This window comes from Collinsella aerofaciens, from assembly GCF_040910325.1.
In the GTDB taxonomy this organism is placed as follows: Bacteria; Actinomycetota; Coriobacteriia; order Coriobacteriales; family Coriobacteriaceae; genus Collinsella; species Collinsella aerofaciens_BL.
Genome location: NZ_JBDGAV010000005.1, coordinates 1 through 52,197, shown reverse-complemented (window position 1 = coordinate 52,197; position 52,197 = coordinate 1). Strand labels below are relative to the sequence as shown.

Annotated in this window: 65 protein-coding genes, 1 other RNA gene and 3 pseudogenes (1 of these 69 only partly in view); 11 read left to right on the top strand and 58 right to left on the bottom strand. The window is 65.0% G+C overall.

The window, feature by feature from the left end; genetic code table 11:
• On the bottom strand, positions 1-432 hold the 5' portion of the coding sequence (locus AB5Z25_RS03385) for a hypothetical protein (protein ID WP_368134788.1). The gene continues 3 nt to the left of window position 1, outside the view; the window shows 432 of its 435 coding nt (coding positions 1-432); the start codon lies at positions 430-432; its stop codon lies beyond the left edge, outside the window.
• A gap of 237 nt (positions 433-669) precedes the next feature.
• Between AB5Z25_RS03385 and ssrA the strand changes: the two genes are divergently transcribed.
• Positions 670-1,033, top strand: a transfer-messenger RNA (tmRNA) gene (gene ssrA / locus AB5Z25_RS03380).
• A 105-nt stretch (positions 1,034-1,138) separates the two neighbouring features.
• Here the strand turns inward: ssrA and AB5Z25_RS03375 are convergent.
• The 52 genes and pseudogenes from AB5Z25_RS03375 to AB5Z25_RS03120 all read right to left on the bottom strand — a co-directional run bounded on the left by AB5Z25_RS03375 (position 1,139) and on the right by AB5Z25_RS03120 (position 34,799).
• Positions 1,139-1,450, bottom strand: coding sequence for a hypothetical protein (locus AB5Z25_RS03375; RefSeq protein ID WP_117637894.1), 312 nt, complete (start codon positions 1,448-1,450; stop codon positions 1,139-1,141).
• 3 nt (positions 1,451-1,453) lie between these two features.
• Entirely contained in the window at positions 1,454-2,266 is an 813-nt protein-coding gene (locus tag AB5Z25_RS03370) for an N-acetylmuramoyl-L-alanine amidase (protein WP_117765363.1), read from the bottom strand.
• Between the two features lie 3 nt (positions 2,267-2,269).
• Positions 2,270-2,575, bottom strand: a complete 306-nt coding sequence (locus AB5Z25_RS03365) for a hypothetical protein (protein WP_117637892.1) — start codon at positions 2,573-2,575, stop codon at positions 2,270-2,272.
• A 13-nt stretch (positions 2,576-2,588) separates the two neighbouring features.
• On the bottom strand, positions 2,589-3,002 hold the full coding sequence (locus AB5Z25_RS03360) for a hypothetical protein (RefSeq protein ID WP_117765361.1): 414 nt from the start codon (positions 3,000-3,002) through the stop codon (positions 2,589-2,591).
• Positions 3,003-3,088: 86 nt separating this feature from the next.
• Positions 3,089-3,334 (bottom strand): hypothetical protein, encoded by a 246-nt coding sequence (locus AB5Z25_RS03355; RefSeq protein WP_117637890.1) that lies wholly within the window; start codon positions 3,332-3,334, stop codon positions 3,089-3,091.
• A complete protein-coding gene (locus AB5Z25_RS03350; RefSeq protein ID WP_368134787.1) occupies positions 3,331-4,533 on the bottom strand; it encodes an RNA-directed DNA polymerase in 1,203 nt (400 codons plus the stop codon). Before AB5Z25_RS03350 ends, AB5Z25_RS03355 begins: the two co-directional genes overlap by 4 nt.
• A 192-nt stretch (positions 4,534-4,725) precedes the next feature.
• Positions 4,726-4,866 (bottom strand): annotated as a pseudogene (locus AB5Z25_RS03345) (DUF6273 domain-containing protein); the annotation flags it as partial.
• 31 nt (positions 4,867-4,897) lie between these two features.
• Positions 4,898-5,368 (bottom strand): hypothetical protein, encoded by a 471-nt coding sequence (locus AB5Z25_RS03340; protein ID WP_199669199.1) that lies wholly within the window; start codon positions 5,366-5,368, stop codon positions 4,898-4,900.
• 1,027 nt (positions 5,369-6,395) lie between these two features.
• Entirely contained in the window at positions 6,396-7,298 is a 903-nt protein-coding gene (locus AB5Z25_RS03335) for a BppU family phage baseplate upper protein (protein ID WP_368134786.1), read from the bottom strand.
• Between the two features lie 3 nt (positions 7,299-7,301).
• Positions 7,302-7,622: a hypothetical protein gene (locus AB5Z25_RS03330; RefSeq protein ID WP_368134785.1), complete on the bottom strand. Its 321-nt coding sequence runs from the start codon at positions 7,620-7,622 to the stop codon at positions 7,302-7,304.
• Positions 7,623-7,643: 21 nt separating this feature from the next.
• Positions 7,644-10,196 carry a phage tail spike protein gene (locus tag AB5Z25_RS03325; RefSeq protein ID WP_368134784.1) on the bottom strand — a complete coding sequence of 851 codons (2,553 nt, stop codon included), beginning with the start codon at positions 10,194-10,196 and terminating at the stop codon, positions 7,644-7,646.
• Entirely contained in the window at positions 10,196-10,909 is a 714-nt protein-coding gene (locus tag AB5Z25_RS03320; protein ID WP_117637885.1) for a distal tail protein Dit, read from the bottom strand. The genes AB5Z25_RS03325 and AB5Z25_RS03320 overlap by 1 nt, the downstream gene beginning before the upstream one ends.
• On the bottom strand, positions 10,906-13,596 hold the full coding sequence (locus AB5Z25_RS03315) for a phage tail tape measure protein (RefSeq protein ID WP_368134783.1): 2,691 nt from the start codon (positions 13,594-13,596) through the stop codon (positions 10,906-10,908). The genes AB5Z25_RS03320 and AB5Z25_RS03315 overlap by 4 nt, the downstream gene beginning before the upstream one ends.
• Before the next feature lie 2 nt (positions 13,597-13,598).
• The gene (locus AB5Z25_RS03310) at positions 13,599-14,255 is read right to left on the bottom strand and encodes a Gp15 family bacteriophage protein (RefSeq protein ID WP_161160595.1); all 657 of its coding nucleotides are present in this window, start codon (positions 14,253-14,255) and stop codon (positions 13,599-13,601) included.
• Positions 14,255-14,758, bottom strand: coding sequence for a hypothetical protein (locus AB5Z25_RS03305; RefSeq protein ID WP_368134782.1), 504 nt, complete (start codon positions 14,756-14,758; stop codon positions 14,255-14,257). The genes AB5Z25_RS03310 and AB5Z25_RS03305 overlap by 1 nt, the downstream gene beginning before the upstream one ends.
• 108 nt (positions 14,759-14,866) lie before the next feature.
• Positions 14,867-15,583 carry a phage tail tube protein gene (locus AB5Z25_RS03300; protein ID WP_368134781.1) on the bottom strand — a complete coding sequence of 239 codons (717 nt, stop codon included), beginning with the start codon at positions 15,581-15,583 and terminating at the stop codon, positions 14,867-14,869.
• A gap of 2 nt (positions 15,584-15,585) precedes the next feature.
• Complete coding sequence (locus tag AB5Z25_RS03295; RefSeq protein WP_161160593.1) at positions 15,586-15,984, bottom strand: phage tail terminator protein; 399 nt, start codon at positions 15,982-15,984, stop codon at positions 15,586-15,588.
• A gap of 1 nt (position 15,985) precedes the next feature.
• Positions 15,986-16,336, bottom strand: coding sequence for a minor capsid protein (locus AB5Z25_RS03290; protein ID WP_118349157.1), 351 nt, complete (start codon positions 16,334-16,336; stop codon positions 15,986-15,988).
• 2 nt (positions 16,337-16,338) lie between these two features.
• Positions 16,339-16,632 (bottom strand): putative minor capsid protein, encoded by a 294-nt coding sequence (locus AB5Z25_RS03285; protein WP_368134780.1) that lies wholly within the window; start codon positions 16,630-16,632, stop codon positions 16,339-16,341.
• A 32-nt stretch (positions 16,633-16,664) separates the two neighbouring features.
• Entirely contained in the window at positions 16,665-17,024 is a 360-nt protein-coding gene (locus AB5Z25_RS03280) for a hypothetical protein (protein WP_368134779.1), read from the bottom strand.
• Positions 17,014-17,166 (bottom strand): hypothetical protein, encoded by a 153-nt coding sequence (locus AB5Z25_RS03275; RefSeq protein ID WP_368134778.1) that lies wholly within the window; start codon positions 17,164-17,166, stop codon positions 17,014-17,016. The genes AB5Z25_RS03280 and AB5Z25_RS03275 overlap by 11 nt, the downstream gene beginning before the upstream one ends.
• 14 nt (positions 17,167-17,180) lie before the next feature.
• Positions 17,181-18,065, bottom strand: a complete 885-nt coding sequence (locus AB5Z25_RS03270) for a hypothetical protein (RefSeq protein WP_368134777.1) — start codon at positions 18,063-18,065, stop codon at positions 17,181-17,183.
• 3 nt (positions 18,066-18,068) lie between these two features.
• Positions 18,069-18,626: a phage scaffolding protein gene (locus tag AB5Z25_RS03265; protein WP_368134776.1), complete on the bottom strand. Its 558-nt coding sequence runs from the start codon at positions 18,624-18,626 to the stop codon at positions 18,069-18,071.
• Positions 18,627-18,828: 202 nt separating this feature from the next.
• Positions 18,829-19,029, bottom strand: coding sequence for a hypothetical protein (locus AB5Z25_RS03260; RefSeq protein ID WP_271748655.1), 201 nt, complete (start codon positions 19,027-19,029; stop codon positions 18,829-18,831).
• Positions 19,026-20,651 (bottom strand): phage minor capsid protein, encoded by a 1,626-nt coding sequence (locus tag AB5Z25_RS03255; RefSeq protein ID WP_368134775.1) that lies wholly within the window; start codon positions 20,649-20,651, stop codon positions 19,026-19,028. Before AB5Z25_RS03255 ends, AB5Z25_RS03260 begins: the two co-directional genes overlap by 4 nt.
• Before the next feature lie 50 nt (positions 20,652-20,701).
• Positions 20,702-22,060, bottom strand: coding sequence for a phage portal protein (locus AB5Z25_RS03250; RefSeq protein WP_368134774.1), 1,359 nt, complete (start codon positions 22,058-22,060; stop codon positions 20,702-20,704).
• Between the two features lie 155 nt (positions 22,061-22,215).
• The gene (locus AB5Z25_RS03245) at positions 22,216-23,499 is read right to left on the bottom strand and encodes a PBSX family phage terminase large subunit (RefSeq protein ID WP_117765327.1); all 1,284 of its coding nucleotides are present in this window, start codon (positions 23,497-23,499) and stop codon (positions 22,216-22,218) included.
• Positions 23,483-23,914 carry a hypothetical protein gene (locus AB5Z25_RS03240; RefSeq protein WP_117765325.1) on the bottom strand — a complete coding sequence of 144 codons (432 nt, stop codon included), beginning with the start codon at positions 23,912-23,914 and terminating at the stop codon, positions 23,483-23,485. The genes AB5Z25_RS03245 and AB5Z25_RS03240 overlap by 17 nt, the downstream gene beginning before the upstream one ends.
• Positions 23,915-23,943: 29 nt before the next feature.
• Positions 23,944-24,666, bottom strand: coding sequence for a hypothetical protein (locus AB5Z25_RS03235; protein WP_368134773.1), 723 nt, complete (start codon positions 24,664-24,666; stop codon positions 23,944-23,946).
• Positions 24,667-24,769: 103 nt separating this feature from the next.
• Positions 24,770-24,904, bottom strand: coding sequence for a hypothetical protein (locus AB5Z25_RS03230; protein WP_264297873.1), 135 nt, complete (start codon positions 24,902-24,904; stop codon positions 24,770-24,772).
• Positions 24,901-25,122, bottom strand: a complete 222-nt coding sequence (locus AB5Z25_RS03225) for a hypothetical protein (RefSeq protein ID WP_118349161.1) — start codon at positions 25,120-25,122, stop codon at positions 24,901-24,903. The genes AB5Z25_RS03230 and AB5Z25_RS03225 overlap by 4 nt, the downstream gene beginning before the upstream one ends.
• Positions 25,119-25,304: a hypothetical protein gene (locus AB5Z25_RS03220; protein ID WP_368134772.1), complete on the bottom strand. Its 186-nt coding sequence runs from the start codon at positions 25,302-25,304 to the stop codon at positions 25,119-25,121. Before AB5Z25_RS03220 ends, AB5Z25_RS03225 begins: the two co-directional genes overlap by 4 nt.
• A gap of 2 nt (positions 25,305-25,306) precedes the next feature.
• Entirely contained in the window at positions 25,307-25,813 is a 507-nt protein-coding gene (locus AB5Z25_RS03215) for a hypothetical protein (protein WP_368134771.1), read from the bottom strand.
• 2 nt (positions 25,814-25,815) lie between these two features.
• Entirely contained in the window at positions 25,816-26,007 is a 192-nt protein-coding gene (locus tag AB5Z25_RS03210; RefSeq protein ID WP_368134770.1) for a hypothetical protein, read from the bottom strand.
• A complete protein-coding gene (locus AB5Z25_RS03205; RefSeq protein WP_152067355.1) occupies positions 26,004-26,213 on the bottom strand; it encodes a DUF3110 domain-containing protein in 210 nt (69 codons plus the stop codon). Before AB5Z25_RS03205 ends, AB5Z25_RS03210 begins: the two co-directional genes overlap by 4 nt.
• An 11-nt stretch (positions 26,214-26,224) precedes the next feature.
• Entirely contained in the window at positions 26,225-26,473 is a 249-nt protein-coding gene (locus AB5Z25_RS03200) for a hypothetical protein (protein WP_147336072.1), read from the bottom strand.
• On the bottom strand, positions 26,470-26,856 hold the full coding sequence (locus AB5Z25_RS03195; RefSeq protein ID WP_368134769.1) for a hypothetical protein: 387 nt from the start codon (positions 26,854-26,856) through the stop codon (positions 26,470-26,472). Before AB5Z25_RS03195 ends, AB5Z25_RS03200 begins: the two co-directional genes overlap by 4 nt.
• Entirely contained in the window at positions 26,843-27,571 is a 729-nt protein-coding gene (locus tag AB5Z25_RS03190) for an ATP-binding protein (protein WP_117637863.1), read from the bottom strand. The genes AB5Z25_RS03195 and AB5Z25_RS03190 overlap by 14 nt, the downstream gene beginning before the upstream one ends.
• Positions 27,555-28,256, bottom strand: coding sequence for a conserved phage C-terminal domain-containing protein (locus AB5Z25_RS03185; protein WP_368134768.1), 702 nt, complete (start codon positions 28,254-28,256; stop codon positions 27,555-27,557). The genes AB5Z25_RS03190 and AB5Z25_RS03185 overlap by 17 nt, the downstream gene beginning before the upstream one ends.
• 19 nt (positions 28,257-28,275) lie before the next feature.
• Positions 28,276-28,848, bottom strand: a complete 573-nt coding sequence (locus tag AB5Z25_RS03180; RefSeq protein ID WP_117765311.1) for a single-stranded DNA-binding protein — start codon at positions 28,846-28,848, stop codon at positions 28,276-28,278.
• Complete coding sequence (locus AB5Z25_RS03175; protein WP_117637860.1) at positions 28,845-29,198, bottom strand: hypothetical protein; 354 nt, start codon at positions 29,196-29,198, stop codon at positions 28,845-28,847. Before AB5Z25_RS03175 ends, AB5Z25_RS03180 begins: the two co-directional genes overlap by 4 nt.
• Positions 29,199-29,771, bottom strand: a complete 573-nt coding sequence (locus tag AB5Z25_RS03170) for an ERF family protein (RefSeq protein WP_229071509.1) — start codon at positions 29,769-29,771, stop codon at positions 29,199-29,201. It abuts the gene before it with no gap.
• A 1-nt stretch (position 29,772) separates the two neighbouring features.
• Complete coding sequence (locus AB5Z25_RS03165; protein ID WP_368134767.1) at positions 29,773-30,783, bottom strand: DUF1351 domain-containing protein; 1,011 nt, start codon at positions 30,781-30,783, stop codon at positions 29,773-29,775.
• Positions 30,784-32,067: a ParB N-terminal domain-containing protein gene (locus tag AB5Z25_RS03160; RefSeq protein WP_368134766.1), complete on the bottom strand. Its 1,284-nt coding sequence runs from the start codon at positions 32,065-32,067 to the stop codon at positions 30,784-30,786. It abuts the gene before it with no gap.
• The gene (locus AB5Z25_RS03155; protein WP_117765307.1) at positions 32,055-32,351 is read right to left on the bottom strand and encodes a hypothetical protein; all 297 of its coding nucleotides are present in this window, start codon (positions 32,349-32,351) and stop codon (positions 32,055-32,057) included. Before AB5Z25_RS03155 ends, AB5Z25_RS03160 begins: the two co-directional genes overlap by 13 nt.
• 42 nt (positions 32,352-32,393) lie before the next feature.
• Positions 32,394-32,951, bottom strand: a complete 558-nt coding sequence (locus tag AB5Z25_RS03150; RefSeq protein ID WP_117765305.1) for a hypothetical protein — start codon at positions 32,949-32,951, stop codon at positions 32,394-32,396.
• Complete coding sequence (locus tag AB5Z25_RS03145; RefSeq protein WP_368134765.1) at positions 32,948-33,313, bottom strand: RusA family crossover junction endodeoxyribonuclease; 366 nt, start codon at positions 33,311-33,313, stop codon at positions 32,948-32,950. Before AB5Z25_RS03145 ends, AB5Z25_RS03150 begins: the two co-directional genes overlap by 4 nt.
• Positions 33,310-33,708 carry a hypothetical protein gene (locus tag AB5Z25_RS03140; protein ID WP_158551308.1) on the bottom strand — a complete coding sequence of 133 codons (399 nt, stop codon included), beginning with the start codon at positions 33,706-33,708 and terminating at the stop codon, positions 33,310-33,312. The genes AB5Z25_RS03145 and AB5Z25_RS03140 overlap by 4 nt, the downstream gene beginning before the upstream one ends.
• The gene (locus AB5Z25_RS03135; protein WP_117637854.1) at positions 33,696-33,896 is read right to left on the bottom strand and encodes a hypothetical protein; all 201 of its coding nucleotides are present in this window, start codon (positions 33,894-33,896) and stop codon (positions 33,696-33,698) included. The genes AB5Z25_RS03140 and AB5Z25_RS03135 overlap by 13 nt, the downstream gene beginning before the upstream one ends.
• Before the next feature lie 88 nt (positions 33,897-33,984).
• Positions 33,985-34,185 (bottom strand): hypothetical protein, encoded by a 201-nt coding sequence (locus AB5Z25_RS03130; protein ID WP_117637853.1) that lies wholly within the window; start codon positions 34,183-34,185, stop codon positions 33,985-33,987.
• Positions 34,186-34,234: 49 nt separating this feature from the next.
• Positions 34,235-34,573 carry a hypothetical protein gene (locus tag AB5Z25_RS03125; protein WP_368134764.1) on the bottom strand — a complete coding sequence of 113 codons (339 nt, stop codon included), beginning with the start codon at positions 34,571-34,573 and terminating at the stop codon, positions 34,235-34,237.
• A 28-nt stretch (positions 34,574-34,601) separates the two neighbouring features.
• Positions 34,602-34,799 (bottom strand): helix-turn-helix domain-containing protein, encoded by a 198-nt coding sequence (locus AB5Z25_RS03120; protein WP_117637851.1) that lies wholly within the window; start codon positions 34,797-34,799, stop codon positions 34,602-34,604.
• Positions 34,800-34,900: 101 nt separating this feature from the next.
• Here AB5Z25_RS03120 and AB5Z25_RS03115 point away from each other — a divergent pair.
• The 10 genes and pseudogenes from AB5Z25_RS03115 to AB5Z25_RS03070 all read left to right on the top strand — a co-directional run.
• Positions 34,901-35,062: pseudogene (locus tag AB5Z25_RS03115) on the top strand (helix-turn-helix domain-containing protein); the annotation flags it as partial.
• Positions 35,063-35,098: 36 nt separating this feature from the next.
• Complete coding sequence (locus tag AB5Z25_RS03110) at positions 35,099-35,581, top strand: LexA family protein (RefSeq protein WP_229071520.1); 483 nt, start codon at positions 35,099-35,101, stop codon at positions 35,579-35,581.
• Between the two features lie 2 nt (positions 35,582-35,583).
• The gene (locus AB5Z25_RS03105) at positions 35,584-37,095 is read left to right on the top strand and encodes a recombinase family protein (RefSeq protein ID WP_368134763.1); all 1,512 of its coding nucleotides are present in this window, start codon (positions 35,584-35,586) and stop codon (positions 37,093-37,095) included.
• Between the two features lie 567 nt (positions 37,096-37,662).
• Positions 37,663-38,541 (top strand): patatin-like phospholipase family protein, encoded by an 879-nt coding sequence (locus AB5Z25_RS03100; RefSeq protein ID WP_368130740.1) that lies wholly within the window; start codon positions 37,663-37,665, stop codon positions 38,539-38,541.
• Positions 38,542-38,735: 194 nt separating this feature from the next.
• Complete coding sequence (rplM, locus tag AB5Z25_RS03095; RefSeq protein ID WP_022094635.1) at positions 38,736-39,179, top strand: 50S ribosomal protein L13; 444 nt, start codon at positions 38,736-38,738, stop codon at positions 39,177-39,179.
• A 2-nt stretch (positions 39,180-39,181) separates the two neighbouring features.
• Positions 39,182-39,577 carry a 30S ribosomal protein S9 gene (gene rpsI, locus AB5Z25_RS03090; RefSeq protein WP_022094634.1) on the top strand — a complete coding sequence of 132 codons (396 nt, stop codon included), beginning with the start codon at positions 39,182-39,184 and terminating at the stop codon, positions 39,575-39,577.
• Between the two features lie 123 nt (positions 39,578-39,700).
• Positions 39,701-41,038, top strand: a complete 1,338-nt coding sequence (glmM, locus tag AB5Z25_RS03085; protein ID WP_368134762.1) for a phosphoglucosamine mutase — start codon at positions 39,701-39,703, stop codon at positions 41,036-41,038.
• Positions 41,039-41,109: 71 nt separating this feature from the next.
• Positions 41,110-41,607, top strand: a complete 498-nt coding sequence (locus AB5Z25_RS03080; RefSeq protein ID WP_006234693.1) for a PTS sugar transporter subunit IIA — start codon at positions 41,110-41,112, stop codon at positions 41,605-41,607.
• A 271-nt stretch (positions 41,608-41,878) separates the two neighbouring features.
• Positions 41,879-42,607 (top strand): glucosamine-6-phosphate deaminase, encoded by a 729-nt coding sequence (gene nagB, locus AB5Z25_RS03075; protein ID WP_152067340.1) that lies wholly within the window; start codon positions 41,879-41,881, stop codon positions 42,605-42,607.
• A 448-nt stretch (positions 42,608-43,055) separates the two neighbouring features.
• Positions 43,056-46,055 carry an AfsR/SARP family transcriptional regulator gene (locus tag AB5Z25_RS03070; protein WP_368134761.1) on the top strand — a complete coding sequence of 1,000 codons (3,000 nt, stop codon included), beginning with the start codon at positions 43,056-43,058 and terminating at the stop codon, positions 46,053-46,055.
• A gap of 69 nt (positions 46,056-46,124) precedes the next feature.
• Here AB5Z25_RS03070 and AB5Z25_RS03065 read toward each other — a convergent pair whose 3' ends face one another.
• From AB5Z25_RS03065 to AB5Z25_RS03045, 5 genes and pseudogenes are all read right to left on the bottom strand, one after another.
• Positions 46,125-46,424 carry a YhbY family RNA-binding protein gene (locus tag AB5Z25_RS03065; RefSeq protein ID WP_006234690.1) on the bottom strand — a complete coding sequence of 100 codons (300 nt, stop codon included), beginning with the start codon at positions 46,422-46,424 and terminating at the stop codon, positions 46,125-46,127.
• Between the two features lie 158 nt (positions 46,425-46,582).
• The gene (locus tag AB5Z25_RS03060; protein ID WP_346978481.1) at positions 46,583-47,308 is read right to left on the bottom strand and encodes a methyltransferase domain-containing protein; all 726 of its coding nucleotides are present in this window, start codon (positions 47,306-47,308) and stop codon (positions 46,583-46,585) included.
• A 479-nt stretch (positions 47,309-47,787) separates the two neighbouring features.
• Entirely contained in the window at positions 47,788-49,152 is a 1,365-nt protein-coding gene (locus AB5Z25_RS03055; RefSeq protein ID WP_035136908.1) for a PFL family protein, read from the bottom strand.
• A gap of 108 nt (positions 49,153-49,260) precedes the next feature.
• Positions 49,261-51,819 carry a homocysteine S-methyltransferase family protein gene (locus AB5Z25_RS03050; protein ID WP_368134760.1) on the bottom strand — a complete coding sequence of 853 codons (2,559 nt, stop codon included), beginning with the start codon at positions 51,817-51,819 and terminating at the stop codon, positions 49,261-49,263.
• Positions 51,820-51,828: 9 nt separating this feature from the next.
• Positions 51,829-52,197: pseudogene (locus AB5Z25_RS03045) on the bottom strand (hypothetical protein); the annotation flags it as partial.

Below are 52,197 nucleotides of genomic sequence, written 5' to 3'. Positions count from 1 at the left end.
CAAAAGCGCGGCCTTGATGACGGGAGCTTCGGCGAGCTTTTCGGCAGCCTTTTCGTCGGAATCGTTTAGTGCTGCCAGGCTTCGGTAGACCCACTCGTTGACCTGGGTGTTCTTGACGCCTGCAGTCTGCATAAGGGCGCCTACCTCGCGGATTGCTGCGAGCAGATCGGCTTTGGGACCCGCGAGCTCGACCTTGATGCCGTGGTAGGCGGCCACGCCGCGGTTCTCGCTCACGTGGTCGATAAAGCCCTCGACGGTCTCAAGCTGCTGGGCGAGAGCTGCATCATCGTCAGCGTCCAGCGCAACAAGGGCGTTCGAAACCGTGAGGGCGGGATGTCCGCAGGGGACAAAGCCTTCGATGACATCCATAGCTTCGGTAATGGTTGAACCCAGACCTGCGAGGGCATTGACGAGTTGCTGCTTGGTATCCATAACGGTCCTTTCGACGGGTCAATTATGCTTGGCGAAAATATACGTGACGCGATCGGTAGCAAAAGTGCGAAGTGCGGAGCACATTGGGGTCTTCACAGCTCGTGCATAGAACAGCTGTCTGCCTTTAGAACGTGGTAAGATAGCTATCCACGAGCGGGGTTCACCCCGCGTGTTCCTTGAAAAGTCGACGGGTGTTGGGTACTCGTGCCCAATGCTATCCAGACTTTCCCGACATTCGGGGGCGACTGGTTTCGACACGATAGCTCTGAGAGAGGAAGCAAGCCGAGGTCTCCTCGCCTCGTTAAACAGGGGTACCGTCAAATTGAATTGACAACAACTCTTCTTTTGAGCCTATGGCTCTCGCTGCTTAATTTATAGCGGCGCGTCAACCCGGTGATTTCCCCGACACCGGCGCGACGTCATTTTAGGGGAATGCTCCTGCGCACGTAATCGGTATGGCGCAGGCTAAGACCGAACCGGTTAGGACACCGCGAGCGTGTCGCTGCGCGCAAAGCGTCCGAGACTAAACCAGCGACTGAGCTTGGAGATGCCAATCAGGGGGCTTTCGTGGACCGGAGTTCGATTCTCCGCGCCTCCACCAACTGTTCAGTAGGCGAACACATACGCGTGTTCGTCGTCAGGCGGGCGTTCGTGTTGCTCGTCAGATAGAAAGAAGCCGCTCCATACGGGGCGGCTTCTTTGCGTTCTAGGCCTGCGGCATGATCTCCTGCTCGCCGTCCTCGTCCATGTACGGCATGAGGAACACGCCTCCCTGCTCGGTGGTAAGCAGCAGGTACTCGCGGTTGTGCTCGTCGCACACGATTTCCTGGCCGATGCCCTCGGGCAGGTCGTATATGGGGCCGTCCGTGCGGGCTTGCCTCACGGTCACGTCTTGCGCTCCCATGGCCTGCGACGCGCAGCTGGCGGCGGCCAGGACGATGAACAGCAGGACGACCGCCGCGAGGATGGGGCCGCACCCGCCGTTGCGCTCCTCGTCTGCGGGGCTCGGGTACGGCATGGCCTATCCCACCTTCACCAGATAGTCGTCGGCCTCTGGCTTGCCCGTGGCCTTGCCCACGGCGATGTAGCGCGTTGCGCCGCTGTAGCCCGTGTATCGGCCCCAAACGTAGCCGTCGGCGATCTTGTACCAGTTATCCAGCGTCACGGTCTCGCCGCTGGAATAGTGCGCCACCTCGGTGCCGCCCAGGCCGGGGGCGTCGCGCACGCGCAGGTAGTCCACAGTGCAGCGGTAGGTGCCGCCGAAGTTCTCGGTCGTTTCCTGCTGCGCGGGCTGCGGCTGCGGGACGGCTGCGGGGGCGCTTCCAGCAGTGATGCCGAAGCATTCCAGGTAGATGCGCGCCAGCTCGTCCAGGTTGCCGTTGAACTTCTCGCGGTCGCCGTCGTTGTCGATGAAGCCGTTCTCGCACAGGCGGTAGTTGATGCCGCGCGCGGCGGCTCGGTTCGGGTTCGCGAGGTCGGAACGGCGCACCAGCTTCTCGGAGCGCCCGGGCATGAACGCCGCCAGCTTGTCGGCCAGCGCATTGTCGTACTCGTCAGGCTCAAAGCCCTCCTTGATGATGACGTGCGCGCCGTGGGCCGTGGCGATGCCGCTGGCGTCCATGTGCAGCTCCACCACTGGCGCGTCGGTGCTCAGGCGGTTAAGCCCGCCGTCGGCGTACCAGTTGCGGGACGTATCGCCCAGCTCGACCTCGGAACCGCCCAGTTCCTTGATTCGCTGGCCCAGGGCGCGAACGCGCTCGGCCTCGGTGCAGCCGCCTGCGCAGCAGCCAGGGTCGCCAGCGCCGTGGCCGCAGATGATGAACAGTTTAGCCATTGCCTACTCCTTCCCGCCTACGGTCACGCCCAACAGGGCGTCGAGCCACTTGGATGTGATGCCTACCGACTTGAACAGCGTGTAGGCCGCCTGCACGCCGCCTACCACGGCGAAGGCGCACGTGACCCATGCGCCCGGGTCTGCGGGCACGCCGCCCACGAAGCCGGTCACGACGCCCGCCAGGAGCGAGCAGCCCAGCGCCAGGATGCGCGCGGCCTTGCCGGTCATGGCCTCGGTCTTGATCAGCTGTACCGCGAACGGCACGGCGAAAGACAGCACGATGGCTGCGATTGCTTGCATTTCTGTCATTTCGGATTCCTTTCTATCGAGCCGATTCCTTGTAGAGCAGGTCAACGCGGTCGGCGATGTGGTCGACCTTCGCCGCCATGCCCTGGCTGCGCGCCTGGCTGTTCGCCAGGTCGGCGTGCAGCACCTCGTTGGAGGTCACGACGGACTCCATGAGCGCCTTCATAGCCTCCATCAGCGCGTTGCTGCGCTCCATCTGCGCGGCGATGCGGCCCTCCATCTGGCTGCGCTCGCGGTCGCGCTGCGCCCGCTCGTTCACCTCGTCCTGCTTTCGCTCTTCGCGCTTGAGGTCGATGTTCGCCTTGCGCTCGTTCTGGGCCTTGAACTCTTCGAGGAACTGCTTGCCGAAGTACAGGACCACTAGGACGAGCAGCGCGCCGAAAAGCGACCCGGGGCCGTACGGCGCGAAGATTTCCAGCACGTCGGTCATTCGTTTTCTCACCTCCTCGAATCGCTGCCGCGATTGTCCGCGAGGTGTCGCCGGGCAAAAGAAAAGCGCCCCCGAAGGGGCGCTCGCTACTCCTGCGGCGCTTCCGGCTGGTCGGGCTCCATGGCTTCCAGCTCGTTGATGCGGTCGCGCCACGTCTGGCGCTGCGAGATGATCTCGGCCACCTCCTTGGCAGCTGCGGCGATGGCCGAGAGCAGGTCGGTGATGGACGATGCGGAGAAGATGCGCTCCACCGCCTTCATGACCTTGTAGTCGCTCTGCTCAAGCTGCTGTTTGTAGCCGTTGATCTCCCCGGCGATTTCCTGTTCTGTCATGGGTCGCTCCTTCCGTTGCTAGGGTAGGGGCATGTTCCCATCCGTGTCGCCTCCAGGTTTGGATTGCATTGAGCAACCCCCCCCGCGGGATTTCCGAACAGGCTGCGGTACAGCGCGTCCATGGCCCGCACGCTGCGGTGCGCGTCCAGCCGCTTCATGCCTCCGCGCCAGCTCTGGTAGCTCTGCTCCACCTGCTCGGGGGTCATGATGCCATCGGCGACCATGCGGGCCATCTTCTTGAGCTTGCGGCGCTCCCGCGTTATGGAGTCTCGGCACGGCTTCACGACTATGCGGCCCGTCTCCGTGTAGAAGATGCGCTTCTTCAGCCACGTGAACCCGCGCGTGAGCTTCACCACGCGCGTCTTGCGCGGGTTCAGCTCGATGCCCAGCTCGGCGCATTTGCCCTCTATCAGCAGCAGGCACACCTGCAAGTAGTCCTTGGACTCGTGTATCAGGTAGAAGTCGTCCATGTAGCGCCCGTAAGACTCGGGGCGCAGCATCTCGGTCACATAGTGGTCGATGCGGTTGGGGTGGGCCACGGCGCATATCTGGTTCGGCTCGCTGCCCAGCCCCAGGCCCACATCGCCCTGCGCGTCTATCAGGCGGTGCTCCAAGGCGACCACGCGCGGATCTAGCAGCGCGGAGGCCACCTGGTCTTTGACGGGTTGGTGCGCTATGCGCGCGAAGTAGTCGGAGAAGTCGCCCAGGAGGATGTAGCCATCGCCGCCGTGCTTCCTCCAGTTGTCGGCCAGGTGGCGCTTGAGCAGCCTCAGGGCGTAGTCGGTGCCGCGCCCCTTTATGTTCGCGGAGTTGGCGGCTATGAGAGTGGGGACTATGGCGGGAACGAGCGCGTTTTGTGCCAGGGACTTCTGCACCACGCGCTCGGGGAAGTGTACGGCGCTGATATGGCGCAGCTTGCCGCGCTCCCACAGGTCGAACCGTATGAAGCCCCGGCATATGTCGCGGCCCTCCAAAAGGTCGCGGCGGGACAGGACGGCGTTGCGCAGGTAGCTTTTCATGTATCGCTGCGTGGATGCCTTCCACATCACGCCGCGCGCGGCCTGCTTCGATGCCTTGCACAGGCTGTTGAGGTCGGCCACGGTATCAAGCGTGCACGCCTTGACGCGCTCGGCCTTGGCCTGCGCGCGCTTCTCCTCGCGGCGCTTGCGGCGCGCCGCCCGCCTTTGCTCGGAGTTCACAGGAGGCACCCCGCGCGGCTTGCAATGTGGCTCTGGCAGCCGCTTGAGGTATGGCCATGAAACGCGGCGAAGCCACGGAGCGCCGCGCCATGCAAGCAGCGTCCGGCCACCCTCGCGGGGTGCGTATTTACGGGCGCATGCCCGACGGTCGCGCCTTCCTTCCTCTTCGCGCTCTGCTTTCGGCTCTGGGGCCTACTCGGTCTGGCAATAAGGGAATCCGGGGCGGGGGCGAACCCAGACGTTCGTCGCCGAGTTGTAGTTGGCATTGCCGTTGTTGTTGACATAGCACACGTTGGACGCGGAGCCCGACGCAACGGAACGCAGCCACCAATTGTACCGATAAACAAGGCGCGACCGCCGTCCATTATAGCGAACGCAGGCGCTCTAGCTCGGCCTCGGCCTCGGCTATGCGCTCCTCGGTGGACTTCTTGCCGGTGACGCGCACGTTCTTGCGCGCGCCCTTTAGCAGCTTGATCTCCTCCTCGACCATGGCCGCCAGCTCCTCGAAGCGGTTGGCGTTCACGGGCAGGCCGATATCCATGAGGCACTGCATGTCCAGCATAAGCTGCTCGCAGTCCGCTATGGCCAGCGTCAGGTAGCGTTTCCTCTCCAGCGCGTTGAACGAGCTGTTGGGATAGAAGCAGTCGGCGCGGTTGACGTTGTACACGATGCTGCGCGCCGTCTCCACGGTCGGCACCGCGTTCAGCAGCCTGTAGGCTTTCGGCACGACCGACGAGGAGGCCATGAGCTTGTTGACCTCCACGCGGATGGCGATGGCCTGCGTGAAGAACTTGTACTCGGACACCTCGCGGTTTCGCTGGTATACGCCGCTCATGGCACCTCCCGGAAATAGTGGCGAAAAAAACGGCCCGCTGCGCGGGCAGGGATGCGACCGCGCAAGGCGGTCGCATCGAAAGAGAAGTATAGAGCACTCGGCTGGCTAGCCGACGAGGAAGCCGGGGCGGGGGCGAACCCAGACGTTCGTCGCCGAGGAGTAGCCGGCATAGCCGTGGGCGGCTGACATAGCACACGTGGGACGCGGAGCCCGACGCAACGGAACGCAGCCACCAAGCGTACCGAGTTCCGTTCAAGCGGTGCGCGGTATCGCGGAACAGGTCGAACTGGCAGTCGAAGCCCACGCTGTAGCCCTTGGTGCCCCACACTGGGCAGCCGTACACCTCCATCTCGGAGGGCGACCACACCTTGCCGATGTCCTGCCAGCTCCAGCTGTTGGAGTCGCTGAGCGCGCCGCTCGCGCTGTAACGCTCCTCAAGCAGCACGCGCTGGGTGAGCAGGTACTTGGTCAGCCCCTCGGGCAGGCACGCCTCGAACAGCTTCTCCCACGCCTTGAGGTTGCTGTTCAGGTACGGGTTCTTCACGTCTGCGGTGCCCTGGTTGGTGTTCGCAGTGTTCCACATCAGGTAGCTGTCGTTGGCCACGCCGGTGACGGTCTTGGCCACGGCGACGGGCGCGGACGCGATGAACGCGATGTGGTGGCCCTTGGCGCTGTCGCCGCACTGGTAGTACGGGTCGAAGTGCGCAAGCAGGAAGCGCACGGACTGCTGGGCCGCCACATTTGACGCGCTCACGAGCGGCACGTCGATGTAGTCGCCCACGCGCAGGCCTGCGAAGTTCGCGGCGGCGATGCGCTTATGCAGCGCGTCGTACACGCCGCCGCTACCGATCTCTCCCGCCAGGATGGTGGCGATGTTCTGCCCGCCGTACTTGCCGATTTGGTCCTGGCGGTTGTACTCGGCGTTGTTGAGCGCCGTCTGCGCGTTTCTGCGCGCGGTATCGTCGATGACCTCGTAGCCGATGCCGCCCACCGACAGGGTTTTCGCTTGTGCCATTTCGTTGCCTTTCTACTTGAGGTTGAGGGTTGTGCCGGACGCCGTGCAGGTGCTCCCGAACGTGACGGTGCTGCCCGATGCGCTGGCCTTGGAGGCGGGGCAGTACACGGTGCCGTCGTCGTAGATGAACGCGTCCGTGGCGTCGGCAAGCTTGCCGTACAGGTCGGCTATCTGCTGCTTCTGCTTGGCCATGTCCGAGCTGCCCGCGCTGCCCTGCGCCACGCTGTTGGCTATCTGCAGGGCGGTGTTGGCCGCCGCGTCGGCGTTCGAGGCCGCGCCGTTTGCCGCAGCCGTGGCGGCTTGCGAGGCCGTCTTCAGCTGCGCCGCCTCGGTGACGCGGGCGCTTTCCGCCGCGGCGCGCTTCTTCTCCGCCTCTGCGCGCCCGGTTTCGGCGGTCTGGCGCGCCTTCTCGTTCGTGGCGCGCTGGTTTTCCGCGCTCGCGCGGGAGGCCTCGGCCTTCTGCATCTGCGCGTTCAGCGCGCTCACGTCGGCTAGCTGCCCTTCGAGGTTCGCGATGATCGCCTCCACCGCATCGACGTACGGGCCGGATATCTCGCCCGACGCGCTCGCCGAGGGCAGCACGTTCACCAGGACGTTCTCGGTGGTGGCGTCCAGCCCTGCCGCGTTCCGCACGCGCACGTAGCACACCTTGAGCAGCCCGGCCACGCCGAAGACGGCGGGGTCGACCGTCACGGTGGCCACGTTGTCGCTGATGCCAGTGAACTGCTGCTCCACGTAGGTGTGGTCGGGTTTCGCAGCCATGAGGTGCACCTTGCAGCCCGTCAGGGCCGCCTTCTTGTCGCCGTCGTAGATGGCGGCCTTCAGGACCTCGGCGCTGTCGCCCTGGTGCACGGTGATGACGGGCGGCGCTATGTTGGTCTTCTTGAGGTTGAGCGTAAGCTCGTGCGTTGCCATGCCTCACTCCTTTCCTTCGGCCGCAAGTGTCTGCGATATGTCGCCGGGTTGCGCTCTGTGGACCCCGCATATCTCCTCGTCAGTGAGCGCCGAGAAGTCAACGGCGTTGGCCTCGCCGCCTTCCGCGTCCATGACGGCCACGGGGCTGGACACGAGCGTGAAGCCGCCCTTGCCGTCGAACTCGAATACGTCTTCCGATTCCACGATGGCCCGCGCCGTGGCCGGGTCGCTGATGCACTCGAACACCGGAAGCGCCTCGGGCGGCTTCGGCGCGCCGTCGAGCGCCTGCGGCGCTTCGGGCTGCTGCACAAGGTGGTAGAACATTCCGTTTCCTCTCTCGCTGGTCTAGTTTCCCGTGATGCTGCTCATGCCGGTGATGATTCCGTTCACCACGTTGATGGTGCCCCACGTCCAGTTGTTGCCGTTGTTGGTGATGCACCCGATGAACTGCGTGGAGCCCGTGTACCCGTAGGTGCCGCCGCTGCTCGGACTGGTTCCTATGGCGAACTTCGGGGCGAGTATCCTGGCGGTGTCCGACGACCCAATGTCTGCGCGGCTGCTATCCAGGTACACGTAGTTGTTGGAGTTCTCCTGCAGCTTCACGTACGCCGAGCCGCCCGCGTTGCTGTTGCCGCTCTTCATGTACAGCTGCTCGTCGGGATGGCTCATGTAGCCCGCGTAGTAGGGGGTCGTCAGCCACGTCTGGCGGTAGTAGCGGTTGACTGCCAGGAAGCCGTAGCCGCAGGCGGATATGCCCACGCCGTCGGTCGAGCTCGCCGTGGGGCTGTCCTTCGCGTGGACGGCCTCGATGGTGCAGTACTCGGTCGAGCCGTTCACGAACGACGCTCCCGGGTGGTTGCTCGTCGTCGTGCCGGTGGTGATGTAGTTGGTTGACGACGTGCCGACCATGTTGCAGCGGAACATGGAGGTGCTGCCCACCAGCACGGTGCCCGCGATGATGGAGCCGTTCTTGTCGTATATCTGGAAGCCGTTGGTGGCGTTGATATAGACCCTGTTGCCGTTGCTGTCGGTCATGAAGATGGAGCCGTCGCGCAGGTAGAAGGCCCCGCTGTCGAGGTCCCAGTACGAGTTCCCGCCTTTGATGCGGCCCGTGGTCAGCTCGTCGGCGGTCACGCCGTCGCCGGTTATGGCCGTGCGCCACTTCCACGCGCCGCTGGAGTACTTGGAGTTGGCCACGCCGATGATTCCGCCGCCTATCTTGACGCACTTGGTGGCGCTCTCGGGCTTTTTGTCGTACACCAGGATGCCTTGGCCGGGCTCCTCGTACACCCAGCCACCCGTGGTGTTCACCTCGCTGTTGAGCATGTCAACGATCTTCTTGCGGATATCCGTCGGCAGCTGGTCGAGCTGTTTCTGCAGCCCATCCACCTCGCCCTCGGCGCTCGTCAGCCGTTCGTCCAACTTGCCCGTGACGCCTTCCAGGTACTCCTTGTTGGCCTCGTCTATCTGCTTGAGCACGCTCTCGCTTTGCTCTATCGACGTGTCGGTGTACAGGCGCAGCACCTCGTCCAGGGCCAGGTTGCCGTCGTCGGAGTACTTCTTCAGCGCCTCCTCCAGCGTGGTGTCCCCGTTGTCGGCGTACTCCTTGAGGGCCTTGTCCAGCTCGTCCCTTATCTGGTCGGTGTAGTCCTGGGCGGTGCCGCCGACCTCCTTGGCGTACGCCTTCTGGCGCTCCTCGGCGGCCGCCAGGCTCTCGCCCCATTTGCCGGTCGATGCCTTGTTCGAGGCGTTCACGGCCTCGGTCACGGTCGCCCGGATGGTCGAGGCGGTGGACTTGGCGGCCGACTTCTGCGCGGCCATCAGCTCGGCGACCGTCTGGTAGTTGCCGAACGTGTAGGTGACCTCGCCGGGGCGCAGCTGGTCCTCCACCACCTTGGTGATGCGCGTGCGCACGCGCAGCGGCGGGTCGTACACCTTGTCCACCACGGTCACCAGGTCGCCCTCGTCCGCGCCCTCGAAGCCCTCGCCGGCGCGCGCAAGCGCCACGGCGTCCACAGTGTAGGACACGGTGGGCACGCACGACTTCGCCAGCTGCGCCTCGGTGAGCTTCTTCAGCTCGGCGGCGTCCTCGCAGTCGGAGAACTCCACGTCGCCGAACACGTGCGCCTTGCCGCCTTTGCCGTCGGGCCGTCCCCAGCGCGCCAACGCGTCGGCCGACCCCACCCAGTTCTGCCCGCCGTTCACGCCGCCGAAGGTCAGCTTGCGATCGTAGCCGCCCGTCAGGTTGCCGTCCTCGTCGGCGGTCTGCAGGGACTTGCCGTAGCCGTACAGGGCGGTGCACACGTTGCCCTCGTCCACGCTGCGCTTGACGCTCACGAGGTCCTTGGCGTAGGTGAAACGCTTGCCGTTGTCCTCGCCGACCTGCTTGGCCATGCACACGCGGCGTGCGGTCACCTTGGTGCCGCTCACCTGGATTTCGAACGACAGCTCGCCGCCCCAAGTGTCTGCCACGTCGTGGATGGCCGCCCATGCGTTGGTGTGGTAGAAGTTCGTGCCGGCCTGCCCGAGGTCGGCCACGGTTCCGACCTGCCAGCGCGAGGAGGACAGCGCCGAGGCCAGCGCGGCGTAGGCGCTCACGTCGTAGGGGCGCTTGTCCTCCAGGTAGTCGCCCAGGAGCTCGATTTGCGCCGAGGTCGGGCAGTAGTACGTGTAGAGGATGCCCGCGCTTGCGCGCTCCTCCTCCACGCCGTCCACGATGTTCTCGTGCCAGCGGCCCTTGAGGTCGCGCCACACCAGGCGGTCGCCCTTGTCGAGGCGCGCCAGCGTTGTGATGCTCAGGGCGTTCTCGCCGTTGACCTCGCGCGTGTCCTCGCACTCGAACAGCGTCTTGATGGGTCCCTTGTACGCCTCCCAGCGGTCGCATGCCCACAGAATCATCAGCCCACGTACCTTTCCGTCCACTGTACCGTCGCGGTGCCGCTGGACAGCTTGAGGCTGTTGGCCCCCGGCTCCAGCGGGAAGAAGTCACTCTCGAAGGTCACGGGCGCTGGGCTGCCGTCCACCGTGGCCTGCGGGGCGGCCATGTCGATGACCACCGCGCTCGATGCCGTCACCGCCTTGTCGATCTGCACGAATTCGCCCGTGCCCATGTTCGTCAGCCGCAGCGCCGACGTGCTGCCGCCGGGCCTGACGGTCACGGTGGGGTAGGTGCGGAACGTCCCGCCCACCTGCACGCCCGAGGTGCCCGACACGGTTGCGCGCCCCTCGGCCCCGTAGGCCACGGGGTCGTATGCCGTGAACGTCAGCGTGGCCTCGCCGGTGTGCCACAACGTGTCGAGCGCGCCCGGCGAGGTCAGCACGGCCATGTAGCGCAGGCCCAGGTGCCTCTCGTCGTCCAGCCACAGCTCGGCCTCCTTGAGACACAGCAGGCGCGAGGCCATGAGGCGGCGAAGGGCCGCCATGTCGTCGGCGGGGCGCGCCCTCCAGGCCGCCGCCACGTCTATCGTCAGGGGTTTCAGCTCTGCGCGCATGAAGCGCGAGCCGGGCTGCCCGGGCACGTCGCGCGTGGCGATTTCGTACTCGGGCAGCAGCGAGCGGGTCACGAGCCGGGTGTCGAACCACGGCGCGAAGTCGAAGCCGTTGTATATCATGCGAAGCACTCCTGCCGTTTGATTTCCTTGGCTATCTGGCGGGAGATTTTCTCGATGTCGGCCTCCTCCCGCACGGTCGCGTACAGGTTGATTGTCACGTTCGTGTCGCCATGGGCCGCGCCGCCCTTGCCGTCGAGCAGCTTGGCGATGCCCTCGGCCAGCGGGCGCGCGCCGCGCTCGTTGAACGGCACCACGCCCTCGGGGCCCGCCTCGCCGACGCCGATGACGCTGGGGCCGTTGAACACGCCGCCCTTGGCGTACCAGTCGATGCCGAAGTGCGGCACGCTCGGCGGGGCGATGCTGAAGCTGCCGGAGATGGACAGGTGCGGCAGCTTCAAGTGGGGCAGCGACCACGAGAAGTTGAAGAACCCCTTGATGGAGTCGATGACGTTGCGCACGGTGTCGCGGGCGTTCTGTATCGGCGTCTCGATGGCGCTCTTGATGGAGTTCCACACGCTGCTCACGGTGTCCTTGGCGGCGTTGAACACGCTGGAGATCGTGTCGCGGATGCCGTTCACGATGCTGGATATGGTGGAGCTGATGCCGCCCCACACGCTCGACGCCGTGCTGCTCACGGCCCCCCATATGGAGTTCCACACCGCCTGAATTGCCGACAGCACCGCCGATATGGTGGAGCTGATGGCATTGATGGCCGCGCCTATCGCCGAGCTGATGGCGTCCCATATGCTGGAGGCGGTGAAGCTCACCGCGCCCCACACCGTGTCCCACACGCCCTGGATGACCAAAAGGGCCGCGCCTATCACGTCGCTAACGTACTGGATGTATGCGCTCACCGCGCCGTAGATGGCCTCCCATATGGCGCTGGCGGTGCCGCTGATGCCTTCCCACGTCGCGCCCCACCATTCGGAGAGCGCCGTCACCACGTCGGTGATGACCTGGCTCACCGCGTCGATGTAGCTTCCCACCGCGCTGCAGATTGCGTCCCATGCCGCCGTCAGCTGCTCGCCGAAGTTCTCCCAGATGAAGTTCCAGGGTATGAGCAGCGTCTCGATGGCCAGGTTCAGAATCTCGCCCAGCAGCATCACGGCGACCTGCACCACGTTGCAGATGCCGTCCCAGATGGACGAGGCGGTGCCGGCCAGGCCTTGGAAGAACCCGGATATGGCGTCGATGGCCCCCTGCACCGTGGAGCAGATGCCGTCCCACACGCCGCCCAGCTTCTCGCCGAGCTGCGAGAAGAACTCGCCGACGCTTTGGGCCACGTCGCCCGCCACCTGGATGGCCACCTCGAACGCGGCGCACACGGCATCCCACACGGCGGTCACCGCGTCGCGGAACTCCTCGCAGTTGTTCCACAGCAGCACCACGGCGGCGATGATGGCCGCTATGGCCGCTACCACGGGGTGCGCGGCTATGAGCCCCAGCGCGCCGGTGCCCAGCTTGCCGACCACCTGGAAGGCCGCTCCGATTTTCGGCACGGTGTCCACGACGGTGCCGACCGTCGACAGCACGGGGCCTATGGCGGCCGCTATCGTGGCGATCGCCAGCACGGCGGTCTGGCCGCCCTCGCCGATGCCGGCGAACCACTCGGAGAACGACTTGACGACACCCGCCACGTTGGTGGCGATGTTGAGCAGCGGCTCGCCAAGCGGCTCGATGGAGCCTTGCAGCTCGCGCATGGCCTCCTGCGATTTCACGGCGAAGCTGTCGGAGGCGGCCTCCTGGGCCTGCTGCGCAGCGCCCGCCACGTCGCCGAAGCTGTCCTGCACGCCAGCCAGGGACTCGATCATGCCCATGGCATTGTCCTCGCCCAGCGAGGACCACAGGGTGGAGGCCAGCGCGGCCTTGTCGTACTCGTTTGGCATCTGCGTGAGGTCGCCCAGCACCGCCTGCAGCATGTCCTCGGCGGTGGCGCTGCCGTTCTTGAAGTTCTCGAAGACCTCCTGCGTGCCCTCGCTGAACGAGCCGATGGATTCCTCCATGCGGCCGTCGGACAGCGCCGTCAGGAACTCGTTGAGGTAGTCGCCCACCTTGTCCAGGTTGTACGCGCCGTTGGACGTGCCCGCTTCGAGCAGCGAGAAGTACTCGCTGGCGCTCATTCCCGCCTCGCCCCATCGCACGGAGTATTCGCTCAGGTTGTCGCCCAGCTCGTCTGTGTAGTTCAGGCCGCGCTGCATGCCCGCCGTCAGCAGGTCGCTGGCCTCGGTGGCGGACAGCCCGAAGCCCTCCATGAGGGCGTTGGTGCCGCGTATGGACTCGTTCACGTCTGCGCCGAAGGTGTCCGACAGCATGAGTGCGTTGGTGGTGACGGTCTGCAGGTCCTCGTCGGACACGTCGCGAAGGGTGGACTTGCACTGGATCAGCGCATCGTTGACCTCGTCCAGGGACTGGCCCCAGCCACCCTCGTATATGCGCTTGCCTATGCCGCTGAAACGCTCGGCCTCCTCGCCGGACACGCCGAACGCGGCGGCTATGCGGGCGTTGGCCTGCTCGTAGTCGCTGGCCACGCCGAACACGGCCTTGCCGGCGGCCACCACGGGCGCGGTCAGCGTCACCGTGGCGGCCGTGCCGGCCTTCTTGAACGAGGACGACAGCTTCGCGGCCTTCTCGTCGCCCTCGGTTATGTTCTTCCAGGAGATGCCCTGGAGGTCGCGCTCCAGGGCCTTGATGTTTTTGGATACGTCAACGGTGTCGAGCACCGCTTTGATGATGACGTTGCCGTCCATGCTCACCTCGTCGCTCTCTTGAGCGCGGCGAACACATCGCGCATCGCCGCGTCGCTTCCTTCCTCAGAGCCGTGTGAGCTGCGGCCTTTGCCGAGTTCGAACGCCTTGTGGGCGGCGTTCCAGGCCTCGACCTCCTGCCTGTTGTATTTGGTTGGCTTCGGCTTGGTCGCCGGGTTGCGGTAGTGGATGGCCGCGCCGAGCGGCGTGTCCTGCGGGCAGCCGCCCACGAGTGCCACGAACTCGGCAAAGCTGATGCGACCGCGCACCTCGTCCCACTCGATGCCGTAGGCCTGGCGGAAGCTGGTGCGTATGCGCGCCGCGTCCTCCTCCAAGTCCCACAGCGGGGTCTCGTGCGGGCGGTCGCCGGTCAGGTCGAGTCCGCACATGTCCCATACCGCCGCGTCGCGCATCCGCACGAACTCGGCGGCGTCGTAGTCGCATGCGCACCACGCGTCCGCCCAGTCCACGAAGAACAGCGCCAGGAACTCGTCCCGGCGCTGGTCGTCGGACTTGCCCTCGTCGGTCAGCACCTCGATGACGCGGATGATCGTGAGCGCGTCATCGCGCACCAGCACCTCCTCGCCGTTCCACGGGTAGCGCGTGGCGCTCGTGCCGTCGGGCAGCCGCACCCGCTCGGCCGTGAGCGCGGCTGGCAGCATTACTTGCCGCCCTTCTTCTTGCGCTTGGCCTTGGCGCGGCGCTGGGCGCGGTTGAGCGCCTGGACCTGATCGGCGCGCTCGCTGTATGCAAGGCCGCACGCCATCAGCTGCTCGCTGGTCGCGTGGCGCGCCAACATGTTGAGGAACGTGGCGAAGACCTCGCCCAGGATGCGGATGTTCTCCTCGGGCGCGATGGGGCCCTCGTCGCCGCCCATCCACGCGAGCAGCTGCTCCCAGCCCTCGGTGCCGATGAACGCCGAGATGGTGCGCTTCATGAGGCGGGCCTGCGCGGCGTTGGCCTCGGCCGCCTTCTCGGGGGTGTCGGCCTCGCGGGCCATCTGCTCGTTGGCCTGCGCGCGGTCGATGGCGTTGCCGACCTTGGCCAGGTACTCCTCGATGTGCTTGTCGTCGAACCACACGCGGAAGCGCGGCGTGTCGGGGTTCTCCTCGGGGCCCTCGAAGAACACGTCCTCGTACGCGCGGATGTTTTTCAGAAGTTCCATTTGTTGCCCCTTTCGTGAGCGGTGAGCGTCGGGCATAGAAAAGGGGCGCGGGCCGCTCACTAGCCCGCGCCCCCATGTCCAGGAGGTTATGTCTGGTGTCGCCTGCGGCTACTTCGCCGCCACGGTGACCTTCACCTGCGTGCAGATGCTCGGCTTGGACGCGCAGCGCACGGTGATGACCGCCTCGCCTGCGGCCACGCCCGTCACGTTGCCGTCGCTGTCGACGGTGGCCACGTCGGTGTTGCCCGATGCGAAGAAGCACTTGGCGTTCGCCTCGGCGGGCGTGACGGTCGGCGCGAGCTTCATGGACTTGCCCACGGACGGGCCGGTCGGCGCGGTGCAGGTGACGCCCGTGGGCTGCTTGAGCTTGTTGGCGGGGATGTAGCGCATAGCGCCAGCGCCCGAGATTGTGCAGGAGAACGCGCCGGGGTCGGACGCCGCGCCCTGCTGCGAGCCGACGGTCAGGCCCAGGTAGGTGCAGTCGCCCTCCACCACGTCGCCGTTGGGGTCGGTGTGGCGGAAGTGGCCCGTGCGGCCCTCGCCGGTCTCAAGCGCCAGGCTGGCAACGAAGTCCTGCGCGGGGTCGCCGTAGCAGCGGTCGCCTGTGACCTCGTACTGCGGCTGCACGCTCTTCACCTTGTCGGTGGGAGTGCCGTAGCCGTCGTAGTAGTCCTTGGTCTCGGTGGTCTCGTTGGTGGTCGGCTTCACCTCGGTGATGCCGCGCGAGAAGATGGCCCACGTGGGGCTGGCCGCGTCTGGCGTGGTGTCGATCTCCAGCGCGCTCATGTAGTTGGGCGCGAAGCCCAGGTCTTGTTTCTTTGCCATCGTTATCCCTTCTCTATGGTTATGGTCGCTTTGATTCGGAACTCCCACAGGTACGGCCCGCCCTCCGGCGGCGTTATCTCCTGCGGCTCTGTGTACAGCGCCGCGCTGGTGAAGCCGTAGGAGCCGGTGGGCGAGGACAGGTCGGCCCCGTCCAGCGCGTCGGCCAGGTCGTAGGCGTCGCCCATGGCCTTGGCCTCGGAGGTGTCCTTCACGATGACCTGCAGCACGTATCCGACACGGCGGGTGCCGTCCATGTGGCGCACCGCGTCGGCCGTGGGCATGGGCCTCAGCACCACCGCGTCGTCGTGGCCGCGCGATGCTGCCAGGCGGGTGAGGAGCACCGGGCCGTAGCCCAGGGCCTCTATGGCGGCCTTCGCCGCCTCCATCACGTCCGGGGCCATGTCACGCCCCCTCGGTCAGGAGGTCGACGGCCAGGCGCTCCCAGTCCTCGCCGTGCGCTTCCTTCGCGGCCTTCGGCCAGTCGGCCTTGGCCCTCGGGTTCTTGCCGTGCTTGATGGAGCTGTCGGGCAGGTCGCGCACGTAGGCGGCGTAGTCGGCGTCCCATATGACGAGGCCCTGCCTGAAGTCGGAGGCGGCCTGCATGGAGTTGTGCATGCGCTTGGTGTCCTCTGGCGTGAACGCGTTCATGTCCTCGGCCACGCTCATGGCGAACTTCACCTGCTTGGCCTCCAGCTCCTTCGCGCTGAAACGCTTCATGAGCTTGGTCAGGTCGACCGTAACTGCTGCGGGCATGGCTACCTCACCTCCAGTTCCCAGTGGTGGGGACGGGTGCCGAACGCGCGGCGGGGCGTGCACCTCGCCACGTTCATCCACTCGCCCCCGTCGATGCTCACGCGGCTGCCCACTGGCACGTCGAACATGCCGGGGCTGTCCGCGCCGTCCGCTATCACGAGGCCCTGCGCGCCGTCGCCCAGGGCGTACTCGCGCACGAGCCACGCCGAGACGGGCTCGAAGCGCACGCGGCGCACCTCGACGGGCTGCTCGAACTCGCCGCCGTAGCCGCCATCCCTGGGCACCTTGACGGACATGGTGGAGGGCCGCGCCGAGCGCGGCACCCGCATCATCTCGCGCCCCCGATGCCCGTATAGAGCAGCGGCGTGCCCAGCAGCTCGCGGCGGACGGCGGCCTCCATGTCGCTGCGGTAGGTGCTGGCCTGCTCGGTGCCGGGCGACCACGTGAATGAGCCGACGGTGAACCCGCCGCCCTCCATGGCCCCGCCCGAGCATCCGTACGCGGCGTCGACCTCGCAGGCCGCCATGACCGCCTGCGCCCACTCCTTTGAGCCGTCCGGCTCGTTGGGGAAGATCAGGTCGCGCACCCAGGCCAGCGCGTGGGGGAGCGCCGCCTCGAACTCCTCGGCGGACAGCTCCCCGCGCCCGGCTGCCAGGTAGTCCTCGTGGGTCGGGGCTCTAGTTTCCATCGTCCTCGGCCGCCTCGGGCTTTTCTGCCTTCTCGGCGGGCTGCCCGTCTGCGGCCTTCGCCTCGGGCTTTTCCGCCTTGCCCTTGGCGGGCCTGGCTTTCTTCGGGGCCTCCTTCTCGAAGGCCAGTCCAACTGTGCGCATGTCGCGCCTCCTTCCTAGGCCGCCGCCTTCATGCCTGCGGTGATGTAGTGCGCCAGGTTCTCGCGGACGCCGCACACGCCGTACTTGCGGTACTTGAACAGGTGGCCGAAGCCCTGCTGGTTGTCCTCTGCGTCGATGACCTTGCCGTGCGCGAAGTTCCAGCGCAGCACCACGGCGTCCTTGTGGACAATGAGGAAGTTCATGTCCACCGCGCCGGTGCCCTTCTTGTAGTGGCCGATCTCCTCGTCCTTGGTGGTGCCGTCCAAAAGGTCGATGGCGCTGTAGAAGCGGGACTGCGGCACCTTCACGATGGAGGAGAAGCCGTCCAGCGCCTCGCGGGACTTGGTGGTGTCCAGGTCCTTCACCATACCCAGCAGGGTGGGGGTGATGAACAGCACGCGGCCCTCTTCCGGCACCTCTTTCTCGTCCATGTCGCACATGGCGGCGTTCAGGCCCTTGAGCATGTCCGCGCCGTCGGCGTAGGTCTTCTGCTCCTTGGTGATGCCGGTGCCCGCGCACAGCGTGGAGAACACGAACGCGTCTCCCTCGGGCACCACCTTGGTGCGGTTGAAGTGCGCGGCGGCGTTGCCGAACGCCAGGTTGAAGGACTGGGCGTCCACTTTCTGGTCGATTTCCAGGATGGTGCCGCGGTCGTAGTTGGCGCTGATGGGCTTCCAAGTCAGGGACGCGCCGCTGTTCTGCGGCAGTCGCCCGTTGGCCTGCACGTCGCCCAGGCCGCCCATGGAGTAGACGGGGTAGTAGAACTCGCCCAGCTGCTCCATCTGCGCGATGTTGCCCTGCGGCGCGGCGCTCTCCAGCACGGCGGTCAGGGATTCCTTGCGGTACGCCTCCATGAGTACGTTCTCGTAGCCTTTGGGCAGTTCGATGCTGTTTGGCATGATTTACTCCTTCGTAGATTCGTCGGTGAGTCCGAAAGCTGCGCGGAAGTCGGCCAGGCCGTCGGAGCCTGCGCCGCCCTTGGGGTCGCCGCCCGCGCTCTCGCGGGGCTGGTCGGTGAACATGTAGGCGTTGTCCTTCTTCAGGGCCTCGAAGTCGATGCCCGTGAGGTTGCCCTGCTCGTCCAGCTTCGCGTCGGCGATGTTCGGGATGATCGCGCGCGCCGCCTTGGCGTTGCGCACCCCCATCTGCGTCAGCTTGGTGTCGATGGCGAAGTCGCGGCGCATGTCGGCCTCGCGCTTCTCGGCGTCGGCCTTGTACGCCTCGTTGTCGGCCTTGGCCTTGTCGAGCGCGGCCTGCAGCTCCTCGGCGTTGCCCGCCTTGGAGGTGAACTCCTCGATCTGCTTGTCGCGCTGCTCCAGCTCGGCCTTGAGGGCCTTCACCTGCTCCTGGTACTCGTCGGTCTCGCGCTTGTACTTCGCGTAGGACACGACCTCCTTCTGGGGCTCGGTCTGCTGGCCTTCGCCGCCCTCGTTTCCCTGGGGCTTGTTGTCTTCAGCCATCGCTTGCTCCTTCCGTGTTTGGTTGTCGCGCTTCCCTGCGCGCTTGGATGGCCCACCGTTGTCGCCGTGGTCGCGTGCGGGGCATGTTGTCGCCGCCCCATCGCGTGCCTGCATCTTCCCCGAGGTGTCGCCAGGCAAAAGAAAAGGCCGCCCGTGGTGGGCGGCCTTGATGCCGTGTCGCTGTTCGGTTGCCGTTGCTTCGCTACAGGGCGGCGATGCTCGCCACCTCGTCGATGGGTATCTCGGTGATGATGCCCGCGCCCTCTATGCCGATGGCATTGGGCTCGTCTAGCGATTCGGCGTCGCTTTGGTACCAGTCGTACCTGCCCCGGTACTCCTCGCCGTCGGTGCACGTCACCCGCACCTGCTTGCCGTAGTATTTCAGCGTTTCGTTCAGGTTCATTGCTGTGCCTCCTCTGGTTTGGTCGGGACTATGTGCACGTCGCCGTCGGCGTAGTGGATGGTGAAGCGCGTCGTCGGTATGTGCTCCCCATTATCGCCTATCACGTAGCCGATCACACGCCCGGCGTCGCATGTTTCGCGCCCGCTCCATTTGCCGCTTCTGGTGGTCTGCGCCGTGCCCGTGCCCGCATGCTTCGCTATGAGGTCGCGCACCTCCTCAAGCGTCACCGTGATGCCGCTCGGCTCCTTGTACGCGCCGCCCTTGCGCTTCAGGTTCGCAACGTACTGCTCGTGCTGGCGGCTGCCCGCGATGTGCTTGGCCTGCTTGTCTACGTGCACCTCCATGGCTGCGGCGTTCGCCACGCGCCGGTCGCGTTCCTTCTCGGCCTTGGCGCGCTTGATGGCGTTGTCCAGCGCCGCGCGGCGCTCTGCTGCGGTTTTCAGCTCGAAGCCATCGCCGCTGGCCTTGACCAGTTCGCCTACGCGCTTCTGGCTCACGCCTGCCTCGGCTATGAGCGCCTTGGTGTTCGGGTGCGCCATGTAGGCCGTGCGGCTCACCTTCTGGCGGGTGAGGGCGTACACCTTGCTGCCCGTCTCGTAGGGGTTCTCGCGCCCGTGCTCTGCGTTCAGGTGCGGGTACTTCGTCACGAGGTCGCGGCGCTTCTGCTGGAGTCTGCTCAGCTTCATGCGCTCCTTGGTGTTGTCGATGCCAGCCGCTTCGAGCGCGGCGGCCTCGCGCCTCGTGGTGCGCACCTCGCGCTCGATGGCGCGCTGCTGTTGGCTGGCCTGGTATCGCTTCTCGCGCTTCTCGTCGCCTCCGTCGGGGTCGCGCTCGTAGCGCAGCGGCTGGCCCTCCACGTAGATGCCGAAGTCATGCTTACAGTTCGCGCCGCACAGGCCATCGACAGAGCCGTAGCCCGTCTCGCGGTAGAACGGCGGGTACTTCTTGGACTTGCCCGACAGGCTGAACACGCGGCCCTGCCACTTGGCGTGGCTCTCGCGCGCCCCGCCGTGCGAGGAGGTCTGCACGAGGTCGTGCCCGGTCTCCTCAAGCAGCTCCAGCGTGTTGCGGCTGCCCGCCTGCACCGCTTGGGTGCGGATGTGGCGGCGCATGGCCACGTCGGCCTGCGCCCACGCCCCGCTCTTGTAGTCCACGACGGACACGCCGCGCCGCGCCAGCTTCAGCACGGCCTCGCGGGTGGCCTGCTCGTAGCCCGCCATGCCCGAGTTCACCCGAGCCACGGCCTGCGCCACGACTTCGAGGTAGGCGCGCTGCACGTTGGCGGGCATCTTCAGGTTGTCGCGGCTCACGACGTCCTGCACTCCCGCCGCCGTGGTCCGCGCTGAGTTGTGCAGCCTCCACTGCATCGTCTTGGACAGCGCGCCCATGGCCGTGCCCAGCGTGGCCAGGTCGGCCTCGGCGCTCTTGGCCACGGCCTCGGCCGCAGCCTTGGCAGCCTCGCGCGCGGCTCTGCGGCCCTCCTCGTTCATGGCCTTCTGCACGTCCTTGGCGGCAAGCGCCGCCCTGCGGGCGGCCTGCGAGTAGGCGCTGTCGCCCTCGAAGTCGATGGAGCCTATGAGCGCGGCGTAGATGCACACCAGGCGCAGGGCGTATTCGTCCATGGCCCCCTGCGCTGCGTCGGTGAAGTGCTCTATGTAGTCCGGCCCCAGCATCAGGCGAGCCCGTCGCCCAGCATGTCGAACGCGCCGCCCTGCTGCTCGGGCACGTTGGCCTTGGCCTCGTTGCTGGTCTCGCCGTAGAAGCGGCGGCGGTACTCCCACGGGGCCATGATGCCCGCGCCGACCTCGCTCATGGCCATCTCGCGCGCGCTCTGCGTGTCGCTGATGATGGAGTCGTCGAAGTCCACGGTGACGTCGCCGTAGGGCACGGCCTCGCCCTTGATGCTGCGGCACGCGTCGGCCATGCCGTTCACGAGGCGCACGATGGACTTGCGCAGGGCGTTCTCGTGCCGGTGGATGGATCGCATCAGCTGCGAGTTGTCGGCCGCCACCTCCTTGGCGGTCTTCAGGCCCGTGTGCGACTCCCAGGAGAAGTAGCCGTTGCCGAAGCCGCACGCCACCGACAGCAGGCGCAGGCCCGTGTTGATGGCGCTGGCGTTCTCGTCGGCCTTGAGGTCGCTCTGAACGGTCTGAATCTTGGCCGACCCCTCGTCGCCGGGGTTCATGCTGAAGATGGTGTCGTCGGCCTCGCCGAAGGCGTAGTAGGTCTTCGTGAGGCTGCCGTCCGGCCCCTTGTCGGTCTTGGACTCTATGAGGGTCTTGTCCACGAACGTGCGCGGGCGGCCCACGCGAATGTGGTCGAGCAGGGAGGTGGCGGCCTCGTCGACCACCTTCATGGCCCCCACGGCGTTGCAGTACACGCTCGCGCCCATCGCGCAGTAGTCGTAGAAGCGGTTCGACACGGCGGGGCGCACCAGCGCGAAAAGCGGGCGGGTGCAGCGCGTGTCCATGTCGGCGCTGATGCCCTCGACCGCCACCTGCTTGTGCGTCTTGGTGTCGAACAGCTGCGTGAGGATGTGGTAGGTGCCGCCCTTGAGCACGTGGGCCTGGCACTGGTCGTAGTCGCGCCCGGCGACCTCCACGCGGCCCACGAACGCGCACTGCGTGCAGTCGTCGGCGCTCCACGTGAGCGGGACTATCTGCGTGGCGTCGTAGCGCACGATGCGCAGCTCGGCGTCGGGCGTGTAGGCGCTGTCGGTCACGCCTCGCGGCTCGATGACCCACGCGCCCGTGCCCATGGCGAACGCGCGGGCTATGAAGTCGGCGTTGTCCATGGCGAACGATGTGGGCGCGTCGCCGTCCTCTGTCGGCTGCGGCGCGGCCTGGCCGTCCTCGTGCCCCTCGTCGCCGACGCCGCCCGTCGCCTTGGGGTTGGCGAAGTAGCGCGCCATCCAGGCGCGGCGCTCGTCGCTCGTGCTGGAGATGATCGTGCTCTCGTTCATGAGCAGACTGGCCCACTCGTCGGCCACGAGCGCCGCCGGATGCAGGCTGGCGCGCTCGCGCTTGTACACGCGGAAGCCGCGCCGCTCGCTGTAGTGGTACCAGCCGTTGTTCGCCGCGAACCAGCCGAACCAGACGCCCACCATGCCCTGCATGCGGGTGTCCGGCTGGTATCCCATGCGGCGCAGCCACGCCTCGGCGTAGCCCGTGTTGCCTCGCTTCTCCATCAGAGGTTGCTCCTTATCCACAGTCCTGCGGCGTAGCCCGCCGCGTCTATCGCGTCGTCGTTCACCTTCGGCAGTGTCTCGGTTATGTCGCCCTGCCCGTTCGACACGTACTCGAACTCGGGGAACTCCTTGGCGGCGAGCGGGCAGCGGTCGGGGTCGATGACTATGCGCGTAAGGTTCTGCATCCACCTGATGCGGCTCTTGGGCGCGTTCAGGCCCTGCTTGAGCGACTTCTGCGCGCCGATGCCCTGCTCCTGGTAGTAGAGGATCATGCCGCGCGCCGCGCTGTCGCACCACACGTCGGCGGCGGGGTCCTCGGCCGCCTGCAGCTTGGCCGCCACCAGCTCGGCGGTCTTGACGTCGATGGCCTCGGTTCCCTGGCGGCTCTCCTCGTCCAGCAGGTACAGCACGCGCTCGTTCTCGTCGTAGCCCGCCTCCATGAACACCCAGGGGTGCACGCTGCCCGCGTCCACGCCGAACGAGCGCAGGGCGATGGACGCGCGCTCCTCCGCGGTGATGGGGCGTATGTCCAGCAGCTCGTCGGGGAACACCTCGGAGCCCGTGCCGATGACCTCGCCGAGCCATTGCCAGCGGTAGGAGTCGGGCGTCTTGCGGCGGCTGCGCTCGGCCTCCGCCAGCGCCGCGGCGCTTATCCACTCGGGGTGCTCGTCTATGACGTCCAGGTACGTGGTGTGGCATATGAAGCGCCCGTCCTCGCCCGGGTGGGCCTCCAGGTCGCGCGCCTCCTTGTTCACCCAGTTGCGAGCCGAGCGGGGAGGGTTGTAGCTGTAGAACACCCAGAACATGTCGCCGCCGCGCAGGAACGTGGCCAGCACGCTGCGCACCTCGTCCATGCCGTCGAACTCGTCTACCTCCTCGAACCACACCACGGCGCAGTAGCCGGTGCGGAACTTCGCGGACTTCAGCTTCTTCGGCTTGTCGCATCCCACAAAGCGTATGACCTGCCCGGTGGGGCGGTACGTCACCTCCATGGGGGACAGGCCGAAGTCGAACAGGTGCGCCACGCCCAGCACGTCGCACGCCCAGCCTATCTGCTCGTACACGGACGTGCGCAGCGTGTTGCCGACCTTGCGCAGCACGACGGCGTTGGCCTCCGGGTTGAGCATGATCAGCAGCACGATGGCGATGGATATGAACGACGACTTGGTGGAGTTGCGCCCGCCCTTGAACCAGTAGTGCGTGAACTCGTGCGCCTTGATGGAGCGCCACACGCCGGCGAACACGGAGGCCACGACGTCCGAGAGCCTAACCGAGGTCGTCAACGATGGTCACCCCCGCCTCCGCCATGGCGGCCTTCGCGCCGTCCACGCCGAACATGTCGTTGAGCAGCTTCACGCTCTCGGTTATGGCCAGGCGCGCGTCGCCGTTGATGCTGCCCTCGGCCGCCTGGCGGCGGAAGATGGGCAGCGCGCCGTCCAGCACCTCGAACAGCGGGGCGGCCGCGTCCTGCAGCTCCCAGCGGCAGTCCTTGGCGGCCGCGTCGCGGATTTCCTGGATTCTGTGCGCGATTCGTGGGTCGCGCATCAGCTTGGAGGCGGCGCAGCTTATCGAGTTGTAGTTCATGCGCTTGCAGTCGTAGGCCGCGCGGTACGCGTCCTGCTGCTTGGCGCGGGGCTTGGCCATCTCGCGGGCGAACGCCTCCTGCTTCGCCGTGAGCGGCTTGTCCTTCTTGGGCACCTGCGGCCTCCTTCCTGATTAGTTTCGCGCTAGCCAAGCGACGCGATCACATCGCGCTCGCGCGGCGAAAGCGCGAAACGCTCTGCGGCTGCACACTCTGATATGAGGTAGCCGCTGCCGTATATCGCCTTGTTCTGCACGCGCTGCGCGTCGAGCGCCCTCGTGAAGCTGCACTCCTGCGGCCCCACGCGGAAGTCGATGCCGTACTTGGAGTAGCGCGCCAGCATGGGCGCGGTCAGCACCTCGTCCGGGTACTCGTACTTCGGCAGCGCCTTGGCCTTCTCGCGGCGCAGGCGCTCTATCGCGGCATTCAGCTCGGAGCGCAGGTCGGGCGCGCTGCGAGCCTGGGCGGGGTCGAGGTTCGTCACGAACGACGTGTTGACGCTTGCGCCGTTGGCGTACGTCACGCCGACGCCCGTCACGACCTTGCAGCAGTTGCGGATGCTCATGCACGTCAGGGTGGGGGCGAACAGGAAGAAGCCCACGCCGCGCTCCTGGTAGTGCTTGACGATCTTGCTCAGGATGGAGAACGGCGGGTTGTCCACCACCGTGCAGCCCTGCGGGTACTCCTCGCGCTCGTAGTCGCCGCCCGGATAGAACGGGCGCGCCACCTTCGCCAGGTCGAACCCGTACTCCCGGTGCGCCCACCGCAGCACGCAGTCGTACACCTCGGGCGGGGTGTAGCAGTCGTCCGTCGTCCTCTTCGGCTCGAACTTTGCCGTGAACTCCTCGTATGTCTCGCCTCTCGCCATGCGTCTCCTATCTCTCGGCCCATATGGTCGCAAGCGTGTCGCCGGGCACGGAAAAGGCCGCCCCGAAGGACGGCCCTCTGCCTGTTTCCGTATTCGGTTGCCCCTATCCGCACGCCGCCACGGCCATGGCCATGAGCCCGAGCGCCAGCGCCCTTATGGCGTAGATGGCCGCCGCGTCTATGGCGATCGCCGCCGCTATGAACAGCAGGCACCCCCAGTTGCATCCCGGGCGGTTCATCGCTCCTCCCACTCGACGGTGCCGTCGTCGTACTCGGCCTTGAGCCATTCCAGGTAGTCGGCCTCCTCGCAGAAGCTGGCCAGCAGCCGCTTGCTGGTAGTGCAGCTGCTCATGCGGCTCGTCTCATACACGGCGATGAAGAAGGGCCACGAGTGGAACTCCGTCTCCGTGTGGATGGCCCGCTCGGGCGTGCCGAAAAGGTGCTCCCAGTTCGTCATCGCGCCCCCTCCTTCGCGCTCGGCCCGACCTTGCGGTAGGTGAAGTCCTCGAACAGGTGGCCGCACCAGCGGCAGCGGTCGCCGCCCCTGGGCAGGTGGTGCCAGATCTCGCGCATGCCGCACTTCGGGCAGCGCACCTCGATGCTGGGTCGGCGCTTCGGCTTCTCGGTCTGCTGCTCCATGGCTACTCCACCGCCATCCGCATGGCCGGCTGCATGACCTCGCGCAGGCTCTTGGCCAACTCCTCGGCCGTTACCTCGGCCTTCACCTCCACGTTCACGTCGGGCATCGCGAAACCGCGCGCCTCTTCGGCCTTGAGGCAAGGCATGGCGGCGTCCTGGGCCGCGCCCTTGAGCGTCGGTGACGCTGTCTCCCTCAGCTCGCAGCGCCCCAGCCACAACTCGCACTCGTCCAGCTTCGTGAGCGCCAGGGCGCGCTCGCGGTTCGGCTCGTAGGCCGTCTCGATGCCCTGGCGCAGGTTCCGCACGGCCGTCTCTTCGGTCGCGGCGTCCAGCTCCTCACGCAGCCGGGCGTTCTTGAATCTCAGGTTGCGAACCTCGCGCCTCAGCGTGGCCACCGCGTGGCCCTGCTGCTCGTTCCAGCAGTCCTCGCACAGCGGCGCGTCCACGCCCATGTTGTCCTGCCCAAGGGCGTCGATATCGCGCCCGCAGGTCTCGCAGATGATTCCCATGGCTACTCCCTTCCTTCCGGCTTCGCCGCGCCTGCGAGGAACCACGCCCGCAGGCTCTCGGCGCACTCCGGGCACAAGGCCCTTGCCTTGCCGTCGATTCGCGCGCTGTTCCCCAGCACCATCTTGGCGTAACCCGCCGGGGTCGCCGGCACCTCCTTGCCGCAGCGTTCGCATGCGCACATGTACAGCCTCATGCCTGCTCGCCTCCCTTCGGCAGAGCGTCGGCGATTCGGTCCCAGTCGGTGGCCGGCTTCTCGCTGGGGTACTCGTAGGCCCCCACGCACGGCACCGGCAGCACCGCCATGCCGTCGTGCTCGCCTGCGTACTCGTCTGCGTCCGATCTGCTCTCGAACGCCAGCACCACGTCGCTCTCCGTGGCCACCGCGTAGATCTTCTTCATCGTTTCGTCTCCTATTCGAACTCGAAGCACTCGCATGCCTCGCTTGTCTCGTCTACCGCCTCCACGTCGGGGCCGCCGCCAGTCATGGCGTCGCAGGCGCACACGGCCTCGCCGCCAGCGCCCTGCACGCGGCCGCAGAAGCGGCACTCCCGGCACGTGCGGCCCTCCCACGGGTCGGGCCGGTTCCACGGTGCCCTGGGGTCGGACTCGAAGCAACCGGGCGGGAGGTTCCACCCGCTTGAAGGCTCGTACCCGCTCACATGCACCGCCTGTCCCTCGGCAGCCGACCCCAGCCGTCCATGGCCAGGGCATCCGCGTACTTGGTCGGTTCCGGCAGCAGCAGGTACTCCCAGTGCCCCGAGCCCGGCGGGGCGGGGCGGTTGAACCTCTGCTCGGCCCTGACCCAGCGGAAGTGCAGCCGGTTGGCGTGCGCCAGCCCGTGGCAGCCGCTGCCGTTGCCGCTGCCGCACAGCATCACCGTGGGCTTGGGAACCTCGCGCCCGTCGCGGAACAGCTTGCCCGCCCCGCGCCTCACGATGTGGTGGCGGTTGAGCGGCCACGGCGCGCCACACCTGGGCGTCTCGATGCTCGGCCCCTCCATGAGGGGGCGCAGGATCTCGGGCAGCGTGTCAACGTTTGCCATTCGATAGCCTCCTGTCCTTGCCTTGCAGCTCGTACTTGTCGCACATCTCCGACAGGCGGCTCACGATGGCCACCGCCGTCTCCTCGTCGCCGTTCTTGGCCAGGCGGCGTATGAGGTCGCCCTTGCCGTACTGCGTGGTCACGACCACGGGCCTCATGTTCTCGTACCTGTCGTTCACGACGCGGAACACCTGCCCCAGCGTCCAGTCGGTGGGGGACTCCTTGCCCAGGTCGTCCAGCACAAGGCACCCCACGCGGGAGAGCCTGGACAGCACGCCGTCCTCGGTGCCGTCGCCGCCGTAGGTGCCCTTGATGGCGGCCAGCACGCCCAGCATGTCGGTCACCCTCACGCTGGTGCCGCCGTCCACCAGGAGCCGCGCCACGGCGCTCGCCAGGTGGGTCTTGCCGGTTCCCACGGGGCCGCAGATGTACGCCCCGCGCCCTTGCTCAACCTTCGCGGCAATGCCCTCGGCCATGGGGGAGGCGGCTGTCATGAAGCGGGGCTTGATTCCGGCCCGCTCGTAGGCCCGGCGGCGTTTGGCTGCGGCCTCCTCGGCCTTGGCCCTGGCCTCAAGGCGCGAACGCTCGTCGCGCTCCGCCACGGCACCCGGGCAGCCGCACGGCTTCCAGCCGCAGAAGGTGCGGCGGCCAGCCAGCACCACGTAGCGGACCTCCAGCTGCGCCCCGCAGTGGGGGCACTCAGTCGTACTCGGCATAGCCGTCGACCTCCTTCCGGGTCCTCGGGCCGCGGTTCACGTAGTCCTCGAACTTCGGCGAGAACAGCGTGGAGGGCCGCAGGTACTTGGCCATCTTCGGGTCGCCCGCCCACTCGGCCGCCATCGTGTCGATGACGGCCAGGAAGTCGGGGAGGCGGTAGCCCTCGGCCCAGCGGGCGTGTATCAGCCTGCGGGTCTTGGCGCTGCTTGAGCGGTAGCGGGTGCCGGCTGCCTCGTTGAGCGCATGCACGATTTCGTCAAAGGGGATTAAGGGGTTATCTATATACTCAACCTCAACCTCAACCTCTGCATTGCCGCAACTCGATGCGCCTGCATGTGCATCCGCATCTGCTTGCGCATGTGCGGCTGCATCTGTATCAGCATATGCTCCCGCATGTGCTTGCGCATCGGCTTGCGCCCGTGCCGCCGCATCGTCCACCGCGTCTTCCTTCCCCGGCCTGTTGCCCCAGCGGGCGTTGGCCGCCTTCCTTGCGCGCTCGCTCTTCTCGTCGCCCATGTCGAGCCTGCCCTTGAGCACCAGGAAGGTAGGCAGCCACGCGGGGCTGCCCTGCGGCTCCTTGCCCGTAAACCGGTACTCGACGATGGCGTAGATGAACGGCGCGCGCTGCTTCTCGGGCATGGCCTGCGCGGCCGCCCAGAAGTCGTCGTGTATAACCATGCCCATAGTGTCGCCGTCGCCTTCCCTAAAACGGGATATCCTCGTCGTACAGATCGGGCATGGCCTGCTGCTGCGGCATGGCCTGCTGCTGCGGCGCGGGCTGCTGCGGCGCGTACGCCTGCTGAGTGGCCGGCTGCGGCGCGTAGGCGGGCTGCTGCGGCGCAGGTGCCGGGGCGGGGCGTCCCTGGCCGTACGTGCGGGCCTGCGGCGCTTGCGGGGCCGCCTGGGGCGCGTACTGCTGCGGCGCGTAGCCCTGCTGCTGTTGCTGGCCGCTCATGAACTCCAGCTCGTCCACCACGACCTCCAGCGCGCTGCGCTTCTGACCGGTCTGCTGGTCGTTCCAGCTGCGGTAGCGCAGCTTGCCCTCGATGGCCACCTTGCTGCCTTTGGCGAGGTACTGCGCCAGCTTCTCGCCGCGGGTGCCGAACAGCGTGCAGTCCACGAAGTTCGGGTAGTCCTCCCACTGCCCGGTCTGCTGATTCTTGCGGCGGTCGTTGACGGCCACGCCCATGGACAGCACGGACATGCCGCCAGACGTGGAGCGCAGCACGGGGTCGCGGGTCAGGTTGCCGGATATGCACACGCGGTTGATGCTCATAGATACCCTCCTTGGGTTACGTCCCCGCTGTTCCAGATGCGGGTGATCTGCGCGTCTACCATGCGGATACGCAGCTTGATTACGTTGATGGCCTCCTGCGAGGCCTTGTAGATGGCCTCGGAGCAGTCGCGGCGGCGCTTGGCCTCCGCTATCTGCTCCTGGCCCCGGCACACGTCGCCGATGATGGTGACGGGCGTGCCCTTCTGGCGCTCGTTCAGGATGGCGATGCGCAGGGCCTTGCGGTACTCGGCCTCGTTCTCGGCGTACTGGCAGCCCGACTCCTTGCAGGTCTTCAGCTCGGCCTCCAGCCTGTCGGTCAGCTCGTCCAGCTCCTCGGTGAGCGCCTGCATCTACTCCACCTGCCAGTCGGGGCGCGGGCAGCACGGGCTGTTGGCCACGAACTCCATGTACTGCGGCATGCTGGCGAACTGGTAGCGCGCCCCGCAGCTGCGGCAGTGGGCCGTGAAGGGGCCGTCTGCGGGCGGCTGCTTCTCCTCGGGCGCGGGCTGCTCCTCCATGGCGTCGGGATCGCTCTGCCCGTCGATGGCGAATGCGCCGCACAGCGCGTACTTGCGGGCGTAGCTCGACGCCATGCCGGTCACCTGGGCGTCGTCCGAGCCCTTCTTGTGCTCGTCCTCGCGGGCGTAGGCGCTCACCTGCAGCAGGCCCTCGCCGCCCTCGGCGGGGAACACGCACGCCGTGGACTTCACGTAGTAGCGGTCGCCTATCTGCACCAGCTCGTCGGTCATGAAGAACGCCAGGCCCTCCTTGGCGCACGGCTCCTTCAGCGCGGCCACTATGTCCTCGTAGCTGCGGTAGCTGAACTTGCCGAAAGCGTTGTACTTGGCCTTGGGCACCACCACGGCGCGCTGCACGCGGGCAACGGCCGCCATGAGGTCGATGGGCTGCTGTTCCTGGGTCATGCTAGTAGCCTCCGTTCATTCGCTCGTAAACCTGGCCCACCGTGCCGTGCATGATGGTGCCCACGACGCCCTGCGCTTTGAGGGCCGCCGCGACGCCCTGCATCTGCTCGCGCGTGGCGCACGGCACCACGACCGTCCACGGGTCGCCCGCCATGGCCACGGGTGCCGGTGCGGGCGGCGCTGGCGGCACCGGGGCGGGCATGGGCGCGGGCTGCGGCTCGGGCATCTGCTCAAGCGGCTGCGGGAACTCTGCGGGCTGGCATTCCGCAGGCTCGGGCATCGCTTCGGGTTCGGGTTCGGGCTCTTCCACGGGTTCCGGCTCCATGGCCGCCTTCAGCTCGGCGATGCGCCGGCGCTCCTCCTCGGCCTTGTGCGCCGCCGTTATGGCCGCGCCCAGGTCCAGGGTGGCGAACAGCTCGCGCTCGGCCTCGTCGTAGAACGGCTCGCCCTGGAACTGCGCCTTGAGGGTTTCCCAGTCCTGGGCCAGGCGCTCTACCTTGGCCTCCAGGGCCTTGAATGCCTTCACCTCGCCGAAGGTCTTGTTGGTCCACTGCTTCTCGTGGAAACGCTCATAGGGCACGACGGGGGCCAGCAGCCCGGCGAACTCCTCGTAGTGCTCCCGCAGCTTGGCGTACGCGCGCAGCTGGCGCTCCTCCTCGGCCTCGTCCAGCTGCGCCTTGATGCCGTCGGCTGCCTGCTTCGCGATGCCCGCCACGGCCTTGCACCTGTCCTCGAACGCGGCCAGGGGCTTCGTGTACTCGCGGCTCACGGCCTTGCGGCGCTCGTCTATCTCCTTGGCGATGCCGTTGAGGTAGGCGCGGTCGCGCTTGGCGGCCTTCACGTTCTCGTCCTTGCCCATGTCGTAGGTCGCGCCCTCGTAGTCGGCCACCAGCCTGCGCACGTGCGCCTCCAGGGCGTCGAAGTTGGCCTCGATCACGGCGGGGGAGTACGCCACGGTCAGCTCTGACGCCTCCTCGGGCTCGATGATCTCGGCCTCAACTGCTTCGCTCATTTACTCCTCGCTTCCCAGGCGCGCCATGCACGCCTCGTAGGTTTCCGTCTCGGCCGCGTTCGGCTCGTAGCCGTCGGCCTTCATGGCCTCGTAGATGATGGTCACGTTCTCGACCGTCGCTCGGTTGAAGTACACGGAGCTGCCGCCTTCCATGAGGCTCCAGGCCGTCCAGCCGCTCATGCTCCACGCTGCCCGCCAGCCCATGGCCACGGCCAGTTCGGTGGGCGTGCGGTCGATGGGTCGGCCCAGCAACTCCTCGAACGATTCCACGGCCTCGGCCTCCATGGCGAACGCGGTCAGCGCCAGAGCCGTGCGGCGCATCGACTTGAGGTCGCCCGCGTGGGCGGCAAGCCACTCGCGGCGGGCCTTCGCGCCGTCCTCGTAGGCGGCTTGGAAGTCGGCCTTGCGCTGGGCTGCGGCCTGTGCGGCCTCGTCGGCCCCCTCGGCCACCGGCGCCAGCAGGGTCACGCCGAACGGCGTCTCCTCGGCCAGAAGCCCCGCGCCCGCGTTGTCGGCCACGTAGGCGTCCAGCGCCGCCAGGTCGGGGCGGTAGTCGGAAAACGTGCGGCATGCGGCGAAGCCCTCGGGGCATTCGTCGACGAACTCGACGCCCGCGTCGGCAAGCACCGCCACCACCTCGGCGCGGTTGCGCCTCTGCTCGGCCTCGGCCTTCAGGCCGGCGTACACGCGCTGCCATTCGGACTGCTTGCAGTCGCGCAGCTCGGCCACGGCCTCGTCGTCGCCCTCGAACTCGGCGATGGCCGCCAGGCGGTCGAGCGTCATGTCGTAGGCGGCGTCCTGCACCCTGCGGGCGGCGCGGCGCGCCTTGGCCACGGTGCCCGCATCGGTGCGGGCGGCCACGGCCACCTCCTCGTCGGGAATGTCGAGCGCCAGCATGGTCTGCACGCCGCGCGACTTCTCCTCGGCGGTCAGCCCCAGCTTGGCGTCGGTCTCCACCATGGCCTTGGCGGCCTCCACGCGCGCCAGCTCGGCGTCGTCCAGGTCGTCGTAGACCTCGGCCAGGAACCGCTCGGTGCCGATGGAGCGCATGGCGCGCACGCGGCACTCGCCGTCGATGATCCAGTAGATGCCGCCCTCCTTGTACAGGATGGGCTTCATGACGGGCTGGCCGGGGTTGAGGCGGTTGGCCTTGAACTGCGCGGCCAGGCCCGCGATGTGCTCGGCGCTCTCCCTGGTGGTGAAGTCGCGCGGGTTCATCGGCTCGCCGTCGGCGCGCTCGTAGGGGTACACGTCGCAGATCGCGACCTCCTCTAGCGATTGCATGCGCGGGCCTCCTCGTCTACGACCACGCGGCACTCCATGCCCACCAGGCGGGCGCGGCACGCCACGCGGGCAACCTCGCCCATGAGCGCGATGCGCTTGGTGGGCACGGGGCCGTTCTTGATTTGCGCGGCCATGCAGGCGGCCCCCATGTTGAACGCCTGGCGCATGGCGGCGTCGAAGCCGCCGTCGCCCGGCTCGGGCACGGGGACGGCGCGCTCGATGCGCTTCAGGATGCTGTCCACCGTCTTGTCCGCGACGGTCTTGCTGATGATTTCCGTGAGCATTTGGGTCTCCTAACTGGGAAAACTAAAAGTGATAAAAACTTTTCAGGATTTCGGAACTTTTTTCTCTATGCGCTCCTTGCGCTTCTGCGCCGCCTTGACCCTGCGGTACAGGTAACGGCACAGCCACCGCTCCATGGCCTCGTCGTGCGCCTCTGCTGCCTTGTCGGCGGCGTAGCGGCTCATGCCCGAGGTGTCCGGGGCCTGCGGCATGGGGTCGGCGCGGCTCTCTCGGCCGCACTCGGTGCGCTCGTAGGTGCGGCGCTCCTCTGCGGTCAGCCTCGGCAGCAGCTCGGCTATGCGGGCCTCTATGGCCTCAAGCTGCTGCTGGCGTCTGCACGGTTCGCAGATGCCGTCCTTGCCGAGGGTCGCCCTGCGGCACCCGCACGACGGGCACAGCTCCAGGCGGTGGCGGTAGCAGCGCAGGGACACGTGGCCGCCGCTGGCGTTGATCACGCGCCGCGCGTTATCCAACTGGTTCTTGGACAGCCGCAGCTCGCGGCGAATCTCGCGGGCGGGCACCTTTCCCGCCAGCTCGGCTATGCGGTCGAGGTCGGCCTTGCGCCACGCCCTGTGCGGCCTGCCCTTGTCTCGGCGGGTCACTCGTCGCTCACCTCCACGACCACGCGGGGGCGCGCCCTGTCGGTGAGCACCCTGTCGGGGCACTGCTCCACGTACTTGCGGGAGTCGTCCTTGATTACGCCCGCCGCCACCAGGCCGTCGAGCACGAACTTGCGCGCGAAGCCCACGTTGTCGGCGTCGCGGCGCATGTCGGGCTCGTAGAACGTGGTGCGCACGGTCACCCGGCGCTCGAAGCGCGGCGCTCGCTGCTGCATGACCGCCGCCCTCACGCGCGCCGTCTCGCGCTTCTTCATGGCCGCCGCCTTGTAGCGGTTGGCGCGCTCGGCGCTGATGTAGTCGTTCAGGCTCGGCATTCGGCCCTCGACCGTGACGGTGCACCTCATTGCGCGCCCCTGTCGTAGATGCCCTGCGCCTCGGTTAGCGTGGAGGCGGCGAAAACGGCTGGGCCCACGATGGCCTCCCACGTGCCCACCAGGTCCACGGAGTCCACCGGCGTGCGGCGGAAGCTCACGGCGGCCAGCATGGAGGGGCGCTGCAGCACCATGTAGCGGGACAGCACGCTCCACAGGTTGTGGTCGCGCTTGAACTCGCTGGCCTCGCTCACGGTCATGCCGTTCTGGCACGCCAGGGTGTACACGTTGTCGCGCTGGATGACGTGGCCCTCCAGCATCAGGCGGTAGCAGATGCGGCGCAGCTTCGCCCATGTATCGGGGTTCGAGGCAACCCAGCCGCACGCCTTGGCCACGAGGGCCTGGGCCTTGGCGTCTACCTCGGCCATACTGTTGCCTCCAGCGCCCATGTGGCGGCGATGCACGCGCAGACGAACAGGGCGGCGAAAACGGCCTGCAGCCTCTCGCGGCGCTGCTCGGGTGTTACACTGGTCTCGGTTCGGAAGTGAACCGTTGCGGTGCGCGTCTTTCGCTTGCCGGCTGCGACGCGCACCCTCTTTCCCTTGATCTTTTCCATTCCTGGAACTTCCTCTCGTTCTCTGGGTCCTTGTAGAACTCGCGCATCATGGCGGCGCACTCGTCGCACATGGCGCGCTGTATCGGGGTCATTCGCCCGCGACGCCCGGCAGAAGCAGCGGGGCGTCCTCGTAGGCGACCTCACCGGTGTCCCTATCCACGAACATCACCTCCTGGTCGTCGTACACGTGGATGTTGAGCATCTGCCCCGTGAACTCCACCAGCTTGGGGATGAAGTCACGGAACTTCGGGTCCAGCTCAAACTGCAGCACGCACTTGCCGCTCTTCACGTTGAGGGCGGTGAACCCCCCCCCGTACGGTCACCTCGTTCAGCATGGCCTACTCCTTCTCGTCGTACGCGGTGTCGCGCGCGATGGTCTTGAAGTCGGTGCTCCAGCCCTTGCCGTTCACGCTGAACTGCACGGAGTTGTAGACGTTGAACTGCATGCCGCCGAGCTCGAACCAGGTCGTGCTCGCCTCCAGAAGCTCGATGCCGCTCGTCTGGAAGCCCCACATGGCCGCGATGCGGCGCTTGAGGCTGACGTGCGTCTCCTCCATGCAGCCGTTCTCGGCCAGCTCGAAGTTGACGGCCACGCGCTTGCGGTCGTCGGTGAGGTAGTCGAGCGTTTTGCCGATGATCTCGGCGGCGAACTCGGGCTGGTGGCTCTTGGTGGTCATGGTGTGTCTCCTTTTCTGATAGGTAAATCTAATTACAGTTTGAAGCGAAAAAAATTTCTTCGGGTTTGTAGCCCAAGAAGTCGGCGGCCTTTTTAGCCGTCTCGATGCGCATACGGTCGGGGTGGTCTTCATAAACATCGTATGTAGGTCCTGAAATGCCCAGATGTTCAGCCATTGCCTTCTTGGTTACGCCCTTGCTCATGCGCGCCTGCTTGAGTGACTTCATACTCCCTCCTTTCTGTCCATAACTGTAATTAATCTTCAGAACACGGTCAAGATTAATTTTGGTAAAATTGAAAATAAATTTAAGTCCTGGAAGGAGTTAAGATGCCGATATCCGACAACATAAAGAAGTTACGGCAGATTTTCGACGTTACCCAGGATGAACTGGGTGAGATTGCAGGTGTAACAGGTAACGCCGTTTCGCAGTGGGAAAATGGCCGCTCCGAACCCCGTATGGGAGCTATTGAGCGCATGGCGGCCTGCTATCAGATTAGTAAGTCACACCTTATAGAAGACGGCGGAATGGATCAGATTGACCCCGTGACCAAAAAGCCCAAGGGCAGCTCCTATATGCCCGCCGGTGCCATGCCCGTGGTGGCCAGCAGCGCCACCGTGCCGCTGCTCACGCTCGGGCGCGTGCACGCCGGCGCGCTCGCCGACGAGGAGGAGATAGCGCACCGCGTTGAGGTGCCCGCCTCGGTGTGCGCCGGGCATCCGCGCGCGTTCGCCCTGGAGGTCGAGGGCGACTGCATGAACCGCGTCATACCCGAGGGCAGCCACGTGCTGGTCGACCCCGACCGCCAGCCCGCCAACGGGTCCATCGCCGTGGTGGAGACCGAGGACTACCGCGCGGTCATGCGCCGCTGGTACAAGGGCAGCACCAAGCTGATGCTGTCGGCGGATAGCTTCGAGGACTACGAGGACATGATTTTCGGCATGGACGACGGACCCGTGCGCGTGATCGGCACGGTGGTGTGGTTCCAGGCCGCCGACGAGATGGAGTAGCCGTGGGCGGGCGCGCGGCGATATACGCCCGCTTCTCGAGCCACAACCAGCGCGGCGAGTCCATAGAGATACAGGTGGAGAAGTCCCGCGCCTACTGCGCCGAGAACGACCTGCGCGTGGTGGCCACGTACTGCGACTTCGCGCAGACGGGCACCAACACCGACCGCGCCGAGTTCCAGCGCATGATGGCCGACGCCAAGCGAGGGCTGTTCGATTTCGTGGTCATATATAAAGTTACCCGAATCATGCGCAACCGCGACGAGATGGCCATGGCGCGCATCATGCTGCGCCGCTGCCGCGTCGAGATACTGTACGCGGGCGAGGACATTTCGGACGGCTCGGCGGGCGTGCTGCAGCTGGGCATGCTGGAGGTGCTGGCGGAGTACGAGAGCGCGCTCGACGGCGAGCGCATACGCGACGGCATACAGAAGAACGCCGAGCGGTGCATGGCCAACGGCTGCGTGCGCTACGGCTGGGACATAGTGGACGGGCGCTACGTGGTCAACGAGGAGGAGGCCGCCGCCATCCGCCTGGGCGTGCGCATGGTCTTGTCGGGCAAGTCGGTGGCCGACGTGGTGCGCGCCTGGGAGCCGTACCGCACCAAGCGCGGCGGCAAGTGGCGCTTCCAGACGGTGCGCCGCATACTGATGCGGCGGGAGAACGGCGGGGAGTACCGCTACGCGGGCGTGGTCGTGCCCGGCGGCATGCCCGCCATCGTTCCCATGGATGACGAGGAGAGGGTGATACGGATGCTTGAGGACTCGCACAGGCCCCGCGCCAAGACCGAAGCGTGGGACTTCCCGCTCACTGGCAAGCTCTACGACGGGCGCGACGGCGGGCTGATGACCGGCACCAGCGGCACGGGCAAGTCGGGCAGGCCCTATCACTACTACCGCTGCCGCAGCTGCGGGCGCACCGTGCGCCGCGATGTCGTGGAGAAGCGCGTGGCCGACGCCGTGCGCGAGGCCCTGGGCAGCGCCGACAGCCGCGAGCGCATCGCTCGCATGCTGGCCGACGCCGAGGAGGAGCGCGCCGACGAGAAGCCCTTGAGCGAGACCATAAAGGGCGAGCTGGCCAAGATCGAGACGGCGTTCTCCAACATATGGGCGGCCATCGAGTCGGGCATCGCGCCGCCGGGCGGCAAGGAGCGCATAGACGCGCTGAAGCAGCGGCAGGCGCTCCTCAAGGACGAGCTGCGCACGGCCGAGGCCCTTGAGGCCGCCCGCCTTGACTACGACCGCGCGCTGTTCTGGCTTGAGGGCATGGCCGCCGCCGAGGTGGACGACGCGCAGCTTCTGCGCACGTTCGTGGCGCGCGTGGTGCTGGGCGGCCCCGACGATGACGACGGCCTGCGCGTGGCGTTCACGTTTGACGATTCTGCCGGCTTGGGCGATAATCCGTCGCTGCCTGGCGCTATAGGTCCAGGTGGCGAGGTGTTCGACCGAATGAACGCCAGCTCCACCATATGTAACAGGCAGGTAGATATGTATATCTACCTGCCTTTTTATTTCTAGTCCGTACCGCGGAGAATCGAACTCTATGCAGGGCGCGAGCGTTAAGCAAACGCGAAGCGTTTGTAGCGAGCGGACGAGGACGCCGGCAGGCGGCCGAAGCCGGTGCGGATTTGCGAAGCAAATACGCGGATTCTCCGCGCAAAGCCTCGACTGGATATAGATTCGATGCCGACCGGATGACAGCCTGCCGTGTCCCGCGCGGACGGATCCCCTCCACCCGCGGAGAATCGAACTCTATGCAGGGCGCGGGCGTAAAGAAAACGCCTCAGTGACTCAGACCGGGACACGCTTTCCCAATGGCAGCTCAAGCGGAAAGCGCATCCCGGAATCTAAGCTCGGAATGGGATTCATTTTCCGGATGTCGCCTCAAGCGGAAACTGCAACCCGGAATCGAGCCGTAGAGCGGGACGCGCTTTCCCAACGGCAGCCCAGGCGGAAAGTTCATCCCGGAATCCGCGCTCAGACCGGGATACACTTTCCGCTTCACCTGCCGCCTCGAAAAACCTGCGCGCCCTCCATCCCAAAACTGGGTAGAAGAAGGCCAAAACGCAATCGCAGGAGGTCAATATGACTGCAGAAGATAAGGCAAAGAACGCCGGCAAGGTCGCGCTCGTCTTGGAGGGTGGCAGTTTTCGTGGGCAGTTTACCGCCGGCGTGCTCGACGTTCTCATGGAGGCCGGTGTCGAAATTCCGGCGGTGTACGGCGTTTCGGCCGGTGCGCTCAACGGCGTCAACTACAAGTCGCACCAGATCGGTCGCACCAACCGTGTCAATTTGACCTTCTGCAACGACAGCCGCTACATGGGCGCCGCGTCGTTTGCGTCCACGGGTTCCATCGTGGGTTACGACTTTATCTTCAACGACGTCCAGGACCGCCTGGATCCTTTTGATAACGAGACGTTCGACGCCAGCCCTATCGAGATGTACGCCGTCGCGACGGACATGCTCTTTGGAACCGCTGCCTACCTGCCGGTCAAAAGCGCCGTGCTCGACCTCGATGCTGTGCGCGCCTCTACCTCGCTGCCGCTGGTGACGCCGCCGGTCGAGATCGACGGGCACAAATACGTCGACGGCGGTGTAGCCGATTCGGTCCCTATCGAGCATGTGCTGGAGGAGGCCGGTTTCGAGCGCGCGGTTGTCATTGTCACGCAGGACCGCTCGTACGAGAAAAAGCCCTACGAGTTTATGCCTGCCGCGCGCGCCCGCTATGCCGACTACCCCTACCTGCTCGAGGCTATCGAGACGCGCCACGACCGCTATAACCTCCAGCGCATGCACCTGTGGAAGTATGAGCGCGAGGGCCGTGCGTTGGTCGTCGCTCCGCAAAAGCCGGTCGAGGTCGGCCATGTCGAGCACGATCCGGCAAAGCTTTTGGACCTGTATATCCAGGGCCGTCAGGAGGCAAAGCGCCTGCTCGCGGAAATCCAAGAGTTCGTTGAGCGCTAGCGATAGCGAACCCTCAAAAAATGACAACAGCTAAAGAGCTGGAAAAATTATGGCTCGTGGATGACATGTGCAGAAACTCTGGTCGGAGCCAAAATACCTGTTGACTCGTACGGCGAGCGGGGTAATATGGACGGGTTACTTGCAGAGCCCCGTGAATCTCTGTAACAACACGTACTGTACATGGAGGAGTCTAAGTGATTTCGAAATCGACTCACTACGCCAAGCAGGGCGAGGTCCAGCGCAACTGGGTTCTCGTCGACGCCGATGGTGCTGTCCTGGGCCGTCTTGCCACCCAGATCGCAATGATCCTGCGCGGTAAGAACAAGCCCCAGTTCACGCCCAACAGCGACTGCGGCGACTTCGTTGTCGTCATCAACGCCGATAAGGTCCAGCTTACCGGTAACAAGGCCGACACGAAGACCTATTATCGCCACAGCGGCTACAACGGCGGCCTCAAGGCTGAGAGCTTCCGCCAGGCTATGGAGAAGCACCCGGAGAAGGTCATCGAGCGCGCCGTTCGCGGTATGCTGCCCAAGACCACCCTCGGCCGTGCCCAGATGACCAAGCTTAAGGTCTACGCTGGTGCCGAGCATCCGCATGCTGCCCAGAACCCCACGAAGATTGAGCTGGAGGCTTAAAGATGGCTGAGAACACCGTTGTCTACCAGGGTACCGGCCGTCGTAAGAACGCCGTCGCCCGCGTCCGTCTCGTCCCCGGCACCGGCAAGGTGACCATCAACAAGCGTGACGCCGAGCAGTATTTCGGCCGTCATCAGCTCGTTGAGAACGCCCTTGCTCCCTTCAAGGTGACCGACACCGCCGGTCAGTTCGACGTTATCGCTCTGTGCGATGGCGGCGGCATTTCCGGTCAGTCCGGCGCTCTGCGCCTGGGCATCGCCCGCGCTCTTCTGAACGCTGGCGACTACCGTGCTGACCTCAAGAAGGCCGGTTTCCTTACGCGCGATGCTCGCGTGGTCGAGCGCAAGAAGTACGGCCTCAAGAAGGCCCGCCGCGCTCCCCAGTTCTCCAAGCGCTAAGGTTTTATCTCCTTTCGAGATACAATGTACAAGCGGGGCCTGCCGATTCCTCGGCGGGTCCCGCTTTTCTTTTTCGACTAGGGTGGGCGGTTGTATATCGCCTGCTAGGGAAGGAGCAATCCTATGCCCCAGAACATCTTCGGTACCGACGGCGTCCGTGGCGTCGCCAATGCCGACCTCTCGTGCGACCTCGCGTTTCGCCTGGGCCGCGCGGCGACCAAGTTCCTTGGTCCGGATATTTGCATCGGCCGCGACACGCGCCTTTCGGGCACCATGCTCGAGAGCGCTCTGACCGCCGGCATTATGGCCGAGGGCGGCCGTCCGCATTGCTGCGGCGTCATTCCCACGCCCGCCGTGGCGCTGCTCACTGTTCAAAACGAGCTCGACGGCGGCATTGTCATCTCCGCTTCGCACAATCCGCCGGAGTTCAACGGCATCAAGTTCTTTAGCCGCAAGGGCATGAAGCTTCCCGATGCTGTCGAGGAAGAGATCAGCGCCTGGGTCATGTCCGAGGAAGCCATGGCTGCCGACACGCTGCCGACCGGTGCCGGCGTGGGCCACATCATCAAGATGAAGGACGCTCGCAAGGCATACGTCGACCACGCCATCGATACGCTTGATGGCCTGAGGCTCGACGGCCTAGTCGTTGCCGTCGACTGCGGCCACGGTGCTTCTTGCCAGACCACGCCCGCCGCGCTGCAGCGCCTGGGCGCCACGGTCCATGCCATCAACACCGATTACTGCGGCACTGACATTAACGTTGAGTGCGGCTCTACGCACCTCGAGCCCCTGCGCGAGCTCGTGCTGCGCACCCATGTTGATATCGGTCTGGCCCACGACGGCGACGCCGACCGCGTACTGTTCGTGGACAGCGAGGGCAATGAGATCGACGGTGACTACATCCTGGCTATCTGCGGTTCTGACCTCGCCGCTCGCGGCAAGCTCGCCAACTCCGAGATCGTCTCGACCGTCATGTGCAACCTTGGCTTCTCCATCGCTATGAAGGAGCAGGGCTTCGAGATGGTCCAGACCGCCGTGGGCGACCGCTACGTTCTGGAGCGCATGCTCGCGGACGGCGCCGTCATCGGCGGCGAACAGTCCGGCCACATCATCTTCCTGGAGCACAACACCACCGGTGATGGCCTGGTGACGGCTCTGCAGCTGCTGGCCGTGCTCAAGCGCACCGGTCGTACCCTCACCGACCTTGCCGGCATTATGAAGAAGTACCCGCAGGTACTCGTCAACGTGCATTCCGACAACAAGGCCGGTCTGGACGATTGCCAGCCCATCTGGGATGCCGTCGCTGCTGCCGAGAAGGAGCTTGACGGCCGCGGCCGCATTCTGGTGCGCCCGAGCGGTACCGAGCCGCTGGTCCGCGTGATGGCCGAGGCCGAGACGCACGAGCTGACCCAGCGCGTTGTCGACGACATCGTCGAGGTTGTCAAGCGCGAACTTCCCTAATGGTCAAAAACCGTTGCCAAGTGGTAAACTGTTAAGGTTATTTTGATTGATTGGTATGTCCGAGGGGGAGCATGTTCACTAAAGTCCTAAGGTCTTTTGGTATGCGTGGTCGAGTCCTTACGCTGGATGCTCCCATCTCGGGCGACGTCATTCCGCTTTCCGAGGTAAACGACCAGACGTTTGCCACCGGCCTTTTGGGCCAGGGCGTGGCGATTCGGCCCACCGGAACGCGTGTGATTGCACCGGCTGATGCCAAGGTCGAGGCTATTTTTCCCACGGGACACGCCGTTGCGCTTAACACGGTCGATGGTCTGGACGTGCTTATCCACGTTGGTTTGGACACTGTTCAGCTCGAGGGCAAGCACTTTACCGTACATGCGCAAGTGGGTGACATCGTCCATAAGGGTGATGTGCTCATTGAGTTCGATCGCGAGGCAATTGCTGCCGAGGGCTACGATGTGACGGTTCCCATCTTGGTGTGCAACTCCGTTGAGTTCTCGAGCATCAAGGGCTCCGTTGGCGTGCATGTCGAAGAGATGGACCAGCTCATCGTTGCTCGCGAGCGCTAGCAAGTGCGCGTGGCCATTAGCCTACAATTCAAACACGTTTACGGAGGGCGCCCTTGAAAGAGGACGCCCTCAGTGGCAAGATGGGATTTGTCCGAAGCTAAAAGGCTTTGGGTCACCGTGGACGGGCAGGGGCCTCGACGCGGCTAGACACGAGACACATACATTACGCGACCTCGCCCTGGTGGCCGCACACGTTGGTTGCGGCCGACGCGGGCCGCGGGCAAGTGCTTGTAAGGGAGCCTTGCCTCTCTTGTACGAGAAAGGACGCGTAATGAAGATCATTAAAGCTAAAGACTACGAGGATATGAGCCGCAAGGCCGCTAATATCATCTCGGCCCAGGTTATCCTCAAGCCCGACTGTGTGCTGGGTCTTGCCACCGGCTCCACCCCGATCGGTGCCTACAAGCAGCTCGCTGCTTGGTACAAGAAGGGCGACGTCGACTTTGCCGAGGTCAGCACCTACAACCTGGACGAGTATCGCGGCCTTTCGCACGACGATCCCCAGAGCTATCACTACTTCATGCGTGAGAACTTCTTCGATCACATCAACATCGACCTGAACAACACGCATGTGCCCGACGGTTCCAACCCCGACGCCGCCGCTGCCTGCTCTGAGTACGACAAGATCGTCGCCGAGGCCGGTTACCCGGATCTGCAGCTGCTCGGCATTGGCAACAACGGCCACATTGGCTTCAACGAGCCCGATGACCACTTCTCCAAGGGCACGCACTGCGTCGACCTCACCGAGAGCACCATTCAGGCCAACAGCCGCCTGTTCGACAGCATCGACGATGTTCCCCGTCAGGCCTACACCATGGGTACCCAGACCATCATGTATGCCCGCATGATCCTGGTCGTCGCCAACGGCGAGGCCAAGGCTCAGGCCGTGCATGACATGTGCTATGGTCCGGTTACGCCCGAGTGCCCGGCTTCGATCCTGCAGCTGCACACCAACTGCGTTGTCGTTGCCGACGAGGCCGCCCTTTCGCTCTGCGAGTAGCGCGAATCCTGCAGCTCGACATAGCCTTGCCTAAGGCCTCCGCTTTGCGGGGGCCTTTTTGCTATCCCATTTCGCCCACTTGACCAAAATCTTGCCGCAAGCTTGACGAATGCCGGATGCCCAACAGCTTGATTCATTCTATATCAGATTCTATGCAAAAATGCCACTAGAAGGTCGTAGACGGTAGCGGGTGCTAGGCGAGTTGAATGACATGGCTGAACCTTGTTCATCTGCGTTACACTGCCGCTTAGATGGGACAAGCTGACAAGCTCATTTACCTGCTTAAAGACCGATTAGTCGGGGGATTAATAACAATCGGCCCTTGCTGTACAAAAACTTGCCGCTTGCGTACCAAAAGACAACCTAAAACACAAGGTCGCTCTATTCATAGCGCGGCTTGTATGGTCTTGCGGCTACAGTGTCCATACGGTCGAGTTGAGGAGCGGGCATGGTAAACGATTTGAGCGGTATAGACGACCTCGAGCTGATGCCGCTGGGCGGAGGCTATATGGTGCGACGCGAACGCTTGATGAATGAGCTTATCGCCAAGGGCCGAAAGGCCGGCATCGTGGTTCTTTATGCGCCCGACGGGTTTGGGAAGACCTCGGTGCTGCTGCAGTACACCCATGAGGTTAAATGCGATCCGACGCGAGGCCCCGTGCGGATTATCGAGGCCGATCGCGCCACTGGGCGCGAGGTGTTTATGCAGCTCGAGGTGGTTACCGAAGAACTCAAAGACAAACCGCATTCCCTTATCGCGATTGATAATGTGCCAAACCTCGATCAGCACGATACCGAGGACCTCATCGACAGGATTCGCGGCCTGCGCGCTATGGGGGTAGGGGTCTTTATCTCCTGCCGTCCTTCAAATCGTCAGTTGATTCATGGGCTGGGCGATTCGGTTAAGATCAATGCGCAGATGCTCAAGGTGCATGCCTATGAGTATTCGGCGTGGGCATCGGCGTTTTCGATCAGCACATCGCTCGACTTTTATCAGCTCACGCAGGGCGTGCCCGAGCTCGTTTCGGCATTGCAGACAGGTCTGTATGGCCAAGGCGACGTAGCCGGCCTGCTCGAAAACGAGATTGTCAACGTGTATGGCGCGGCACTTGCCGATCTGGCTTCACTCGACAATAATGCGCTGTTTTGCGTGGCATGTCTCATGGTTTTGATGGGCGAGGGCAATATCGCAGAACTCGAGGCCTGTGGGGTGAGGCTGTCGATGGTCGACCAGTCCTACTTTGTACGCGACTACCCGATCTTTGGCTTGGACCCCGCCGAGCGGAGTTTTACATGTCTGGGCACGGAGGATAACGGACGCTTGCGTTTGCGTAAGTTGGTGGCCGAGGTTCGCCCCGAACTTGTTCCGAGGGCGGCCCGGATTTTGCTTAAGGCGGGCCGATGCGATGCGGCGATGGGCCTGGCGGACGCCTTTCTGGACCGTGAAGCGGTCCTTGAACTTGCTGGGCAGTATGGGGTCGATCTGGCTCTGACGGGGCACGGGGCCGATATCTGCCGAGCGGCGCTGGGCACGATCGATGCCGACGATCCGGCTCCAGAGCCAACGCCTGCCGAAGCGCTTGGCGTATATCTGGCAGCGGTCAGCGTGTCCAATACAAAGCTCGCTCGCTATATGGCATCGGTCATCGAACGCGGGGGCGAACGGGCGGCCTGCGAAATAGACCCTGTTTCATGGAGGGTGGCCCAGACACTGACGGCTGTTTGCTATGGGGACAACGGGCTTGGGCTTCCTACGAACCTGGCCGTGCCAGAAATCGAGACATCCCATACCGCACTCGATATGTTGTCTGCGCATATCGAGGTCAAGCGCTGCCTGACCGAGCGGGGAAATGACGGCGGCGTTCTACAACAGCTCAAAACGAGCAAGGCCTACGACTGCGAGCTCGACATCGCGGGGATTGTTATACGGGCCGATAGCATGCTGGTGGAGCTCTTTGACGGGTCGTTTGCGGGAACCGACGAGCGCGACGACGAGATGACGGTGGCGCGGGAGGCGCTCGACGTACGTGGGCTTAAGGCGATGGCTATCTGGGTGCGCATGGTGTTGGCGGCACGGCGGCTCCTTTCCGGCTTGCCGGTAACCGACGACGCGGCGTTCAACGAGCTCGATCGTTTTGCCGTGCGCATGCGCGACAACCAGATTCAGCTGTTTGGGCTGTTGCTAGAAGGCTGGCAGTCGCTGGCAGAGGGACGGCCGGTTAATGCAAAGTTCCGTGCGGTCCAAGTGCTCAAACTTGCCGAGGAGTCGATTGCGTACATGCGCGATAACGCATTGCTGCTGGAGCGCGCGGCATATCTGCGTAACACCTCGATGGTTTCGGTGCGCGAGGAAGCGGAGTTGCTCGATATAAGCCAGACGCAGGTTGGTGGAGCGGAGGCCTGGATGGTGGCGCTGCATTTGGCCTGTGCGGGCCGAGACAGCGATCTTGCGGCCTGGATGTCCATGAATCGTGCGGGGATTCTAGAGCCATCGTATCGGCTCTTTGCGCGCCTTGCCATGCATTGTCTGGGCGAGCCGGCGGGCAGGATACGCAAGAAGCTTCCCGTGCGCGAGCTGTCGCGGTACTCGCTGCGCGACGATTTGGAAGGAGAGGGCGAGCGCCTGTTCCAGGCCGGCGAGGTTGAAGCCGTTGATACCATCGACCATATCGAGATTCGCATGTTTGGTGCGTTTCGCGCCGAGCGCGATGGGTTTCCCATCACGGACAAAATGTGGCGTCGCAAGAAGGCGGCGACGCTTGCCGAGCGGCTTGCGCTGGGCATGGATGCGCTCGTCGATCGTGAGACGCTGGCCATGGAGCTGTGGCCCCATGCCGAGTTTAATAGCGCCCGCAACAACCTGTACTCGACGATATCGCGCTTGCGGTCGGCTTTGGGACCGACGCCGGATGGCAAGTCGTGCGTGCTCATCCAAAATGAATGCATTGGGCTCAACGGCGACTACGTCAAGACCGATGTACGGCTGTTTGACCAGATAAGCCGCGAGGTTTTGGGAAATCGCACGGGTGCGCGCGGGCCCCATTTAGTTGAGCTGTGCCTTAAGATTGAGCAGCTTTATGCCGGACCGCTGTATGTTCCCAATGGCTGTAATCCCACCTACTTTTTGCGCATGCGGCGCATTATGCAGTCAAAGTACATCGATTGCATGATTAAGGGAGCAAATGCCGCTCTAGAAGAAAACGATCTGCAGTCGGCGATTTGGCTGGCGGAGTCGGGGCTTCGACAGGAAACGGCGCGTGAGGATATGGTGCGCTGCGCCATGCGCGTCTACAGTGCGGCGGGGCGGCGGCGCGATATCGTCGAGCTGTACAGCGGGCATATGCACCACCTGAGGGAGCAGGTCAATGGCGTGCCCGAGCCCGAGACGCGGCGTCTATACGAGCGCTTGGTGGAGGGGCGGCTCAATCGCGTGCTGGTCGAGCGATAAAAAACGGGCGCCCGAAGTACTTGGGCACCCGTAAGCTTGCTATGTGTTGGATCGCCGGATCATTGGCTCTTAGACGAGCTTGATCTTCTCGATGTCCTTGCGCGAGGACTCGCGATACAGTGAGAACTTGCGGCCGATGACCTGGACGACCTCGGCGTGGCAACGCTCGGCGAGCTCCTCGGCGGCCTCGCGGGCGGAAAGGCTGGAGCCATCGAGCACGGAGCACTTAACGAGCTCGTGCTTCTCCAGGTAGGCGACCGTCTGCTCGACGGTGCCCTCGTTGACATCGGACTTACCGATGATGATGGCGGGGTTGAGGTGATGGGCCATGCTGCGAAGCTGCTTGACCTGTGCTCCTGTCAGTGCCATGGGTTCTCGCTTTCTATGTATGGGGCGCCCCGCGACGGGGCCTTAATTTACGTGAGCTGTCCCACGATAGCGCAGGAACGGTGCGGTGTGGAGCGCGTTTGCCCAGTTCAAAAAGAATGCGGATGCCGAGTGAGTGGGCAGTGCGGGCTGCGAACAGGCTATGAGCTGGGCGCAGAGACCGGCTCCCATGCAATAAACGCCCAACGAACCTTGCGGACATGATCGAGCATATAGCGCCCCTGCGGCACGCCCTTGGAGCCCGGCTCACCGGCATGGGGGTTCTCAATCATGTGTTGAGCGATATAGTCGCGCAGGCGGTCAACCTTATCTTCGTTACCGTGCTCGAGCATGCGGGAGAAGTCTGCCACGCCCGCCTCAAGGCTATCGAAAGTATCGCGACGAGGCGATTCAAAGTATGTAACCTGCGGCAACGCACCCATCTGAATGAGGATATTAAAAGCATACACAAAGCCATTACTGCAGGTAACCGAGGCACCGATGGCGTTCATCAAGTGCAGATCATAGCGCGGGCTGGAGTTGGCGACCATCGTGACAGCGCAACGCCGACGAGCCGTACGGTCAAGCTTGACAAGTGCGCCTTTTAGGTTGGTCGTGGTGACAGAGCGACTGGCAAAGGCAACATCCACCGCTTTCGCGACCGGTCCAACCAAATCCCAATCATCATCCCAAGCAAGCTCAAGCGGTGTAATGCGATCATCGAGCCCATAGTACTCAATGCCGGCATCAAGCGTGCCCAACATGGCAGGGGAGAAATCAGCCGCAATCACAGGATGCCCAGCCTGAGCAAGCGGAATAGCAATCGACCCAGCTCCGCACCCCATATCGAGCACCGACTCGTCGGGCTCAAGGGCCAGCAATTTCATAAAATCCCGGGTATACGGAGCAGTCTCCAGTGGACGAAAATGCCGAGCCCGCTTATCCCATTCAAAAGAATCATCAGCCCGATGCCGAGCGGCCTGCAGACGCATCCATTCGCCATTCCAATCCGCAGAAAGCAGCTCAGAACGAGTATCCCCATCAACCACGGGCCAACCTCCTAGCAACAAAAAAGCGACTCCCCCCAAAAGAAGAGCCGCAACCAGCATATACCAGAAAAGAACCGTTCCAATGCCAAACCGCCGCACCAGCCAAGTGGTGCAGGAGCGAAGCAACTGCAACCGGGATAGACCCCAACTGAGGTCCCGTTGTGCGGGAGCCCCGGGGAGGGCAAATATATAAGGTCGATCGCGAGTTCCGCACGAGCCGGAGAGCACTTAATGTGCTCTCCGTGCGAGTCAGGACTGTCCGAGCAGGCGACCTTATATATTTGCCCTCCCCGGGGCTCCTCGCCAGTCCCCCTCAGCTAGTTCTTGAGCGAGTTCAGCGGAGCCGGGAAGCGTCCACCGCGGTGGGCAAGCACGGTGCCGGCGTTGGGGTTTACCGGCATGATGGGCGCACGGCCGAACAAGCCACCGTACTCGACGCAGTCGCCCACGCCCTTGCCGATGGCGGGAATCACGCGGACGGCCGTGGTCTTGTTGTTGATGACGCCGATGGCCATCTCGTCGGCGATGATGCCGGCGATGGTCTCGACCGGAGTGTCGCCAGGGATGGCAATCATGTCCAGGCCAACGGAGCACACGCAGGTCATGGCCTCGAGCTTCTCGAGCGAAAGCGCACCGGCCTCGACGGCGGCGATCATGCCGGCATCCTCGGACACGGGAATGAAAGCGCCCGAGAGACCGCCCACGCTGGAACTGGCCATGACGCCGCCCTTCTTGACGGCATCGTTGAGCATGGCGAGCGCGCAGGTCGTGCCGGGGCCACCGCAGGTGCCCACGCCGATGATCTCGAGGATGCGCGCGACGGAGTCGCCGATGGCAGGCGTGGGAGCCAGCGACAGGTCGACAATGCCCTTCTCGACACCCAGGCGATGGGCGGCCTCGCGGCTCATGAGCTCGCCGGCGCGGGTGATCTTAAAGGCGGTCTGCTTAATCTTTTCGGCGACTTCCATCATCGATGCGGAATCGGGCAGCGTCTCCAGGGCTGCGGCCATAACGCCGGGGCCTGAGACGCCTACGTTGATGACGGCGTCGGCCTCGCCACCGCCGTGGACGGCGCCCGCCATAAACGGGGAGTCCTCGACCATGTTGGCAAAGCAGACAAATTTGGAAGCGCCGACGGAATCCTGGTCGGCCGTGAGCTTGGCGGCATCGATGATGGTCTGGGCGGCCATGAGCACAGCGTCCATGTTGATGCCGGCACGCAGGCTGGCGACGTTGACGCTGGAGCAGACGCGGCTGGTGGTGGCGAGCGCCTGCGGGATGGACTGGATGACGCGGCGGTCGGCGTCGCCGATGCCCTTCTGGACGAGTGCGGAGAAGCCACCCAGGTAGTCGATGCCGAGGGTCTCGGCCGCGCGGTCGAGGGCATGCGCGATGGGGGTGAGGTCCTCATCCTTGCAGCACGCGGCGATCTGCGCCACCGGGGTGACGGAGACGCGCTTGTTGACGATAGGGATGCCGTACTCGCGCTCGAGGTTCTCGGCGGTCTCGACCAGATGCTCAGCCGTGTGCGTCACGTGGTCGTAGATCTTCGTGCACATGCGGTCGAGGTTCTCGTCGCCGCAACCCATGAGCGAAACACCCATGGTGATGGTCCTGATGTCGAGGTTCTGCTCCTCAACCATGCCGCGGGTTTCCGCGATTTCTGCGGGCGTGATCGCCATTCTTGCGCTCCTATCTGCCAAAACGAGCATAGTCTTATCTATTCTAACGTGCCGCACGCGCCAAGTGGCGCATGCGGCACGTTTTGGTGCTCGGTTGTTTCCGTTGTGTTACTTCCCAAAGACCTCTTCGGCGATGCGCGCGCTCTCGGCGGCGTCCTTGGCGTAGTAGTCCGCGCCGATCTGTTTGGCGTATTCGGGGGTGAGCACGGCGCCGCCCACGATAATCTTGACGCCCGGCACCTCGGCATGAAGCAGTTTGATGGTCTCCTCCATGGCGACGACCGTGGTGGTCATAAGCGCCGAAAGGCCGACGAGCTTAATGTCGCGCTCCTGCACGGTCTTGAGCACCTCCTGCGGATCGACATCGCGACCCAGATCAAAGACGGTGTAGCCGTAGTTGTCGAGCAGCATCTTGACGATATTCTTACCGATGTCGTGGATGTCGCCCTTGACGGTGGCCACGCAGATCTTGCCCTTGTCGGCAATCTCACCGGCGGGCATCAGGCGCTTGATGGTGTCGAAGCCCACACGCGCGGCCTCGGCCGAGGCCATAAGCTGCGGCAAGAAGAACTTGCCCTGGTCAAAGAGGACGCCAACCTCATCGAGGGCGGGGATAAAGTGGTTGTTGATGAGGTCCATGGCGTCGTGGTCGGCCAGCAGGCGTTCGGTCTCGGCCGCGATCTCGCCCTTGCGGCCCGAGACGACCATGCGACGAATTGGGTCGTCGTTGCCGTCGGTGCCGGCGGTGCCAGCAGCGGACACGGTGTCGGTCGATGCGGCCTGAGCTGCTGCCGGGTTTGCGGCGATCTTGTACGGATCGGTCCAGCCGGCGTAGCGCTCGATGTATCCGGTCGAGCCCTCGTCCTCAACGCTCAGGACGCGATAGCTGTAGACGGTATCCATAAAGCGCTTGGAGCCCGGGTTCATGATGGGGGCGTCCAGGCCCGCGCCGAAGGCGGCGGCCAAAAAGACCGAACCCAGCAGCGGGCGGGCAGGCAGGCCAAAGCTGATGTTCGACACGCCGAGCGCGCATTTGACGCCCAGACGCTCCTTGCACAGGGACATGGCGCGTAGGATCTGCTCAGCCTGGCGTTGATTAGTCGAGGCGGTCATGACCAGACAGTCGATGAGGATGCGGTCCGGGCCGATGCCGTAGCGGGCGGCCTCGGCCACGATGCGCTCGGCGATGGCGAAGCGGGCCTCGGCGGTATCGGGGATGCCGCCTTCGTCGAGCGTAAGGCCGACAACGTTGGTGCCGTAGTGGGCGACCAGCGGAAAGATCTCATCCATGATCTGCTGCTTGCCATTGACCGAGTTGATGATGGGCTTGCCGGCGTAGCGGCGCACGGCGGCCTCGACGGCTGCGGGGTCGGTGGAGTCGATCTGCAGCGGCAGCAGCGTGGAGCCCTGGAGCTGTTCGGTCGCCTGTTGGATGATCTTGACCTCGTCGATCTCGGGCAGGCCCACGTTGACGTCCAGAATGTCGGCGCCCTGTTCCTGCTGGCTGATGCCCTGGCTCACAACGTAGTCCAGGTCGCCGTCGCGCAGGGCCTGCTGCAGGCGCTTTTTGCCGGTGGGGTTGATGCGCTCGCCGATGACGGCGATCTTGTGGCCGTCGCAGGGAAGGTCCACGACCGTTTGGGCGCTCGTGACCGACATGCTGGGCTTGCGGCGGCGCGGGCTGGGCGTGTGGTTGTCGATAAGCGTGCGCAGGGCCGCCATGTGCGCCGGCGTGGTGCCGCAGCAGCCGCCCACGACGCTCACGCCGTCGGCGATCATGCCGGCGACGGCCTCGGCGTATTCGGGGGCTTGGATATCAAAGACGGTGTTGCCGTCGTCGTCCACATGGGGGAGTCCCGCGTTGGCCTGCACCATAATGGGCTTATCGGTAACGGTGAGCATACGTGCGGCGAGTCCTCGTAGCTCGGCCGGTCCCTGGCTGCAGTTGATGCCCAAAACGTCGGCGCCGATGGCATCGAGCGTGATGGCGGCCACCTCGGGACTCGTGCCCAGGAAGGTGCGACCGTCTTCCTCGAAGGTCATGGTGGCAAAGACGGGCAGGTCGGAGTTTTCGCGACAGGCGAGGACGGCCGCCTTGATCTCGGCCAGGTCGGTCATAGTCTCGATAATAAAGAGGTCCACACCCGCGGCGACGCCAGCGCGCACTTCCTCGGCAAAGAGGTCGTAGGCCTCGTCGAAGCTCAGGGTACCCAGGGGGCGAAGCAGCGCGCCGATGGGGCCGATATCGCCGGCGACGTAGCGGGCGCCGGCCTCGCGGGCACAGGCGACGGCCGCGGCAAAGACGTCTGCCACGGTGGCGGCACCGTCGAGCTTGTGGGCGTTGGCGCCAAAGGTGTTGGCGGTGATCACGTCGCAGCCGGCCTCGACATATTGACGTTGGATATCAGTGATAACCTGGGGCTCCTCAAAGTTGAGCAGCTCGGGCAGGGCGCCCGCCTTCATGCCAGCGGCCTGCAGCATGGTGCCCATGCCGCCGTCGAACAGCAAGTGCCCCGTGCCCTCGATGGCGGCGCGCAGGCGATCGTCCTTAATGCGCAGATCGTCGATCGTGCGCGTCTTGTACGTGGCACCGTTGCGACGTGCGGCATCAACGGGTGCCGCCAATGCAGTGCCGTCAGAATCATGAGTGATAAGCGGAGTAAACATCGAGGGCTCCTAATGGCTGGAATAGCAGGTGGTGCGGGCGGCGCGGAAGCGGCAGTTCTTGCGCATGCGGCAGATATTGCAGGTGGGGCGGGTCTGGGCGTCGTGGACTTCGCCGTCGAACAGGCCGATCACCGCGGTCACGCTTTTGGTGGGCATGAGCAGGCTGGTGGGCGTGACGGTCAGGCCGATGAGCCGCGTGGCGTTGAGCGCATCCACGATCGAGCGCTGGGCCGAGAGCGGGCAGTCGCCATAGCCGGGACTGAAGCGCCAGTTGCCGGCGAGTCCGTGTGCGGCGGCGTCCGTCTTGACATGTTGGTCCATTTGCTCAACGGCGGCTTCCACGTAAGCGGAGCACGCGGCGTCGAGCACGGCTCCCTC

Excerpts from the sequence above, each read along its gene's own strand:
- AB5Z25_RS03170 (WP_229071509.1), bottom strand. The coding sequence starts at position 29,771 with ATGACCCAGGAACAGCAGCCCATCGACCTCATGGCGGCCGTTGCCCGC.
- AB5Z25_RS03230 (WP_264297873.1), bottom strand. The coding sequence starts at position 24,904 with ATGAACCGCCCGGGATGCAACTGGGGGTGCCTGCTGTTCATAGCGGCG.
- AB5Z25_RS03140 (WP_158551308.1), bottom strand. The coding sequence starts at position 33,708 with ATGGCCGAGGTAGACGCCAAGGCCCAGGCCCTCGTGGCCAAGGCGTGC.
- AB5Z25_RS03310 (WP_161160595.1), bottom strand. The coding sequence starts at position 14,255 with ATGCTGCCAGCCGCGCTCACGGCCGAGCGGGTGCGGCTGCCCGACGGC.
- AB5Z25_RS03120 (WP_117637851.1), bottom strand. The coding sequence starts at position 34,799 with ATGAAGTCACTCAAGCAGGCGCGCATGAGCAAGGGCGTAACCAAGAAG.
- AB5Z25_RS03295 (WP_161160593.1), bottom strand. The coding sequence starts at position 15,984 with ATGGCCCCGGACGTGATGGAGGCGGCGAAGGCCGCCATAGAGGCCCTG.
- AB5Z25_RS03175 (WP_117637860.1), bottom strand. The coding sequence starts at position 29,198 with ATGCAGGCGCTCACCGAGGAGCTGGACGAGCTGACCGACAGGCTGGAG.
- AB5Z25_RS03320 (WP_117637885.1), bottom strand. The coding sequence starts at position 10,909 with ATGATATACAACGGCTTCGACTTCGCGCCGTGGTTCGACACCCGGCTC.
- AB5Z25_RS03270 (WP_368134777.1), bottom strand. The coding sequence starts at position 18,065 with ATGCCAAACAGCATCGAACTGCCCAAAGGCTACGAGAACGTACTCATG.
- AB5Z25_RS03125 (WP_368134764.1), bottom strand. The coding sequence starts at position 34,573 with ATGACCACCAAGAGCCACCAGCCCGAGTTCGCCGCCGAGATCATCGGC.
- AB5Z25_RS03370 (WP_117765363.1), bottom strand. The coding sequence starts at position 2,266 with ATGGCTAAACTGTTCATCATCTGCGGCCACGGCGCTGGCGACCCTGGC.
- AB5Z25_RS03305 (WP_368134782.1), bottom strand. The coding sequence starts at position 14,758 with ATGGAACTTCTGAAAAACATCCGCGCGTACGAGGACGTGTTCTTCGAG.
- AB5Z25_RS03300 (WP_368134781.1), bottom strand. The coding sequence starts at position 15,583 with ATGGCAAAGAAACAAGACCTGGGCTTCGCGCCCAACTACATGAGCGCG.
- glmM (WP_368134762.1), top strand. The coding sequence starts at position 39,701 with ATGCCCCAGAACATCTTCGGTACCGACGGCGTCCGTGGCGTCGCCAAT.
- AB5Z25_RS03290 (WP_118349157.1), bottom strand. The coding sequence starts at position 16,336 with ATGCCCGCAGCAGTTACGGTCGACCTGACCAAGCTCATGAAGCGTTTC.
- AB5Z25_RS03225 (WP_118349161.1), bottom strand. The coding sequence starts at position 25,122 with ATGACGAACTGGGAGCACCTTTTCGGCACGCCCGAGCGGGCCATCCAC.
- AB5Z25_RS03185 (WP_368134768.1), bottom strand. The coding sequence starts at position 28,256 with ATGGGCATGGTTATACACGACGACTTCTGGGCGGCCGCGCAGGCCATG.
- AB5Z25_RS03065 (WP_006234690.1), bottom strand. The coding sequence starts at position 46,424 with ATGGCACTGACAGGAGCACAGGTCAAGCAGCTTCGCAGCATGGCCCAT.
- AB5Z25_RS03325 (WP_368134784.1), bottom strand. The coding sequence starts at position 10,196 with ATGATTCTGTGGGCATGCGACCGCTGGGAGGCGTACAAGGGACCCATC.
- AB5Z25_RS03220 (WP_368134772.1), bottom strand. The coding sequence starts at position 25,304 with ATGGAGCAGCAGACCGAGAAGCCGAAGCGCCGACCCAGCATCGAGGTG.
- AB5Z25_RS03365 (WP_117637892.1), bottom strand. The coding sequence starts at position 2,575 with ATGACAGAAATGCAAGCAATCGCAGCCATCGTGCTGTCTTTCGCCGTG.
- AB5Z25_RS03100 (WP_368130740.1), top strand. The coding sequence starts at position 37,663 with ATGACTGCAGAAGATAAGGCAAAGAACGCCGGCAAGGTCGCGCTCGTC.
- AB5Z25_RS03190 (WP_117637863.1), bottom strand. The coding sequence starts at position 27,571 with ATGCCGAGTACGACTGAGTGCCCCCACTGCGGGGCGCAGCTGGAGGTC.
- AB5Z25_RS03210 (WP_368134770.1), bottom strand. The coding sequence starts at position 26,007 with ATGAGGCTGTACATGTGCGCATGCGAACGCTGCGGCAAGGAGGTGCCG.
- AB5Z25_RS03260 (WP_271748655.1), bottom strand. The coding sequence starts at position 19,029 with ATGAACCTGAACGAAACGCTGAAATACTACGGCAAGCAGGTGCGGGTG.
- AB5Z25_RS03070 (WP_368134761.1), top strand. The coding sequence starts at position 43,056 with ATGGTAAACGATTTGAGCGGTATAGACGACCTCGAGCTGATGCCGCTG.
- AB5Z25_RS03055 (WP_035136908.1), bottom strand. The coding sequence starts at position 49,152 with ATGGCGATCACGCCCGCAGAAATCGCGGAAACCCGCGGCATGGTTGAG.
- rpsI (WP_022094634.1), top strand. The coding sequence starts at position 39,182 with ATGGCTGAGAACACCGTTGTCTACCAGGGTACCGGCCGTCGTAAGAAC.
- AB5Z25_RS03275 (WP_368134778.1), bottom strand. The coding sequence starts at position 17,166 with ATGCGCACAGTTGGACTGGCCTTCGAGAAGGAGGCCCCGAAGAAAGCC.
- AB5Z25_RS03235 (WP_368134773.1), bottom strand. The coding sequence starts at position 24,666 with ATGGCGAGAGGCGAGACATACGAGGAGTTCACGGCAAAGTTCGAGCCG.
- AB5Z25_RS03165 (WP_368134767.1), bottom strand. The coding sequence starts at position 30,783 with ATGAGCGAAGCAGTTGAGGCCGAGATCATCGAGCCCGAGGAGGCGTCA.
- AB5Z25_RS03160 (WP_368134766.1), bottom strand. The coding sequence starts at position 32,067 with ATGCAATCGCTAGAGGAGGTCGCGATCTGCGACGTGTACCCCTACGAG.
- AB5Z25_RS03375 (WP_117637894.1), bottom strand. The coding sequence starts at position 1,450 with ATGCCGTACCCGAGCCCCGCAGACGAGGAGCGCAACGGCGGGTGCGGC.
- AB5Z25_RS03180 (WP_117765311.1), bottom strand. The coding sequence starts at position 28,848 with ATGAGCATCAACCGCGTGTGCATATCCGGCAACCTGACCCGCGACCCC.
- AB5Z25_RS03360 (WP_117765361.1), bottom strand. The coding sequence starts at position 3,002 with ATGACCGACGTGCTGGAAATCTTCGCGCCGTACGGCCCCGGGTCGCTT.
- AB5Z25_RS03195 (WP_368134769.1), bottom strand. The coding sequence starts at position 26,856 with ATGGCAAACGTTGACACGCTGCCCGAGATCCTGCGCCCCCTCATGGAG.
- AB5Z25_RS03285 (WP_368134780.1), bottom strand. The coding sequence starts at position 16,632 with ATGTCCGTCAAGGTGCCCAGGGATGGCGGCTACGGCGGCGAGTTCGAG.
- AB5Z25_RS03335 (WP_368134786.1), bottom strand. The coding sequence starts at position 7,298 with ATGGCAACGCACGAGCTTACGCTCAACCTCAAGAAGACCAACATAGCG.
- AB5Z25_RS03205 (WP_152067355.1), bottom strand. The coding sequence starts at position 26,213 with ATGAAGAAGATCTACGCGGTGGCCACGGAGAGCGACGTGGTGCTGGCG.
- AB5Z25_RS03145 (WP_368134765.1), bottom strand. The coding sequence starts at position 33,313 with ATGAGGTGCACCGTCACGGTCGAGGGCCGAATGCCGAGCCTGAACGAC.
- AB5Z25_RS03315 (WP_368134783.1), bottom strand. The coding sequence starts at position 13,596 with ATGGACGGCAACGTCATCATCAAAGCGGTGCTCGACACCGTTGACGTA.
- AB5Z25_RS03255 (WP_368134775.1), bottom strand. The coding sequence starts at position 20,651 with ATGGACGAATACGCCCTGCGCCTGGTGTGCATCTACGCCGCGCTCATA.
- AB5Z25_RS03355 (WP_117637890.1), bottom strand. The coding sequence starts at position 3,334 with ATGACAGAACAGGAAATCGCCGGGGAGATCAACGGCTACAAACAGCAG.
- AB5Z25_RS03280 (WP_368134779.1), bottom strand. The coding sequence starts at position 17,024 with ATGGAAACTAGAGCCCCGACCCACGAGGACTACCTGGCAGCCGGGCGC.
- AB5Z25_RS03265 (WP_368134776.1), bottom strand. The coding sequence starts at position 18,626 with ATGGCTGAAGACAACAAGCCCCAGGGAAACGAGGGCGGCGAAGGCCAG.
- AB5Z25_RS03215 (WP_368134771.1), bottom strand. The coding sequence starts at position 25,813 with ATGGGAATCATCTGCGAGACCTGCGGGCGCGATATCGACGCCCTTGGG.
- AB5Z25_RS03110 (WP_229071520.1), top strand. The coding sequence starts at position 35,099 with ATGGATCAGATTGACCCCGTGACCAAAAAGCCCAAGGGCAGCTCCTAT.
- nagB (WP_152067340.1), top strand. The coding sequence starts at position 41,879 with ATGAAGATCATTAAAGCTAAAGACTACGAGGATATGAGCCGCAAGGCC.
- AB5Z25_RS03135 (WP_117637854.1), bottom strand. The coding sequence starts at position 33,896 with ATGGAAAAGATCAAGGGAAAGAGGGTGCGCGTCGCAGCCGGCAAGCGA.
- AB5Z25_RS03340 (WP_199669199.1), bottom strand. The coding sequence starts at position 5,368 with ATGAGCGGCGTATACCAGCGAAACCGCGAGGTGTCCGAGTACAAGTTC.
- AB5Z25_RS03050 (WP_368134760.1), bottom strand. The coding sequence starts at position 51,819 with ATGTTTACTCCGCTTATCACTCATGATTCTGACGGCACTGCATTGGCG.
- AB5Z25_RS03080 (WP_006234693.1), top strand. The coding sequence starts at position 41,110 with ATGTTCACTAAAGTCCTAAGGTCTTTTGGTATGCGTGGTCGAGTCCTT.
- AB5Z25_RS03060 (WP_346978481.1), bottom strand. The coding sequence starts at position 47,308 with ATGAAATTGCTGGCCCTTGAGCCCGACGAGTCGGTGCTCGATATGGGG.
- AB5Z25_RS03330 (WP_368134785.1), bottom strand. The coding sequence starts at position 7,622 with ATGTTCTACCACCTTGTGCAGCAGCCCGAAGCGCCGCAGGCGCTCGAC.
- AB5Z25_RS03155 (WP_117765307.1), bottom strand. The coding sequence starts at position 32,351 with ATGCTCACGGAAATCATCAGCAAGACCGTCGCGGACAAGACGGTGGAC.